Source organism: Caballeronia glebae, assembly GCF_001545035.1.
In the GTDB taxonomy this organism is placed as follows: domain Bacteria; phylum Pseudomonadota; class Gammaproteobacteria; order Burkholderiales; family Burkholderiaceae; genus Caballeronia; species Caballeronia glebae.
This window is the reverse complement of record NZ_FCOJ02000019.1, coordinates 57,424-111,908: the sequence shown is the minus strand read 5'-3', so window position 1 is coordinate 111,908 and position 54,485 is coordinate 57,424. Positions and strand designations below refer to the sequence as shown.

The window sequence follows — 54,485 nt, the reverse complement described above, 5'->3', positions numbered from 1 at the left end:
TTCGAGCACGCGCGTGTCGACGGCGAGTCGTCGCTCGGCGGCCGTGTCGAGAAATCTCCGGCGCGCTTCGCGATAGGTCGATGAAAACATGTCGGTCTCCTCAAGCGCGCGCGAGAAACTTCTCGACGAGCCGCACCCAATAAGTCGAGCCGAGCGTGAGCACGTCGTCGTTGAAATCGTAGCTGCTGTTGTGCAGCATGCAGGGGCCGATTCCGTGGCCGTGATCGCGATGCTCGCCCCGTCCATTGCCGATATACCCATAGCAGCCCGGGCGCTCCAGCAGCATGAACGAAAAGTCCTCCGCGCCCATCGTCGGATCGACGTTCATATTCACCTTTTGCGCGCCGGCGACGTCGCGCATCACGCCGAGTGCGAACGCCGTCTCCGGTTCCGTGTTCACCGTCGGCGGATAGTTGCGTATGAAACTAACTTCGGCCTTGCAACGATACGCGGCCGCCGTCGCCGTGACGATCTCCTTCATGCGCGTCTCGATCAGATCGAGCACGTCGACGGAAAACGTGCGCACGGTGCCGGCGAGCGTCGCGGTCGTGGGAATCGCGTTGACCGCGTGACCCGCCTGCATGCGCGTGATCGAGAGCACGGCGGCGTCGATCGGACGTTTGTTGCGCGTGACGATGCTCTGCAGGCCCGTGCCGATTTGCAGCGCGGTGAAGACGGGATCGACGCCGTCGTGCGGAATCGCCGCATGCGCGCCCACGCCTTCGATGCGGATCTCGAACTCGTTGCTCGATGCCTGCGTCGCGCCGACGCGCGCACCGAATTCGCCCGCCGGCATGCCCGGCCAGTTGTGCAGCGCGAACACGGAGTCGACGGGAAAGCGCTCGAACAAACCATCTTCGATCATCGCTTTCGCGCCGCCGCCGCCTTCTTCCGCAGGCTGAAAGATGAAGACGACCGTGCCGTCGAAATCGCGATGCTTCGCGAGATATTGCGCCGCGCCGAGCAGCATCGCGGTGTGTCCGTCGTGACCGCACGCATGCATCTTGTTCTCGTGGCGCGACGCGTGCTCGAAGGTGTTCAGCTCGGGAATGGGCAGCGCGTCCATGTCGGCGCGCAGGCCGATCGCGCGCTTGCTCGCGCCTTTTCTCAACACGCCGACGACGCCCGTCTTGCCGAGCCCGCGCGTCACTTCGATATCCCAGCTTTCGAGCTTTTGCGCGACGAGTTCGGCGGTGCGCGCTTCTTCGTAGCAAAGTTCGGGATGCGCGTGGATATCGCGGCGAATAGCCTGGATTTCGTCGCGCGACTGGGCGATCTCGGGAATGATCGACATGCTTTCCTCGTGTGTTGTTGAGTGACCGGAGCATTGTCGATGGCCGGAATTCACAGCGAAAGCTGATATTTCTTGTCCGTGACTTAAGGAAAGCTTTAGCTTTCGCCCGGCGCGACAGCGCCGTGCGAACGCGTGCGGATGCGTTCCTGCACGAGGTTCATCACCGCGTGGCGGTCGTGAATTCTGCGCTCCAGCATGCCGACGACACGGCGCGGCGTATTCTTCGCGAGCGGTATCACGCGCAGTGCCGAATCGCTCGCCCACGAGCCGTATTCCAGCAGCGGCACGACGGAAACGCCCGTACCCTGCCGCACCAGCTCCACGATCACTTCGAGCGAATTCAGTTCGAGGAACTCGTTCACCGCGAGGCGGTTGTGCTTCAACGCGCGGTCGATCAGCGCGCCCGTGCGCTGCGCGCGATCGAAACGCAGAAAGGGCCGGCTCGCGAGCATCTCCGCTGCATTCGCGCCCGCGCTGGCCGGCGAACCGATCGCGACGAGCGGCTCCGAATAAAGCGGCGTCCAGTTCAGGCTCGCCGGCGTCTTGCCCGCCATCTCGACGATCACCGCCGCATCGATTTCGCCCGCCTCGACTTGAGGCGCGAGCGCGAGCGCCTTGCCGGTGAAAAGCCGCACATCGAGCCGCGGATACTGACCTTTCAGTTCGGTGACGACGGACGCGAGCGCGCCCATCGCCGAATCGACCGCGCCGATGGAAACCGACCCGGCAATCTCGTCGTCGAGACCGGTGAGACGCATGCTGTCGTACAACGCGACGATGCGCTCGGCCTGCGGCAACACTTGCTTGCCGATGCTCGTCAGCCGATTCGTGCGGCCCACGCGATCGAAGAGCGGCCGCTTCAGATCGTCCTCCAGGGATTGCATCTGCATGCTTACGGCGGCTTGCGTGAGCGCGACTTTCTCGGCGGCGGCGGCGAAAGAACCGTAACGCGCGACGGCGATAAACGTGCGCAAAAAGCGAATGTTGCTCATCGTGCCTAGGGACAACCCGAATCGTTCGATCAGGTTTGCTTGAGTGTCAGTTCAGAAATTCTATATTTTCTTATTTCAACTCGGCGTAATGTTTGCGTGTTGCTGCGGCTCGCGCGTGCCCTGTGCGAGCCAACAAAAAAGCGGATGTCGTCGCCCCCGATCCATCGCCCCATGCCCACGGAGTGCATTCGATGAGCACCGTACTACCTGCAGCCCACGCGGCCCAAGAGAACGCCGCGCTCAACCTGTCCGGCCGACGAGCGATCGTCGTGTCGACCATCGGCAACGCGCTCGAATGGTTCGACTTCATGGTCTACGGCTTCTTCGCCGTCATCATCGCCAAGCTGTATTTTCCCGCAACGAATCCCACCATCTCACTGCTCGCGACCTGGGCCACCTTCGGCGTCGGCTTTCTGACGCGCCCGCTCGGCGGCATCGTGCTGGGCGCGATCGCGGATCGCGTCGGGCGCAAGTCGGCGCTCACGCTCACCATTTCGCTCATGGCGGTCGGCATCGCGATCATCGCGTTCGCGCCGACGTATGCGGCTATCGGCATCGCCGCGCCGTTGTTGATGCTCCTCGGCCGGTTGATCCAGGGCTTTTCCGCGGGCGGCGAGGTCGGCTGCGCGACGGCGTTTCTCGTCGAATATGCGCCCGCCGACAAGCGCGGTTATTTCGGCAGCTTCCAGATGGTCGCGCAGGCCGCGGCGAGTCTCGCGGGCTCGTTCTTCGGCGCGGTGCTCACGCGCACGCTGAGCCCCGAGCATCTGAATAGCTGGGGCTGGCGCGTTCCGTTCATGGTCGGTCTTCTGATCGTGCCGGTCGGTCTGTATCTGCGCTCGAAGCTCGATGAGTCGCCGGTGTTCGTCGAGAAGGCGCAAAAGAACGAACTCAGCGCGCGCCCGATCCGCGACACCGCCACGAAGCACTGGACCTCCGTGCTCGCGGGCTTTGGCCTCACGGTGTTCGGCACCATCGGCACGTACATCTTTCTGCTGTATCTGCCGACGCACGCAACGCGCGTGCTGCACATGGCGCTCACCGACGGCCTCATCAGCTCGTCTATCGGCGCGCTTGTCTATCTCGTCTGCTGCCCGATATTCGGCCGCCTGTCCGACCGTATCGGCCGCAAGAAGCTGATGGCGAGCGCACTCGTGCTGTCGCTCGTCACCGCGTATCCGATCTTCGCCGTGCTCACCGCGCATCCGAGTCTGCCGATGCTGATCGTCTGTCAAGCGCTCCTGATGACTTACCTCGGCATCTTCCAGGGCTGCTATCCCGCGTTCATCTCGGAGCTGCTTCCTTCGAGCGTGCGCTCGACGGGCATCTCGGTGAGCTACAACGTCGCGGTGATGATCTTCGGCGGCTTCGCGCCGGCCATCGTGCAATGGCTCACGATGACCACGGGCGATCCGCTGTCGATCTGCTACTACGTGATCTTCGGCAGCGCGGTCGCGCTCGTGACGATCCTCCCGCTGCGCGACCGCTACAGCGAGGCCCTTCAGTAAGCCTGCTGCAACGCGTTCGCAAAGGAAGGAGAATGGGCGGCCCGCCGGAAGATCCGCGCACTTAAGTCTGATTTAAGGATGCGCGCTTACGCTTTAGTCTGACCGACCCACCCTCCTTCTGGCCGCGCAAGCGGCCGTTTTTTTTGGAGCGACGCGATGCAGATGATTCTCCGCATGATCCTGATCCTCGTCGCGCTCGTCATCTTCACGACGGTCGGCGTGTTCCTCCTTTCCCTTTTCGCGCGGGCCGTGCTTACGCACTGAAGCCTTTCGCCGCTCGCGGGCATGCTTCGTGCGCCCGCAGCATCGCAAGGCCCGCGCAGCTTTCGATCGAGAAAGTTTCGCGGCGGATGCCTATACTGGCTGAGTGTCGTCTTTCGCCGCATTGCCGGCGCGTGAAGGTCCTGCGCCGCTGCGCAGACCCTTCTTCGCCGCCCCTTTCCTCCGCGCTCCGGCGCGCGACACGCCTCGCCGCATCTTCGCCTCTCTTACGCTCTGCCGCTTTATCGCCGCATTCGTGCAGCAGCTTGCTGCGCAATTCCAGGAGATTGCCCGATGCCACAACGTCACATCCCCCAATCCAAAACAACGCACGCCGATACGCCCAACAAAACGCTCGCGCCGACGCTGGCCGCAGCGGAAGATTCGACCGTCACCTTCACGATGACCGTCAACGGCCGCAGCGAGACGCTCTCGCTCGATCCGCGCACGACCTTGTTAGATGCATTGCGCGAGCATCTTCATCTGACCGGCACGAAAAAAGGCTGCGATCACGGCCAATGCGGCGCATGCACCGTTCACGTGAACGGCCGTCGCGTGAACTCGTGTCTGTGCTTCGCCGCCGCTTGCGAGGGCGACACGATCGCGACGATCGAAGGCATCGGCGATGTCGAGGCGCTGCATCCGTTGCAGGCGGCGTTCGTCGAATGCGACGGCTATCAGTGCGGCTACTGCACGGCCGGTCAGTTGATGTCGGCGGTGGCGCTGCTCGATGAACCAATCGGCCCGAGCGACGACGACGTGCGCGAAGCGATGAGCGGCAACCTGTGCCGCTGCGGCGCGTATCAGAACATCGTCGGCGCGATCCAGTCGGTTCGTGCGACAAAGCCTTCGTCGAAATAAGGAGAGCGACATGGACATGTTTCAGCTCTCCCGCGCGCGCGACATGCGCGACGCGATCAATGCGGGCGCGCTCGCGCATACCGCGCAGCAAGGCGCGGAAGTGCGCTTTCTCGCGGGCGGCACGACGCTGCTCGACCTGATGAAGCTCAACGTCGAGCGGCCGATGCGCGTCGTCGATATCAGCCGTCTGCCGCTCGACAAGATCGAGGAAACGGCGGACGGCGGCGTGCGCATCGGCGCGACTTCGCGCAACTCCGATCTCGCGCATCATCCGCTGATCCGTGATCGTTACGCGGTGCTCTCGCAAGCGGTGCTCGCGGGCGCGTCCGTGCAATTGCGCAACATGGCGACGACCGGCGGCAACATCCTGCAACGCACCCGTTGCGTGTATTTCCGCGATACGACGTCGCCTTGCAACAAGCGCGAGCCGGGCAGCGGCTGCTCCGCGATTGACGGCTTCAATCGCATGATGGCGATCATGGGCACGAGCGAATCGTGCATCGCGAGCAATCCATCGGACATGTGCGTCGCGCTGCAGGCGCTCGAAGCGACGATTCACGTCGAAGGCACGGGCGGCAAGCGCGCGATTCCCATCGACGAGTTCTTCCTGCTGCCGGGCACGACCCCGGATCGCGAGAACGTGCTCGACGCGGGCGATCTCATCACGCACGTCACCTTGCCGCCGCCGGTCGAAGGCGCGCGTTCGGCTTATCTGAAGCTGCGCGATCGCGCGTCGTATGAGTTCGCGCTGGCGTCGTCGGGTATCGTGATCGGCGTGAAGGACGGGCGCATCGAGCATGCGCGCGTGGGGCTTGGCGGTGTCGGCACGAAGCCGTGGCGATCGCGCGAGGCGGAGAAGGAACTGCTGAACGCGGCGCCCGACGAAGCCACGTTCAAACGCGCCGCCGACGCCGCGCTCGCCGATGCGAAGCCGCAAAGCGAAAACGGCTTCAAGGTAGAGCTATCGAAGCGCTGCATCGTGCATACGCTCAAGCTGGTCACTACGCAAACTTCTTGAGGATCGCTAAATGTCAACGGCGCCCGATATCAAACCGTCCGCATTCATCGGACGGCCCCAGACGCGCATCGACGGACCGCTGAAGGTCTGCGGCCGCGCGACTTACACTTCCGACGTCGACTTGCCCGGCATGCTGTATGCCGTGCCGGTCGGCAGCACCATCGCAAGCGGCAAGATCGCATCGCTCGAATTCGCCGCCGCGCAAGCCATGCCCGGCGTGAAGCTGATTCTTCATCGCGGCAATATCGGCCGCTTCTATCGCATCTCCGGCAACTCGATCGAGACCGGTTTCGTCGACGAGAATCGCCCGCCTTTCGAAGACGACATCATTCGCTATTACGGGCAATACGTTGCGCTCGTCGTCGCTGAGACGTTCGAAACGGCGAGCGCCGCGGCCGCCGCGATCAAGGTCAGTTACGACAAGACGCCACACGATGTGAGCGCGACGCTCGATGCCGACGGCAAGCTCGACGTCCAAAGCGAACGCGGCGAGCCGGACAAGGCGTTCGACGACGCGCCCGTGAAGATCGACGAAACCTATGTGACGCCCGTCGAAACGCATAACCCGATCGAATTGCACGCGACCGTCGCGCACTGGAACGGCGAAAGCTATACGTTCTATGAGACGAGCCAGGCGGTCGCGAATCATCAGGGCGCGCTGATGCAGATGATGGGTCTGCCGAAAGAGAAAGTGCGCGTGATCTCGCGCTATCTCGGCTCGGGCTTCGGCGGCAAGCTGTGGATGTGGCCGCATTCGCTGCTCGCCGCGGCCGCGACGCGGCAACTGGAGCGTCCGGTAAAACTCGTGCTGTCGCGCAAGATGATGTTCCAGAACGTCGGGCACCGGCCGACCACGCGGCAACGCGTGCGGCTCGCGGCGACGCAGGACGGCAAGCTCGTGTCGTTGCAGCATGATTTCGTGAATCACGAGGCCATTGCCGACGATTACGTGGAAGATTGCGGCGAAGCCACGCCGTCGATGTACACCACGCCCAATCTGCGCGTGACGAGCGGCACGGTCAAACGCAACGTCGGCTCGCCCACGTCGATGCGCGGCCCTGGCGCTGTGCCCGGCCTCTTCGCGCTCGAATCGGCGATGGACGAACTGGCCCTCGCGTTGAAGATCGATCCGGTCGAGTTGCGCCTGCGCAATGAACCGGAAGTCGATGAAAGCAGCGGCTTGCCGTTTTCGTCGCGGCATTTCGTCGAATGCCTGAAGACGGGCGCGGAGAAATTCGGCTGGGCCAAGCGCACGCCGGAAGTCGGCTCGATGAAGCGCGACGGTCTCACGCTCGGCTGGGGCATGGGTGCGTGCAGTTGGCCGGGGCTGCGCTTCTCGGCGGAAGCGACCGTCGATCTGCGCGCGGACGGCACCGCGCGCGTCGCATGCGGCACGCAGGACATCGGCACGGGCACTTACACGATCCTCGCGCAACTCGTCGCGGAGCATACGGGCATCGCGCTCGACAAGATCGAAGTCGGCCTCGGCGATACGTCGCTGCCGCTCGGTCCCGTGTCGGGCGGATCGGCGGCGACGGCATCGGTGATTCCGGCGGTTTCCGATGCGGTGCGCGCGGCCATCAAGACGCTGCTTGCGCGCGCCGCGAAGATCGAAGGATCGCCGTTCAAAGGCGCGAAGGCCGAAGAACTTGCGTTGAGCGACGGCCATGTGCATCGCAAGGGCGACCGTCCGGAAAGCGGCGTGCCGTTCGCGCGCATACTCGAAGCGGCCAAGTTGCATGCGGCATCGGGCAGCGGAAGCGCGAAAGGCGGCTTCGACGATCCGCTCAAGAAGAAGTGGTCGATCCATTCATACGGCGCGCATTTCGCCGAAGTGACGTGGGAGCCGGCGACCGCGCGCCTACGCGTGAACCGCGTCGTGACCGTGATCGATGCGGGCAAGATCCTCAATCCGCGCGCCGGCCGTAATCAGATCGAAGGCGCGGTCGTGATGGGTGTAGGCATGGCGCTCTTCGAGCACACGGTCTACGACGAGCGAAGCGGCGCGCCAGTGAACAGCAGCCTCGCGGATTACGTCGTCGCGACCAATGCCGACACGCCGAAGATGGACGTCACGTTCCTCGATTATCCCGACACGATCTTCAACGAGCTGGGCGCGCGCGGTATCGCGGAGATCGGGTTGGCGGGCATCGCGGCGGCGATCACGGGTGCGGTGTATCACGCGACCGGCGTGCGCGTGCGAAAGCTCCCGGTGATGATCGAGGACTTGTTGAAGGCGTAGCTTCGATCTCATTGCGCTGTTCTCGCGGCCCGGCTTTCGTGCGGCTTATTAACGCGAAAGCCGGGCCGATTCAAATTCGTATAATGAGGCTCGCCGCGAATCGAATGGCGAATCGCTCACTCATCGGGACACGAATTGAAAGACCGCAACGCGAAGCCGCTCACGGAGCACGAACTCGATCGCCTGGAAGTCTTGCTCGATTCCTTCGGCGATGAGGCGATGACCCTCGAAATGGTCGACGGCTTTTTCGCTGCGCTGATTTGCGGCCCTGAACTCGTCTTGCCGCACGAATGGCTTCCCGCGGTGCTGGGCACAAACGCTTCGCCCGCGAACGAAAAGAACGCCGAGAAGACGCTGCAACTGCTGATTCGTCACTGGAACACCATCGCGGACGATCTCGAAGTCACCCTGCACGAAGACGCCGTTTATCTGCCCGTGCTGTCGCTTGACGAAGAAGACCGCGTCGTCGCCAACGAGTGGGCCGAGGGTTTCATGGCGGGCATGGACATGCGCCGCGAAAGCTGGACCGACTTGTTCGACGACGAGGAGCGCGCGGAATGGTTGCTCCCGGTATTGACGCTCTATCACGAGGACGACCCCGACCCCGAACTTCGGACCGACCCGGAAGCATTCGAAGATCGCGACGAGATAATCCAGGAAATGATCGCGGGCCTGACTCATATCTACCGCTACTTCGACGCGCGCCGGAAAGAAAACGCGCTGCGCGACGCGCCCGAGCCGATGCGGCGCACAAGCGAGAAAGTCGGCAGAAACGAGCCGTGCCCGTGCGGCAGCGGACGCAAGTACAAGCATTGCTGCGGGGCGAATGCTTCGACGTAAGATTCGAACGGCGCGCGGCAAAAACGCTATGCTAGACTGGATTTGCAGCCTGATTCCGGCTGCATTTCATTGGAACGCTCACCCGCAAAAGCCATGAAGCCGTCCGCCGCCCTGCAAGCCCACCGTGAAGACATTCGCCGCGTCGTCGAAGCGCATCGTGCGAAGAACGCGCGTATCTTTGGCTCGGTCGCACGCGGCGAAGATACGGAGGAAAGCGACCTCGATCTGCTCATCGATCCCACGCCGAGAACTTCATTGCTGGACATCGGTGCAATTCGCCACGAGTTGCACGAACTGCTCGGCGTAACAGTCGACGTCCTTACTCCGGGTGCGCTTCCCGACAGGACTCGCGATGCAATCATCGCAAGCGCTATTCCCGTATGAGCCGGGACGCATCGACCTTGCCCGAGTACATCGATCACGTACTCACGGCGATACGACGCATCAGCCGTTATATCGATGGATTGGACGAAGCGTCGCCATCCGCGAAGACCTCCCCGCTCTCGGCCGGCAGTTCCAGTTGCTCGCCGACGACTTGAAAGGCGGCGGCCAGGCTTCCCGTTGATACGCCCGCCTGCGGCCTCACGCAGGCACATGCATTGCACATCCTCGCCGCTTCGCCCCTCCCCCAAGACGCGCTACCATAGGCACCAGCCCATTCCCCAAACCCCTGTGTAGCAGCAAATCTCAGCCGGAGTGCCCATGAACGACATGATCAAACAACACGGCCTGCAGGTCGACGCGAGTCTCGCGAAATTCGTCGACGAAGAAGCCATCCCCGGCACGGGCGTCGATAGCGCGTCCTTCTGGAAGGGATTCGATGCCATCGTCCACGATCTCGCGCCGAAAAACCGCGCGCTGCTCGCCGAGCGCGACCGGCTCCAGACCGAACTCGACAACTGGCATCGCAGCAACCCCGGCCCGGTGCGCGATCCGCGCGCCTATCGCAAGTTTCTCGAAGAGATCGGCTATATCGTTGCCGCGCCCGCGCACGTGCAGGCGAGCACCGCCAATGTCGATCGTGAAATCGCCGAGCAGGCCGGACCGCAACTCGTCGTGCCGCTCTCTAATCTGCGCTATGCGCTCAACGCCGCCAACGCGCGCTGGGGCAGCCTCTACGATGCGCTCTACGGCACCGATGCCATCGACGAAAACGACGGCGCCGAGCGCACCGCGCAGTTCAATCCGAAGCGCGGCGCGAAGGTCATCGCGTACGCGCGTGCGTTCCTCGACGACAATGCGCCGCTCGATCACGGCTCACACGCCGAGGCGACCAAGTACGGCGTCGAGCAAGGCAAGCTCGTCGTCACGCTGAAAGACGGGAGCAAGACCGGGCTCGCCAACGCCGAACAGTTCGCGGGCTATCAGGGCGACGCGAAGGAACCGTCCGGCATTCTGCTCAAGCACAACGATCTGCACTTCGAGATTCAGATCGACGCGAGCAACTTGATCGGCAAGACGGATGCGGCGCACGTGAAGGACGTGCTGATGGAAGCGGCCGTGAGCACCATCATCGACTGTGAAGATTCGGTCGCGGCCGTCGACGCCGCCGACAAAACGCAGCTCTATCGCAACTGGCTCGGCCTGATGCAAGGCCATCTCGCCGAGCAGGTGACGAAGAACGGCAAGACCTTCACGCGCGAGATGAACCCCGACCGCGTGTACACCTCGCCCGACGGCGCGAAGACACTCTCGCTGCACGGACGTTCGCTCCTGTTCGTGCGCAACGTCGGCCATCTGATGACCAATCCCGCCGTGCTCGACCGCGACGGCAACGAGATTCCCGAGGGCATCCTCGACGCGGTAATGACCGTGCTCGGCTCGATGCACGATCTCAAGAACAAGATGAACTCGCGCACGGGTTCCATCTATATCGTGAAGCCGAAGATGCACGGCCCCGCCGAAGTGGCGTTCGCCGACGAGCTTTTCACGCGCGTCGAAGACCTGCTCGGCCTGCCGCGTCACACGATCAAGATGGGCATCATGGACGAGGAGCGCCGCACGAGCGTCAACCTCAAGGCATGTATCGCGGCGGCGGGCGCGCGCGTCGCGTTCATCAACACGGGCTTTCTGGACCGCACCGGCGACGAGATGCATTCGTCGATGGAAGCCGGCCCGATGATGCGCAAGGGCGACATGAAGTCGTCGAAGTGGATCGCCGCGTATGAGCGCAGCAACGTGCTCGTCGGCCTGAACACCGGCTTGCGTGGCCGCGCACAGATCGGCAAGGGCATGTGGGCGATGCCCGACCTGATGCACGCGATGCTCGAACAGAAGATCGCGCATCCGAAGGCCGGCGCCAACACTGCATGGGTGCCCTCGCCCACGGCGGCCACGTTGCACGCGCTGCACTATCACATGGTCGACGTGCAACAGGTTCAGCAAGAGCTTGAAAACATCGACTACGACGGCCAGAAAAACGAGCTGCTCGACGGCTTGCTGACGATTCCCGTGGTCGACGCGCCGTCATGGTCGGAAGACGACATCAGGAACGAAATCGAGAACAACGCGCAAGGCATTCTCGGTTATGTCGTGCGCTGGGTCGATCAGGGCGTCGGTTGCTCGAAGGTGCCGGACATTCACGATGTCGGCCTGATGGAAGATCGCGCGACGCTGCGCATTTCGAGCCAGCACATCGCGAACTGGCTGCGTCACGGCATCGTCACGGAAGAGCAGGTTCGCGCGACGCTCGAACGCATGGCCGCCGTCGTCGACAAGCAGAATGAAGCCGATCCGACCTATCGCCCGATGTCGCCCGCGTTCGACAGTTCGTTCGCGTTCAAGGCCGCGTGCGCGCTCGTCTTCGAAGGACGCACGCAACCGAGCGGCTATACGGAACCGCTGCTGCACAAGTTCCGTCTCGCCGCAAAGCAATCGCTGTAACGTTGCAAGGCGCGCGCACGCGTTTCGGCGTGTGCGCGCTGTCGTTCACTGCTCCGACCAGAGCTTGCCCGCGGTCGCCCAGTTCTCGCGCTTCACGTCCGTCAGAACGATGTCCACCGAGCCCGGCTCGCAGCCGAGCGTCTCGCACGTCGTGCGCGTGATCGCCTCGACGAACTTGCGCTTCTCTTCCACCGTGCGGCCTTCGAACAGTTGAATGTTGAATGTGGGCATGCCGTTGATCTCCTTCAGAAAGAATTAATCGCGATACGACGCGTCGATGCGATCGAGCTTGCGCAATAGCGCGGGCCATTCGAGCGCGCCTTCGACGGCGTCGTCATCACGCAGTTGCGCCGCAGTGCGCGTGACGACTTCCGGCGTCGGCACGATCATCTTGCCCACGCCGCCAAGCGCGCGAAGCTGAATATCGCATGCCTTGACGAGCATATCCATCAGCACATAAGCCTCGGCGATGGTGCGCCCGAGCGTGAGCGGGCCATGATTGCGCAGCAACATCGCGCGATGCGCGCCAAGACTTTTGACGAGCCGCTCGCCTTCCGCCGGCGAGAACGCGAGCCCTTCGTAATCGTGGTACGCGAGATGGCCATGAAAGCGCATCGCGTGTTGAGACGCGGGCAGCAGGCCGTGCGCCTGAGTCGAAACCGCGATCGCCTCGTGCACGTGCAGATGCATCACGCACACGGCATCCTCGCGCGCGGCGTGGATCGCGCCGTGCAGCGCGAAGCCCGTCGCGTTCACCGGATGCGCGCTCTCGCCGATCACGTTGCCGTCGATATCGATCTTGACGAGATTCGACGCCGTGACTTCATCGAACGAAAGCCCGAACGGATTGATGAGAAAGCGCCCCGGCTCGCCCGGCACGCTCGCGGAAATATGCGTGTAGACGACATCGTCCCAGCCGTTGAGCGCGACCAGCCGATACGCGGCGGCGAGATCGACGCGCGCGGCTTCTTCGGCGGCGGTGCGCGGTCCGCTTTCCGCGATCCTGCGCTCAGGCGTGTGGGTGAACGACATGTGAGTCTCCTTGTTTCGATGATCCGGACAGGCGCCGTTCGAGCGCGATCACCGCCCACGACGCCAGCACGAACGGCGCAGTCAGCGCGGCGATGCCGATGCAATCAATCACGCGCTCGATCAGCACCGCCGCGACGAGCGCGACGAGCGCATAACGCTTGCCGAGCGGCGCGGCCGCGAGCGCCGCAAGCGCCGCATTGAAGCCGCACGCACCCGAGAGCACGACTGAGTCGCTCGCGCCGCCGAGCCCGTGCAGCGCCGCGCCGAGCGCGCTGCCCGCGAGCGCCCAGCCCGCCTGCGATGGCCGCGACGCGAACAATGCCGCCGCGATCAACGCGCCGGGAAGCGCGCCGGTCGCGAAGGTGATCGGCGCGAGACCCGCGAATGCGGCCTGGAGCATCGGAATGAAACCGGCGGCGACTTGCGGAATCGCGCCCGTATCGCCGCGCTCGATCAGGAGCGGCAGCCAGCACCAGGTCACGATGATGGCGGGGCTGGAAAAGATCGGCAAGCGGTAGCGCGAGAGGACGCGCGTGAGCGTGTTGGCGAGGAAAGTGGCGAACATCGCCGCGACGATCGCGACGGCGGTAGCGCGCGACGGATCGTCGAGAAACGCGAACGCGGCCAGCGCCGCGAGCGCGCCGTTGAAGCCGTAGAGATCGTCGCGAAACGCGGGGGCGTCGTCATTCTCGACGATCACGCTGATGACATTGCCCGTCACCGCGCCGATCAAAAGCCCGCACGCGAGGCGCGGACTCGCGCACAGCACGGCGAAAAAGAGCAGCGCGCCCGTCGCGGCGTTGCGCTGAAGCACGATCTGCCCGATCGCGCGGGAGAAGCTGCGGAGCTGATCGCCGAAGGCGGCGTTCGAATGGAAAGCGGTGGACATGCTGGACGGCGACGGCACGGAAAGCCGCCAGCATAGAACAGTCGGCGCGCGCCGTGCGGCGGCGGGCCGAATAACCTGTATGTGGCTTGAAGCAGACGGCGCGGCGAGCGCCGCGCCAGAGAACTGAAGCTTAGTTGTACGCCAGCGGCGTCAGCGGCGTCGGCTCGCCGACACCCGGATTCGCCAGAGAGAGGGCCGCGCTCATTTTCACGATTTCCGTGACGTTTTCGCGGAAATTTGGGTGCTTTTCCCAGGTGATATAGCTCGCGTCCATGACGGCGGACAGAGTAAGCAAAGCGAAAGCAATTTTTTCGAGCACTTCGTAGCGGCGGCGCATGATCTGTTCCTCAAACTTTGCGGGCATTTTAACAGGCTTAAGGGTTTTCCCCTAGCCGCATGTTGCAATGCCGCAAATCGCTCGCCGCTACTGCGATTGCGTTCCGGCCCTTTTCGCCGGAACGTCTTCCGTCTGGTCACATCGACGCTTCGAGCATCGCCTCGTAATCCGCGCTCGACGCCTCGCGCGGATTCGTCTTATGACTGTGATCCTTCAGCGCGCCCGCGACGATGCGCGGGAACAGTTCGCGCGTCACACCGAGCGCCGCCAGGCCGCGCGGCAGGCCAAGCGTCGCGGTCATCGCGCGCACCGCTTCGCCGACTTCATCGCCGGAATTCAGGCCCATCGCCTGCGCGATGCGATCGAGCTTGCCCTCTTCGCGCATCGTCGGCGCTGCGCTGTTGAATGCGATGACCGCCGGCAGGAAGATCGCGTTGAGCGTCCCGTGATGCAGTTTCGGATTGATGCCGCCGAGCGAGTGACTCAGGCTGTGCACGCAACCGAGGCCTTTCTGGAACGCGAGCGCGCCCTGCATCGACGCGCTCATCATGTTCCAGCGCGCGGCGCGGTCGGAGCCATCGCGCGTCGCGCGCTCGATGTGCCGCCACGCGCGCCACAGGCCGTCGAGCGCGATGCCGTCGGCCGGCGCGTTGAACGTGGGCGCCATGAAGGTTTCGAGGCAATGCGCGACGGCGTCCATGCCGGTCGCGGCGGTGAGCATGGGCGGCAGGCCGAGCGTCAGTTCCGGATCGCAGATCGCGACTTTCGGCACGACATGCGGCGAGATCACGCCGACCTTGCGGCCATCGTCGAGAATCAGGATCGCGCCTCGGCCCACTTCGCTGCCGGTGCCCGCGGTCGTCGGAATGGCGATGACGGGCGCGGTCTTCGCGGTGATGCGCGCGAGACCGCCCTCGATGACCGCGAAGCTTTGCAGCGGACCGTCATGCGTCGCGCACACGGCCACGCCCTTCGCGAGATCGATCGACGAGCCGCCGCCCGCCGCGATCACGCCGTCGCACCGATTCTCCTTGTACATCGCGACCGCTTCACGCACGGCGGCTTCGTTCGGATTGGGCGGGGTCGCGTCGAACACCGGCACGTCCGACGATGAACCGAGCGCATCGAGCACTCGGTCGAGCACGCCCGCCGCGCGGATGCCGGCATCGGTCACGATCAGCGGACGGCGAATGCCGATGCGTTCGCACTCGCTCGCGAGCAGGCGCACGGCGCCGAAGTCGAATTGAATCTGCGTGATGTAATTGATGAGGGGCATGAGGGTCCGAGGGAAGGTTATAGCCGTCGCCGGCACGGTGACGTGAGTATAAAAGCGCACGCGTGCGCGCGGTATTGTTACCGGTACAAGTTTTTCCTGACGCCAGTCAAACGCGGAAGTCGTCGAAGAATTTCGCGGGTTTTCCGCAAGCGGCGATTCACTAAAGTTTTCATACGAACGACCGTTATTCGCCGTATGGTCCGGCGCTATCGCGAGGGTTCAGCCATCGCCGGACCGCCGCCAAAAGCCCGCTATGGAACAACAAACTGAGGTGTTCACCCTGCCGCGCGGACGTGCGGCCACGTGGTTGCTGCACGCGGGAGCCGACATTCCCCGCGCGATCCGCGTTGCCCTCGTCGGAAGCCTGTTCGGGACGCTGCCGATTTTCGCGGGCGGCGTGCTGAACACGGTCGCCGTCGCGTGGGTGCTGGATCGCCGGCATCCGACGCCCGCCTTCCACCTCTGGCTCGCGCTCGAAATCGCCGTGTGTCTCGTGCGGCTCGTCGTGCTCGTCGTCGCACGGCGGCGCGCGCGCGAACGCAAATCCACTCTTACCGACACCTACGTGTTGCTCGCGCCGTTCTGGGGCGCGACGGTCGGCTACGGCGCGCTGGTCTCGGTGCTATCGGGCGACTGGATCGCCGCCACGCTCTCGTTTCTATCCGCCGCCGCGATGGTCGGCGGCATCTGCTTCCGCAATTTCGGCGCGCCGCGTCTCGTCGCGGTGATGATCTTTCTGTCGCTCGGGCCGTGCTGCATCGGCGCGGTGCTCGCGGGCGAGCCGACGCTCTGGCTCACGCTGCTGCAAATCCCGTTTTATCTCTTCGCGATGAGCGCCGCCGCGTGGCGTCTGAACGGCATGCTCGTTTCGACGATGAAAGCCGAACAGGAAAACGACCGCCGCGCGCGCCACGACGAACTGACCGGTCTGCTCAACCGCGCGGGCCTCTTCCAGGCGGTGCGGTCGCGCGAGCCCGGACACGCGCGCGACAGCGCACGTACCGCGCTGCTCTATCTCGACCTCGACGGCTTCAAGGCCGTCAACGACGCGCACGGTCACGAAATCGGCGACACGCTGCTCGCGCTGGTCGCGCGGCGCTTGCGGCATCTGTCGGGCGAAGGCTCGCTGGTTGCGCGGCTCGGCGGCGACGAATTCGTGATCGTCACGCCGCCGCGCGCCGATCCGCTCGCGCTCGCGGATGTCATCGTGCGCGAGCTGGCGAAGCCCTTTCTCACCGATGGCGGCGTGATGCTTGCGATCGGCGTGAGCATCGGCGTCGCGATGTTCGATCATCACCACGACGAACTCGACCGCGTGCTGCGCGACGCCGACAACGCGCTCTACGAAGCCAAGCGCGCAGGCAAGAGCCGCCGCGTTTCGGCGCGCGAATCGGCGGAATCGGCGGGCGTCGTTGCCTGAAGCGTGGGCTGGCTGACGGCTAACGCAAACTCAGCGCTTCTCTATCGCGATCGCCTTCGCATAGCCCGTTAGTTCAAGATAGCCGCGCCCTTTTCCGCCGTCGCCGTCCAACGTCACCGCGCCTTCCCAATAAAGCGCCCCGGTCGAATCGCGCGAGTCGAGTTCCTGATCGTCGATGAGCGGACTCAAGCGCCAGTGCATCCCGCCGACGCGCACGTTCATCGCCACCGGATAAACCGTGTTCGTGCGCGGCGAGCGCCATTCGCGTTCGGGCGCGAATTCCACTTCGCCCGGGCCGAATTGCCGCGTGCGGCCGTCGCGCTCGCGCAGCGCGGCGTGCGCCCAGACCGCGTGACCGTCGCGGGCGCGGACCTTGAACGCCATCAGCGCGGCGCCGTCGTCGAGATTCGCGCCGAGCCAGTCCCAACCCGCCGCATCGGATGACAACAACGTGCTGGACCATTCGTGATCGAGCCACGCGCGGCCCGTCACTTCGACGCTCGCGTTCGCCTTCCCGGACGCCGACGGCCGCACCACGCTGCCCGTCACCTTCAGTTGCGGCTCGCTGTAGTAATAGCTCGCCTGCTCCGGCGACGGACCCTTCTGCGAATAGCCCCGATCGCCCTGGATCATCGGCGGCTGGGTCGGCGTGAAGGTGAGATGAAGCGCGAAGCCAGCCGCGTCCGCGACGACCGCATAGCTGCCGTCCGCCGCGCGCGTCATGCGCCATGCGTCGAGCTTGACGTCGGTGTTGCCTGGCTTTGCGTATGCCAGGCCGAAGCCCTGCCGCGCGACGTTCTGATCGTGCACGAGCCGCCCGTACTCGGGATCGGACAGCGCCGCATGCGCGATGATCAACTGCGAGGGATCGAACGCGCTCGCGCCCGCCTGCTTCCCGGTATTCGAGCGAAAGAACGTGATCTGAAAGCCGAGCGGCCGATGATCCGGCGTGTCGAGCCAGCCGGTCGCGTACCACCATTCCGTGCGATACGGCGGATGCGCGCCGCTATCCGCCGGCCACTCGATCGCGCGGCCGGGCACGACGGGCGCGAACGCGGGCTCGTCGGCGAACGCGCTCATCGACCAAAGCAGCAACGCAAGAAGCAGCGCGCGCATCACCAGTCTTCCCGCACGGCGCGCACCGCATCGACGGAAACGGCGCGCCTTCCCGAGAGCACCGCCGTCGCGCACGACGACACCATCATCACGCACGCGATGACCGCGATCATCGCCCACGGAACGTGCAGCGACATGCTCCAGTGAAACGACTGCGGATTCACGACGAACACGAGAATCAGGCTGATCGCGAAGCCGAGCACGCAGCCCATCGCGATGCCGAGCAGCGTGAGCCATCCCGCTTCAGACGCGAGCAACGCGAGAATCTGCGCGCGCGTGACGCCGACGTGGCGCAACATGCCGAATTCACGCGAACGCGCGAGCGTCTGCATCGAGAACGTCGCGCCGACGCCGAACAGCCCGATCACGATCGCCACCGCTTCCAGCAAATACGTCACGGCGAAGCTGCGATCGAAGATGGTCAGCGTGCGCGCGCGAATCTCGCCGGGTAGCGAGAATTCGAGCGTGTCGCCGAAGGGCAGCGTTTTGATCCCGTCGATGACCTGCGCCGCGCCCGAACCCGCGCGCAACGTAATGGCGATATCGGTCGCGGTCGTGTCGCCGGTGAGCCGCCGATAGTCCGCGATACGCATTTGCAGCGCGCCCGTCTGCCGCACGTAGTCGCGCCATATCCCCGCGACGACGAAGCGCTCGCCCGCCCCGCCGAGCGGCAAGCTCACGCGCTCGCCCACGCGATAGCCGTACAGATCGGCCATCGCCTCCGAAGCCCAGACGGGCGTCTCGCCTTCGCGCCACGCGGAAGGCGGCGAGACTTCGCCGGTCATCTGCAAGGTCGCGCCGGGATCGGCGGCGTCGAGTTCGCGCGCGATCAATGCGACGGGCGGCTTCGCGGGATCGAGCGTCAGTTTCGACGCGCGCGTGAACGCCGCGTGCGCGACGCCGTCGAGCGCGGCGATGCGCATCTGCTGATCGGGCCGCAAGCCGCCGGTGTCGCCGCTCGACGCCATGCGCACATAAAGGTCCGCCGACAGCAGATGCGCGAGCCAGTCCTCCACGGACACGCGAAAGCTCGTCACCATGATCGCCATCGCGACGATCAGCGTGAAGCTGGACAGCACGCCGCCCATTGCGATCGACGCCTGCCCGGGCGCATTCGCGAGACGCGCGAGCGCGAGCGTCGCGACGGCGTTGCGCGGTTTCATCGCGCGGCGGAACACGATTGCCGTGACGCGCGGCATCAACGCGATCCCGCCGACGAGCAGCAGCGCGACGGCCATATATCCGCCGATGGGCGCATCGAAGACGGGCGGCACCTGCGTCAGCGCCGCCCCGACGCAAAGGCACGCGAGCGCGGGCCACGGCGTGCCGAGCGGCGTGAGCGCGGCCTCTTCGCTGCCCGCCTTCAACGCGGGCGCGGGCCGCGCGCGCGCCGCTTCGAGCGCGGGAACGAGCGTGCCCGCGAGCGCTACGCCGATGCCCAGCGCCAGAAAGATCGCGCTCGCGACCGGCTCGAACACGACGCGCGGCTCGACGCCCGGAAAATATCCGCCGCCGAGATCGCTGCCGAAAAAGCGCAACGCGAGCGCCGCGACCGTGAAGCCGAGCGCGATGCCGAGCACGCCGCCCACGACGCCGAGCAACGCGCCTTCGAGCATGATCTGCCGCACGAGCGACGCGCGCGTCATGCCGAGCACGCGCAGCGTCGCGAATTGCGCGCGGCGGCGCACGACACCCGCGGCCTGCGTCGAGAACACGAGAAACGCGCCCGTGAAAAGCGCGACGAGCGCAAGCACGTTCATGTTGATGCGATACGCGCGCGACAGGCGATCCGTGCGGCTTTCGATGTCCTGTGTCGCGGTCACGACGAGCCGCGCGCCGAGTTCGCGTTGCAGCGTCTGCCGGAACGCATCGCGATCGACGCCGCGCGCGAGTTGCAGATCGACGCGCGAGAGCTTGCCCGTCATGCCGAAGCGGTTCTGCACGGCGGCGACATCCATCACGGCGATGCGCTGACCGGGACGCGTGCGCGCGACGCCGCCCGCCACGCGCAGCGCTACCGGCGACGTGCCGCTTTGCAGTTCGACGTGTCCGCCGTCGCGCGCGCCGAGCCACTCACTCGCGGCGGCTGAAAGAAAGATCGCATCGCCGGCCAACACATCGAGCGATGCATCCGACGACGGCACGCCAGTCAGATCCGGCGCGATACGCTTCGCGCGAAACACATCGATGCCGAGCACCTTGAGCGGCGCGTTCTTGCCTGGAACGGCGACGTCGAGTTCGAGCACCGGACTCGCGACGGCAACGCCCGCATGCATCGCGAGCCGCGGATAAACGTTCTCGTCGATGAAAGGCTGTGCGCCGCGCACTTGCAGATCCGCTTGCCCCGAAAGACTGCGCGCGGCGGCGGAAAACTCGTTGAACGCCGCGCCGTTGATCAACTGCACCGCGTAACCGAGTCCGACGCCGAGCGCGATCGTCAGCATCGCGACGATCGCGCGGCCGCGATGACTACGCCATTGCGCGCCGAGCAGCCAGCGCGTGAGCGTGTCGAAACCCGCGCGTGTAACGGCCGTATCGCTCATTTTGCGAGCGTCGCCGCGTGCAATGCGCCGTCGCTCAGAATCACGACGCGATCCGCGAACGCGGCCGCCGCTTCCGAATGCGTGACCATGACGGTGGCGGCGCGCGTCGCCTTGGTTTCGGCGCGCAGCAATGCGAGCACTTCGTGCGCGGTCTGCGGATCGAGATTGCCGGTGGGCTCATCGGCGAGAAGCAGGCGCGGCCGATGCACCAGCGCCCGCGCAATCGCCACGCGCTGCAACTCGCCGCCGGAAAGCTGGCGCGGCATGTCGTCGCCGCGTCCGTCAAGGCCGACCGCCGCGAGCATGTCGAGCGCTGGCGCGGGCGGCATGCCGTTCAGAAGCAGCGGCACCGCGACGTTCTGATAAAGCGTCAGATGCGGCAGAACGTGAAACGCCTGGAACACGAAGCCGAGCTTTTGCCGGCGCAGGCGCGTGGCTGCATCGTCGGACAGCGTGGAGATCGATGCGCCGTCGATCAGCACTTCGCCGCTGTCGGCGTTATCGAGGCCCGCGATCAGATTGAGCAAGGTTGATTTGCCGACGCCCGAGTCGCCCATGATCGCGACGAACTCGCCCGCGCCGAGCGCGAAGTCGAGCGCGTCGAGCACGATGCGGCCGCTGCCGTAAGTCTTCGTGAGGCGGCGGCATTCGAGGGCGGGGGAAACGTTCGGGTCGGTGGGTCGCATGGCGCAATTGTCGTGGTTCTGGCTTTCGCAAGCATTGTGCCGAAGTCGCGCGCATTCGGCCTGAATCGACTGGGCGCGGGTTATCCCTTAGGCCCTTCGCATTGACTTAAATCGATGCGGAAATCAAACTGTGATCACAGATCAAAGATCAGCAAGGACATACCCGTGGCACCCCGATCCGCAGCGCAACCTATTCCGCAACTCGAAGTCATCGCCACCGAAACGATGGCGACCAAGGTTTATCAGCAACTCCGCGAGGCGATCATGAGCGGCAGTTTCGCCGCCGGTCAGCCGTTGAGTTTGCGCGGCGTCGCTGAAGCGGTCGGCCTGTCGACCATGCCCGTGCGCGCGGCGCTCACGCGTCTGCGCGCGGAAGGCGCGCTCGTCGATGGCCCGTCGCGCGGCCTCATGGTCCCGCCGATGACGCTCGATCTGCTCGAAGAGTTGCGCGACGTGCGCATTGCGCTGGAAGGCTGCGTCGCCGAACGCGCGGCCGCGCGCATGACGAACGACGACGTCGCCGCCGTGCAGCGCATCTTCGATGAAATGGATGCCCACGTCGAAGCCGACGATGCGCGCGCCTATCTGCGCTGCAACTTCGCGTTCCACACGAGCATCTACCGGCACGGTGCAAGCGAGATGACGCTCGCGACGATCCAGAACATGTGGATGCGCATCGGTCCGTTCCTGAACATGGTCGCGCCCGACGTGGCGCACATGCGCGTGTCGATGCAGGCGCACCGGCAAATTATCGATGCGCTGTGGAAGCACGACGGCGCAGCCGCGCGCGAAGGCATCGCGACGGACATTCGCGACGCGGCGCGCGATCTCGAAGCGCATCTGCGCGCGCAGGAAACGCACGCGCGGCGTCACGCGCAAAGTTAAAACAGGAGAAGGCACGCAGCGTGTGCCTTCTGACACAACGATCAGTATGACTAATCGCTTGAGCGAGGACCGCGCACGTCCTCGCAACACATAACCAGAAAGGAGTCGAACGATGGATTTCATGAAACTGCTCACGCCGCGCGCCGGTTTGCGCGTGCTCATCACGGGCGGTGCATCGGGCATCGGGCTCGTGATCGCGAAAGCGTTCGTATCGACGGGCGCGCGCGTGCATGTCTGCGATGTCGATCCGAAAGCCATCGATGCGGTATCGACCGTTTCGCCGTCGATCACCGGCACGCGTGCCGACGTCGCGAATCAGGACGACGTGAAGCGCGTATTCGTCGACGTGAAGCGCGAACTCGGCGGACTCGACGTGCTGATCAACAACGCGGGCATCGCGGGACCGACGGGCGGCATCGACACGATCGATTCCGACGCCTGGGAAAAGACCATCGACGTGAATCTGAACAGCCAGTACTACTTCTCGCGCGAAGCCGTGCCGATGTTGCGCGAGGCGCAGGACGGCGGCGTGATCGTGTTCATGTCGTCGGTGGCGGGACGTCTCGGATACGGCTTTCGCACGCCCTATTCCGCGACGAAGTGGGCCGTCGTCGGTCTCGCGAAGAGTCTCGCGATCGAGCTCGGCCCCGACAACATCCGCGTGAACGCGGTGCAGCCGGGCATCGTCAAGGGACCGCGCATGGAAGGCGTGATCGCCGCGCGCGCGAAGCAACTCGGCATCGGCTACGAAGAAATGGAAAAGCAGTATCTCGCGAAGATTTCGCTGCGCCGCATGGTCACGCAAGAGGAAGTCGCCGCGAGCGTGCTGTATCTCAGTTCGCCCGCCGGCAGCGCGATTTCGGGTCAGGCGCTCTCCGTCTGCGGCAACGTCGAAACACTTTGAGGAAAGAAGAAAACATGGCAACGAAACGCAAGGTCATCATCACGTGCGCGCCGACGGGCGCCATCCATACGCCGTCGATGTCGTCGTATCTGCCGGTCACGCCCGATCAGATCGCCGAAGCCGCGCTCGCGGCCGCAAAGGAAGGCGCCGCGATTCTGCATCTGCATGCGCGCGATGCCGAAGACGGACGCCCGACGCAAGACCCCGCTGTCTTTCAGCGCTTTTTGCCGCGCCTCAAGTCGGAAACGGACGCGGTCATCAATCTGACGACGGGCGGCAGCCCGCATATGACGGTAGCGGAACGCCTGAAGCCCGCGCATCACTTTCAGCCGGAAGTGGCGTCGCTGAACATGGGCTCGATGAACTTCGGCCTTTATCCGATGCTCGACCGCTTCAAGGATCTGAAGCACGACTGGGAACGCCAGCATCTGGAAAAGAGCCGCGATCTCGTGTTCAAGAATACGTTCGCGGATATCGAATACATCCTGAGCTCGTGCTCGGCCAACGGCACGCGCTTCGAGTTCGAGTGCTACGACATTTCGCATCTGTATAACCTCGCGCATTTCGTCGATCGCGGGCTCGTCAAGGGACCGTTTTTCGTGCAGAGCGTGTTCGGTTTGCTGGGCGGCATCGGCGCGCATCCCGAAGATCTCGCGCACATGAAGCGCACCGCGGATCGTCTCTTCGGCAACGACTATGTGTGGTCGATTCTCGGCGCGGGCCGCAATCAGATTCCGCTCGGCTCGATCGGCGTTGCGCAAGGTTCGAACGTGCGCGTGGGTCTCGAAGATTCGCTGTGGATCGCACCGGGCCAGCTCGCCGAATCGAGCGCGGCGCAGGTGAAGAAGATCCGTCAAGTGATCGAAGGTCTGTCGCTCGAAGTCGCGACGCCCGCCGAAGCGCGCCAGATGCTGGCGCTTAAAGGCGGCGACAACGTGAACTTCTGATCGCCATCGCGTTATCGCGCCATCGCGCCACCAGAAATACAACGACTACGGAGACATATCTTGAACAAGCCCGACACGACGAGCGTCGCGCAGCGCACGTCGCTCAACAGCCTGCTGCTGCGCAAGCTGATGCCCTTGCTGGTGATCGTCTATGTGATCAGCTTTCTCGATCGCACGAATATCGCGCTCGCGAAGCATTCCATGAGCATCGATCTCGGCATTTCCGCCGCCGCGTATGGACTCGGCGCGGGTCTGTTCTTCCTGACCTACGCGGCCTTCGAGATTCCTAGCAACCTGATCATGCACCGGGTCGGCGCGCGCTTCTGGATCACGCGGATCATGGTGACGTGGGGCGCGCTGTCGGTCGCGATGGCTTTCGTCTCCGGCGAGACGTCGTTCTACGTGATGCGTCTTTTGCTCGGCGCGGCGGAAGCGGGACTCTTTCCCGGCGTGCTGCTCTATCTCACGTACTGGTTCGGCCGTGAGGAACGCGCCCGCGCCACCGGATACTTCCTGCTCGGCGTGTGCGTGGCGAACATCGTCGGCGGGCCGCTCGGCGGCGCGCTGCTCGAACTCGACGGCGCGCTTGGATTTCACGGCTGGCAATGGCTCTTCGTGATCGAAGGCGTGCCCGCGATCCTGCTCGCGTTCGTCGTCTGGAAGATGCTGCCCGATCGTCCGACGAGCGCGCCGTGGCTTTCACGCGATGAAGCGCTCGCGCTGGAGCGCCGCCTCGCCGCCGAACAGGACGCGCAAGGCAGCGGGCATGGCACGGGCGCGGGCGTGTTGCGCAGCGTCATCGGCGATCGTCAGGTGTGGCTCGCGATCCTCGTGTACTTCTGCCATCAACTGACGATCTACACGGTGATCTTTTTCCTGCCGGGCATCATCGGCAAGTCGGGACATTTCTCGCCGCTCATGATCGGTCTGCTCAGCGCGACGCCCTGGGTCGCCGCCGCGATCGGCGCGGCCACGCTGCCGCGTTTCGCGAGCGATTCCTCGAAGAGCCGCCGCATTCTGATCGCCGGCCTCGTCATCATGGCGACGGGCATGCTGATCGCGGCATGGTCGTCGCCCGTGATCGGCCTGCTCGGTGTGTGCCTCTCGGCGCTGATGTTCTTCGTCGTGCAGTCGATCATCTTCACGTTCCCGCAGTCGCGGCTTTCGGGCAGCGCGCTCGCGGGCGGCCTCGGCCTCGTCAATTCGTGCGGTCTTCTGGGCGGCTTCGTCGGACCGACGGTGATGGGCATCATCGAGCAGACGACCGGCCGCGCGATGAACGGGCTCGTGTGTCTCGCGGTCGCGCTGCTGATCGCGGCGGTGTGCAGCACGCGCCTGCGTCACGGCAACGAAGAACGTGCCGACGACAAGCGCGGCGTGATGTCGAACGCGTAACGTTGCCCTGACGCTTCAGCCCTGCGGCAGCGTGCCGGGCCGGATATACGCGAACATATGCGACACGTAATCCGGCTTGCCGAGCGGCACGCCGTGATTGCGCAGAATCGCGTAGGCGGTCACGGCGTGGAAATAGAACTGCGGCAAACACCAGTCGCGCGCGTATTGCTCGCCGGTCATGTCGAACACGATGCCGTTGGGCAGATCGAGCGCGATCGGCGCACCGCTTCCGGCGTCGAGCGCATCGGGCGCGAGGCCTGAAAGCAGCGCGATCGCCGCGCCGATGCACGCCTGCGCATCGGCGAAAGAGCCCGGCGCTTCATTCGAATGCGCCCCTTCCTCGCGCACGCGCCGCAACGTCTGTGGCAACTCTTCCGCGCGCAGCCGATACACCGGCTCTTGCGCCTGAAAGCACACGAAGCGCACTTGCGCGGCAAGCGCAAACATATCGGGCGCGAGGCGCAAGGTCATGAGCGCGTCGGCGTTCGCGCCCTTCCCGTTTTGATACGCGGCGGCTTTGTCGAGCCACGCCGACAGACTCTTCAACGTCTGCACGAAAGTCGGAACGAGAAGAGGGGTGAGTTGCATGAGAACGCTCCACGGGTCGAGGTAACGCGATCATATATCGCGCAAGCTCGACCCCTCGCGCATCAGCCGCCGAGCAGACCGAACACCATCACGCCCGTCTTCGTGCCCACGTAGACCTTGCCGTTCGCGATCGTCGGCGAGATGAACTTGTTATTGCCGAACTGATCGCGCGTGCCAGCCTGATTGCTGTTGTAAAGCTCGTTCGCGAGATTGCCCGCGTTGTAGGCATGCAGCACGGCCACGGGCGTGGTGTTCTCCACGCCCCACACGATGCCGTTCGTGTTGCCGTTCGCCGAGATGACCGGCGCGAGGCCCGGAAAATTCCAGTTGCCCGCCGGACTCGTCGTCTGGCTCGACGCGCTCGTCGCCACCATCGCGTTCACGACCGGCAGCGCCTTCAGATGATCGCCCGCCGGCCCGATATAGATCGTGTTGTTGTAGAACGCGGGCGCGGTGAACACGGGGCCTGTGATCGTCGAATAGAGCGGCTGATAGATGTGGTCGGCGTTCGAATCGAACTTGCCCATCGAGTCGCGGTTCACGACGTAGAGCACGCGCGTCTTGCCGCCGCCTATCGCGAGATGCTGCACGTTACCGTTGATGTCGGTGACATCGGGCAGGACCAGCACGCCGCCCGAGCCGAGGTCCAGATCCTGGCTCGACTCCACCACGGTGTTCGACGGCTCGAAGTAATCGTTCACCTGGAGCGCCAGCGTCGGGCCCGGCGTGACCTTGAGGAAGCCGTTGCCGAAGTCGTTCCTGATGGGCATTTCCTGCGCGTTGATGGTCGCGTCGAAGGTGCCGTTGCCGTCGAGGAAATAGATCGACGTGCCGTCCGATGCGAGACCCGCGCCGCCCATCCAGATGCCGCCCATCTCGCCGTTCGGCGTGACGTTGACGATGCCCGTCTGCTTGAGCGTGTCCGCGCTGTAGCCGATGAGCCAGCCGGTGTACGGCAAGGCGTCGCAATGCGAACTCCACGCCGTATAAACGACGCCGTTCAGCAGCAGCAGCGACGCGCGCTCGATGTACTGGCCCGGCGTGAACGGCACGACGCCGTTCACGCTGCCCGATCCGGTGCCGGGATAGGAACCTGTGATTTCCGCCGGGCCGCCGAATAGCTCGCCGCCCGTCGCGATGTCGATCGCGTGAAGGCGCTGGTGATACGCGCCGCCGCTGTCCTTCGACATGCCGACGACATACATCGCGCCATTCGGCCCGCGCGCGCGATCAATGACCGGCGTCGCCGTGATGCCGATGGTCGGCGTGGTCTGGTCGCAACCGTGATCGTCGCTCGGAACCTCGCCCGCGCCGAGCGTCGAGACGTGCCAGAGCACGGCGCCGGTGTCGGCATCGAAGGCATAGACGCTGGCTTTCTCGGTCGCGACGTACAGCACGTTATGCGTGCCGCCCGCGACCGGCACGTTCGCGAGAAAGAGCGGCTGGGCATCCACGGCGCCATCGACGGAATAGAAGCCGAGCTTGCCGAATGTCGATGCGTTCACGTTGGCGAGCGTGAGCCGGGTCTCGGCCAATTGCTGCGCGGTGCGGCGGATGTCGTTGTGATACGTGGTGACGTCCATCGGACTCGATGCGGACGGCGTGCTCGTCGTCGGAGAGCTTGCGCCGGACGCGGGGTTTGCAGTCGCGGGCGCGCTCGCGCCGCCTGGGGACGATGCCGGCGAAGCGCCCGATGCCGCCGAAGCGCCCGACGCCGCCGATGGGCTCGACGCCGCCGCGGGACCGGATGCCGACGATGCGCCGCCGGATGTCGCGGACGGATCGGAGCTGGAGCTTCCTCCGCTGCATCCACCGATGATTGCTGCAATAGCAATTGCGATCACGCCAACCGATAAATGCCCTTTCATCTGTGGTTCTCCGATTCAGGAGGGGCCGGCCCCGGTGCAGTGGCGATTATTGTCTGCGGCGGCTTAACAAGGGGAGCAATGGTCGGTTGAACGCTAGGATTTGGCGGAACGGTCGGTCGACTTTATGTACGCGTCTGATGAATACAGGAACCGCCGAAAAAAACACGGACGATCGGGCAGGAAGCGCCGACGCCTGAGCAGGACTGCCAGCCCGGGTGACGGGCACAGTACGACTCAGGACGGGACCCGATTCGTATCGGCATTGCTCTTGAGGTCTTGCCCGGAATCCGTGGTTTTCTAGGTGAGACGCAGATGAAACGCTTGACCACTCAGATGATGTGCCACCCGCTCGTCGCGCTCGCGACGCTCTTCGTAACGGAACTGTTGATGCGATCCGACACGGGACTCTCCGGCGCGATGTTCGTCGTCGCGTCCAAGTCGGTTTCAAAGTTCCTCGATGCGATGCGCAAAAGCGCGACTTGATACGCGCCCGCTTCGTCTGACTTAAGCGCTCGCTCAAGAAACGTAAAAAAAATTAAATCGAATTAGACGACAAAAAATGAACGGTTAGGCTTACAGCTTACGGAATGAAGGCAAACGTCAGAATTGCCTCGCCATAAAACATGGAACCTGAGAGAGCAATGAACCTACCCGACGACGTGATCTACAAAGGGCACGTACTGAGCGCGAAGGCCGTCCCCGAACAGGACAAATATGCGGCCATGCTCATCGTGCGAGATCCGGACGGCACGCGCCGTTCGAGCGGCATGCTCGGCGAATTTGCAAGCGCGACGGGCGCCGTGCGCTACGCGTTTGCTTACGGCATGGCCGAGATCGATTATCGACAGTCAGCGCAGAACCCGCGCCGGTCCGCCAGCGCGCGCATTCGCTAGCACGCCGCGCGATCCATGCGGCGCGCGCCTTTCGATCATCCCGACCAGTCAAACCTATGATCATCTATCATCGGGGAGCGGCTTTTAAGCCCTCCGTCACCCGTGTGGGCAACGCGTTCGTCGCAACCGCGTCGATTCTCGAAGAGGACGGTCACGCCACCTCGCTCGGCAATCTCGGCGCGTTCGCAAGCAAGGACGGCGCGCTCGGTTTCGCGGTTCGCTGCGCGACCGCCTTCATCGACGGTGACGAATTGCCCTTGCCGCCTTTCCAGTTGACCAGACAATAGCGCTGCAACGCGTCGAACGTTGCATGCGCGCCTGCCCATTGCAACGATGACGAATTCGTCCGCGACCGAACCCGACAACACGCGCGCCGCGCCGCCGCCCTCGCTGCTGACGGACGCCGCTTTCCGTCTGCTGGTGGAAGCGGTCGAGGACTACGCGATCTTTCTGCTCGACGCAAACGGCCACGTCGCGACATGGAACAACGGCGCGCGACGAATCAAGGGCTATGACGCGGGCGAGATCGTCGGGCGTCATTTTTCCGTCTTCTATCCGCCTGACGATATCGCGGCGGGCAAGCCTCAGCACACCCTCGCGACGGCGGCGCGCGCGGGGCGCGTCGAGGACGAAGGCTGGCGCATCCGGAAAGATGGCAGCCGCTTCTGGGCGAACGTCGTCATCACCGCGCTGCACGATGAGCAGGGCAATCCGATCGGCTTCGCCAAGGTCACGCGCGACATGACCGACCGCTTGCGGCTCGCGGAACTGCAACATGCCCGCGAACTCTCGGCGCACGTGCAGACGGCGCTGGAAAACGAACGCGCTTCGATTGCGCGCGAGTTGCACGACGATCTCGGCCAGCAGCTCGCGGCGCTGAAAATGCAAGTGTCCTTGCTCGACACCACTCCACAGAACGCGCGTTTCGCGCAGCAGGCGCTCACGCAGATCGACACGATCATCGGCTCGCTGCGGCGCATCGCGGCAGGCCTGCGCCCGCCCGTGCTCGACGACCTCGGGCTGTTCGCCGCGATCGACTGGCTCGTCTGCGACTATCGCCGACGCTACGATCTGACGATCCATCTGGATATCGAAGGCGACGAAGCCGGAATCGACACGACCGCGTCCACCTCGCTCTTCCGGCTGGTGCAGGAAGCGCTCACGAACGTCGTGCGCCATGCGCGGGCGAGCGAAGTGCGCATCGCGATCGTGCGCGCATCGTCGCGCTGCACATTGACGATCGAGGACGACGGCTGCGGCGCGGACATCAGGCGTGGGCGCGCGGCGGGCACGTTCGGCCTGCTCGGAATGGGCGAGCGCGTGCGGCAGTTGGGCGGCGCGATCGAGTTTCGCAGCGCGCCGGGCGCGGGCTTTCGCATTGCCGTGGACATTCCGCTGAAGGGCGTCGCCGACGACGATCCCACGGCGTCGCCGGTTCCTTGATTTGAGTCAACCGCTTCGCGTCGGCCATCCGTAGACTCGATTCGCACGCCCGCGACGCGTCATCACACCGGATCATGAGGTCGTCATGTACAAACGCATTCTCGTGCCGATCGACGGCAGCCTGACTTCCCTGCACGCGCTCGACGAGGCGATCGAGATCGCAGGCGCGAACGCGGCGCAGATCCAGCCGCTTTTCGTCGTCGACATGCAGCCGGTTTCCTACGACGCCACGAGCGCGTTCTATCCGGGCCTGCGCGACGCGTTGCTCGAAGAAGGCCGGCGGCTCGCGACAGTGGCCGCGGAGCGCATGACGCAAGCGGGTATCGAAGGCACGCCGCGCGTCTGCGAAGTCGATTATCTCGGCGACGACATTCCCCAGCGCATTCGTCACTGCGCGGACGATTTCGGCGCCGATCTCGTCGTCATGGGCACGCACGGACGGCGCGGATGGCGGCGTCTCGTGCTGGGCAGCGTCGCCGAAGGTTTCGTGCGTCTGTCGCGTTGTCCCGTTTTGCTGGTGCCGGGCCGCGACGCGAAAGAACCGAACGTCTGAACCCTCACATGAATCGCGGCCGCCACGTCGATCCGGCAAGCGGCACGTTCGGCCCGGCGGCGCTCGCCGTGCTCGGCGCGGCGGCCGTGCTCGCGTTGTGGTGGGGCTTCGTGCGAAGTCTGTCGGCGGACTGCGCATTCGATGCGCGCGAGCGCGCCCTTCTGCTCGCGGGTTGCGCGATGAACGCGCTGTTGCTCGCCTGCCTCGTTTTCGTGACGAGCGCGCGCGCCGCGCATGAACGGCGTCTCGCCGCGCGTGTCGAGCGTTCGCGCGAGGAACTGCGCGGGCTCTCGGTCAATCTGCAGCGCGTGCACGAACGCGAGAAAAGCCGCGTCGCGCGCGAGTTGCACGAGAATCTGGGACAGGCGCTGAGCGCGCTCAAGATGGATCTGGCCGTTCTGGAGACGGAGTTCACCGCGCGCGCGGTGCTCAGTCACGACGTCGCCACGCAGACCGAGCGCATGCGCCGGCTGATCGACGACACGATCGCGTCGCTCAGGCGCATCGCGGCGCATCAGCGTCCCGCGATGCTCGACGATCTCGGCCTGCTCGCGGCCATCGAATGGCTCGTCGACGATTTCATGCAGCGTTATGGCATCGACGTGGAACGCAATCTCGAAACCGGCGATCTGACCTTCAGCGCGGACGCGGCGACCGCGGCGTTTCGTATCATCGAGGAAGCGCTCTCGAATGTCGCGCTGCACGCCGACGCCACGCGCGTGCGCCTGTCGCTCGTCGCCGACCGGCAGAACTGCGTGCTGCGCGTCGCCGATAATGGCATCGGCGCGCGCGCCCTGAGCGCGCCGACCGGCCAGGCTTTCGGTCTCATCGGTGTGCGCGAGCGCGCGGGCAGTCTCGGCGGGCGCGTTCAAATCGATGCAGTCCCGGAGAACGGCTTCGTCCTGACCGTCGTGTTGCCGCGCGAATCGGTCAGGCAAAAGGAATCGCATTCATGACGACGAAAGTCCTGATCGCCGATGACCACGCACTCGTGCGCGACGGCCTGCGCCATATCCTCGCGAACGCGCACGGCTTCGAGGTCGCGGGCGTTGCGGGCGACGGGCCGGGCACGCTCGCGCTCGTGCGCGCAACGCCGGCCGACGTGCTCGTGCTCGATCTCTCGATGCCCGGGCGCAGCGGCGTCGACCTGCTCAAGCAAATCAAGGACGAAAAGCCCGCGCTGCGCATTCTCGTGCTCACCATGCACGCCGAGCAGCAATATGCCGCGCGCGCGTTCAAGGCGGGCGCGTCGGGGTATCTCACGAAGGAAAGCGCGAGCGCGGAACTGGTCGCGGCGGTCGCCAAGGTCGCGTCGGGCGGCGCCTACGTGAGCCTCGCGATGGCCGAGCGTTTCGCGCAAAGCCTCATCGAGCCGGCGGACGCGCTGCCGCATCAGCGTTTGTCGAACCGCGAATTCGAGGTGTTCCGGCGGCTGTGCGCGGGCGAGTCCGTGAGCGAGATCGGCGAGGCGCTGTGCGTGAGCGCGAAGACCATCAGCACCTACAAGGCGCGCATCCTCGAAAAGATGCAGATGCCGCACGAAGCCGCGCTCGTGCGCTATGCCGTGCGCCATCAACTCTTCGAAGACGACAGCGCCTGAGCGTCGAAGCGGCGCGTGTCGGCATTCCCCTACACGACTTCCCGAAGGCCTACAGCACGATCCGCCTGCGCCGATAGTTTTTCGAAGCGGCCCGGCCAATAATGCGATGCGTGACATGCAGGATTGCGCGTCGATGCGCGATCCGTTCCGACAGGAGGCGAGCATGGATTCCGCGAGCGCAGAGCGTTCCACGATGCAGGCCGGCGTGAAGCGCAAGAGCACACGCTGCTCGACATGTTCGATGCAGCGCATCTGCATGCCGTCCGGCTTGTCGCCGATCGAATACGAGCGCCTCGACGCGATCATCTGCACGACGCGGGTCGTGCGGCGCGGCGAAACGCTATTCCGTTGCGGCGATCCGTTCCAGAGTCTCTACGCGGTGCGCAGCGGCTGCTTCAAGACCGTCGTCATGCACCGCGAAGGACACGAACAGGTCACGGGCTTTCATCTGGCGGGCGATGCCCTCGGGCTCGACGGCGTGAGCGCCGACCGGCACGCGTGCGATGCGATCGCGCTCGAAGACAGCGTCGTGTGCATCATTCCGTTCGATCTGCTCGAATTACTGTGCCGCGAAGTGAAGGCGGTCCAGCATCACATACATCGCGTGATGTGCGGTGAAATCGTGCGCGAGTCCGGCCTCATGATGCTGCTCGGCACGATGACGGCGGAGCAGCGCGTCGCGGCCTTCCTGCTCAATCTCTCGACGCGCATGAAGGCGCGCGGCTATTCGCCGGCGCAATTCGTGCTGCGCATGACGCGCGAAGAAATAGGCAGCTATCTCGGGCTGAAGATCGAAACGGTCAGCCGCATGTTTTCGCGGCTGCAAAAGGCCGGCGTGATCGACGCGCGCGGCAAGGAAGTGCGGATTCTCGATCAGGCGCGGCTCGAAGAAGTCTGAGCGCGCGCCTCGCGGAAGCGGAAAAAGCCGCTGCGCAGCATGACCGACGTACCGCCGACACGGCTCAGCACATGTTCGGCCGCGCCTTCGATCGACGAGCGATGGCTCTCGAAAGCCTGCTGCAGATCTTCCTCCCGCCATGACGCCGCGCCGAAGTGGTCTTCCAGCGCCTCGGCGGAAATGGTGCATGCGATCGGCTCGCCATCGGCGACGGCGGCGAACGTGAGCGAAGGGACATCGCCCTGATAGACGGGCGGGTGACTCGGAAACGTGACGATCATGCCGATACCTCGTGGAGCGTAGATACGGGGTGAGCCGACGCGCAGCACATATCCCCTAAGTCTTAGCCATCTATGCGCCGTGCGTATTGATCTGGATCAATACGCTTCTGGCGCGCCCCGCCCGCGCAGGAGTTCAAAGGCATCGTCGAATGTGTGATGGAGCGCCACGCTTACGTCGGCGTCCGTGCCGCGTTGCACCATGACTTGCTGGAAGTCGCGCGTGAGGAGCACCAGTTGCGCGTCGAAAACGGTGTGTCCCGCGCGGTCGAGCGACGCCTTGATCGTGAGCCTGCAATCGACGATATCCGTCGCGACGCCCGCGAGCCGCACGAGTTCGACGCCCGCTTCCCGCTCGATCGCGCTCGATCCCGTGAAGCCGAGGTAGGCGATCTGCATTCCGAGGCCCATGTGATTGATCTCCTGTCAGGCCACCGCGCGTGCGGGGAGCATCACGCGCTTTTTTCGACGCTTCTTTTCGACGCGCGCGTGAGCAGCACCGGACACGTCGAGCGTCTGACGAACGCTTCCGCGACGCTGCCGAGCGCAAGCCTGCGCAATCCGCTGCGCCCGTGCGTGCCCATCACGACGAGATCGGCGGGCATATGCACCGCGCGGCGCTGCAGGCATTTCGCAATCGTGTCGGTTACGTTGAGCGTCTCGGCGAGTTCCGTTTCGCATTCGATGCCCGCGTCGAGCACGCGCGCATAGGCGATATCCAGCGCGTGCCCGCCTTCCTCGCGCACCTTCACGCGATACTGCGCCGGGTACGACGAAAGCGCGGCGACGTCAATCACCAAAACGACCATCACCCGCGCGCGCGCGCCGATGCGAATCGCTTCGTCGAGCGCGCGTTGCGAGCACTCGCTGCCATCGAGCGCAACCAGAATTTTGCGGTACATCGTTTCCCGGCCCGCACGGTTTCCCGCTCAGGCCGCCCACTTCAGGTTGTCGATACGCACGAGCTTGCGTTCGATGCGTTCCACGAAGACATCGACGACTCGCCGCTCGTCCTCCGCGCGCACGTGAGCGGCGAGCGTGCAGCATGCGACCGGCTGCTTGCCCGTGAGCCGCGCCATGTCCGCGAAGACCTGGCTCTCGCGACGCAAGTTGCGCGTGCAGAAGAACGCGACGTGCCGCAGCTTGCGCCGGTTCGTCGCGAGCCACGCGCGCACTGGCGCACTGAGCGTGCCCGCCCAGACCGGCGTGCCGATCACGACCACATCGTAAGCCGCGACGTCCTTCTGCGAGGGCGAGATGCGCACCTCACAGCGCAGCACCGTGTCAGCGAGTGCGCGGAGCACGCCGACCGGACCAGGCCGTCCGTGCGGCTCCGTGATCTCCTCGAAGTCGGCATGCAGGCGCGCGGCGAGCGCCTCGCCGAGCGCGCGCGTCCTGCCCGAGCGCGAATAACACACCACGAGCACTTTCGGCATGATCGAGGCTTCCGTCGTCATGTCATTTCGATGATGACCTTCAGCGCATGCGTTTCTGCCGCCCGGCCGAAGGTGTCGTAGGCATCGAGCGCGCGCGCGAGCGTGAAGCGGTGCGTGATGAGTTGCTCCGGCTGCAGCCGGCCCGCGCGCACGGTCTTGAGCAGCATCGGCGTACTGACCGTATCGACCAGACGCGTCGTGATGCTGATGTTGCGATCCCACAGCGATTCGAGATGCAGATCGGCCTTCACGCCATGCACGCCGACGTTCGCGATGGTTCCGCCCGCCGCGACGATCTGCTGACACAGCTCGAAGGTCGCCGGAACGCCGACCGCCTCCACCGCGCAATCGACGCCTGCGCCATCGGTCAGACGCATGATCTCGGCGACCGCCTCCGTGCGCGCGATGTCGATGCACGCGCTCGCGCCGAACGTGCGCGCGATTTCGAGCCGATGCGTGTCGCGATCGATCATGACGATCTGCGCCGGCGCGTAGAACTGCGCGGTGAGCAAGGCGGCGAGACCGATCGGACCAGCGCCGACGATCGCCACCGTGCTGCCCGGCTGCACGCGGCCGTTGAGCACGCCGCACTCGAAGCCGGTCGGAAGAATGTCGGAGAGCATGACGAGCGCCTCTTCCTCGACGCCCGCCGGAATCGGATAGAGACTCGTATCGGCGTGCGGGATGCGCACATATTCCGCCTGCGTGCCGTCGATCTTGTGGCCGAGAATCCATCCGCCCGTCGCGCAATGCGAATACATGCCGCGCCGGCACGCCTCGCACTTGCCGCATGAGGAGATGCACGAAATCAGCACGCGGTCGCCCGGCTTGAATGCCGACACCGCCGCGCCGACCTCCTCGACGATGCCCACGCCTTCGTGACCCAGCACGCGGCCGGGCTCGCAGGTCGGGACGTCGCCCTTGAGGATGTGCAGATCGGTGCCGCAGATGGTCGTGCGCGTCACGCGAACGATCGCATCGGTTGCGGCGGCGAGCGCCGGGCGCGGCCGCTCGTCGAGCGACTTGTTCCCGGGGCCGTGGTAGACGAGTGCTTTCATCGGCGAACTCCTTGCGTGGCGCATGACGTGGATGAACGCGTTCACTCTATCGCGGCGTGTGTCGTCGCCATTGACTTGAATCAACCGCGCGCACCGTCGCGCGACGCCTCGTTCCGTTGATCTGAGTCAAGCCGATGGGAGCACGCTTCCTTAGACTCGGAGCCGATCCATTCTCAGCGGACCCGAGGAGTCAATCGATGAGCTACAAGACGATTCTCGTGCACCTCGATACGAGCGTGCGCGCCCATCCCCGTCTGGAAACCGCGCTGCAACTCGCCAAGCGATTCGACGCGTATCTGATCGGCCTCTACGCCGTGTTCGAGCCGGCCACGCGCGCATTCAGCGTGATGGCGGGCAGCGCGGGCTACTACGAAACACAGGCCGCCATGCGCCGCGAACGCGCCGGCGCGCTCGAACGGCTCTTTCATGCGGAGCTGAAACGCGCGGGCGTGCCGGGCGAATGGCGCGCGCCGCACGAGGCGGCGGATCGCGCGGTGCCGCATCATGCGCGTTACGCCGATCTCGTGGTCGCGGGTCAGGACGATCCGGGCGATCCCGAGTCGTATATCGGCGACGGCTTTCGCGAAAATCTGATCATGTCGGCGGGACGTCCGGTGCTGCTCATGCCCTATACCGGCTTCTTCGCCAGCGTCGGCCAGTCTCCGATGATCGCGTGGGACGGCGGACGCGAAGCGGCGCGCGCGGTCCACGACGCGTTGCCGTTGCTGAAGGCGGCCGGGCGCGCGACCATCGTCACGCTCGACACGCACGCAGGCAAAGCGCCGAGCGAGCGCTATGCAGGTACCGAAATCGCCGCGTGCATCGCGCGGCATGGCGTGCAAGTCGAGCTGGTCTCGGGCGCGATCGACACTCAGGCATCGGCGGGAGAAGTTCTGCTGTCGCGCGCGGCCGATGTCGGCGCGGATCTCGTGGTGATGGGCGGCTACGGTCATGCGCGCTTGCGCGAACTCGTGCTCGGCGGCGCGACGCGCACGTTCCTCGAATCGATGACCGTGCCCGTGCTGATGTCGCATTGATACGGCCCCGACACACCGCGCGTACCATGGAAAACCTGACCGGTGAATTTCAGGAGACGCCATGAAAGCGGTGTGTCCGTTGCACGGACCGACGACGATCATTCGCACGAACGCATACGGCTTTCCGGTCTATGCGTGCTGCTGCGACGACCTGCCTTATGTCACGCCACCCGATGCATGCACGAGGGCGCCGACGCAGCGCGGCGCGCCGTCGGAGCCGCAGAAGCCGCGGCAACCGGCATCCCCGAAAGAATGAGTGCGCGCATGCCGATATCGCCCGATACGGTTAAGGCAATACGGCAACGGCCTTGATCTCGATGATGTAGCCCGCCGCGCCGCCGAGCATATGCGCGCCGATCGCGGTCCATGCCGGCAGCGGATGCGTGTCGAGATAACGCTCGCGCACCTGCATGAAGAGCGGCAGATCGCGCATGTCGGTGTGGAAAGTCGTCACGTCGACGACATCGCTCAACGAAGCGCCCGCCGCTTCCAGCACCAGCTTCAAATTCTCGAAGGCCTGCACGATCTGCGCTTCGCGCTCTTCGACCAGTTGCATGGCGGCGTCGCGGCCGATCTGCCCGGACACGTAGATCGTATTGCCGGCCTTGATCGCGGGCGCATAGCGAATCTTTTCGTACACCGCTTCCATTCCCGCCGGCACGATGGCTTGACGTTCACTCATCGCATGTCTCCCGCGAAATCAACCGTTGTCGCCGCCGGCGACGGGCAAAACCGCGCCGGTGATATAGCTCGCCTCGTCCGATGCGAGGAACAGGATCGGCGCGACCTGCTCGTCGAGCGTGCCGTAGCGCTTGAAGAAGGTCGATTGCGTGACCTGCTTCACCGCTTCGCCCGTCCAGATTTTTTCCTGCTCGCTATCGCCGCCCGCATTGCGCGGCACGCGTCGGGCAGGCGCTTCGGTTCCCCCAGGCGCTGCCGCGACCACGCGAATATTGCGCTCGCCGTATTCCATCGCCAACGCCTGTGTCATCGCGTTGACGCCGCCTTTCGCCGCCGAATACGGCACGCGGCGAATCCCGCGCGTGGCGTTCGACGACACGTTCACGATGGTTCCGCCGCCGCGTTCCAGCATATGCGGCAAAACCGCATGACACGCGTACAGCGTCGGCATGAGCGAGCGTCGAATTTCGGCGTCGATCTGCGCGGGCTCGAACTCGGCATACGGACGCATGCGGATCGCGCCGCCGACACCGTTGACGAGAATATCGATGCCGCCGAACGTGCGCGCCGCGAACGCCATCGCCGATGCCGCGCCTTCATACGTTTCCATATCGGCGACGAAGCCGGCGGTATCCGCGCCATGCGCTTCGGCCGCCACTTCAGCGACGAAGTCCGCGCGATCGACGAATAACACCTTCGCGCCCTCTGCCGCCGCGCGCAACGCCACGCCGCGCCCGATGCCCTGCGCCGCACCGGTGACGACCATCACCTTGCCTGCGAATCGTTGCGCGTTCATGCTGTCACCGGCGCGGCGTTGGGGGTGAACTTCTCGTAGTGGAAGCTGTTGGGCTTCACGCCGTTGTCGTCGAAGTGCTTGCGCACGGCATCGACCATCGGCGGCGGGCCGCACAAGTACACATCGACGTCGCCGTCATTCAACGATTCTGCAGGCATATGCTGCGTCACCCAGCCCTTGCGCGGATGATCCGACTGCGCATCGGCGACGACGGTGCTGAACGTGAAGTTCGGCAGCTTCGCCGTGAACGCTTCGACGGCTTCGACCTGCACGAGATCGAGATCGCGCGTCACGCCATAGATCAGGTGAATCTTCTGCTGCGAATTCGTGCGCGCGAGCACTTCGAGCATCGAGAGGAACGGCGCGAGACCCGTGCCGCCCGCGAGGAACAGCAACGGACGCTCCACCGCGCGCAGATAGAAGCTGCCGAGCGGCCCGGTCAACTCGACCGCGTGGCCGGCCTGCGCGGATTCGAGCCACGTGCTCATGACGCCGCCGGGAATCTTCTTGATCAGAAAGCTGATCTTCGTTGCGCCCGGCGCGGACGAGAACGAATACGAGCGATGCTGGCCGCTGCCCGGCACGTCGATATTCACGTACTGGCCCGGCAGAAAAACCGGCGCGGACACGGCGGCATCCACGTCCAGTTCGAGCACGACGGCGGCGTCGTTATGCGGCTCGATCTTCGTGACCGTCGCGGCGAACTTGCTTTGCGCGGTCTTGCACGCGGTGGACGATGCCGGGACCGCGATCACGCAATCGCTCGACGGCACCATCTGGCAAGTGAGCACAAGACCGCTTTCCTTTTCGTCGTCGGAAAGCGCGTCTTCGATGTAGTCGTCGCCGAGATCGTAGGCGCCGCTTTCGGCGCGGCACTTGCAGGTTCCGCACACGCCGTCGGAGCAATCCATCGGCAGATTGATCTTGGCGCGGAATGCGGCGTCGAGAACCTTCTCGCCCGCCTTGCATTCGACGAAACGCGTCACGCCGTCTTCGAAATTCAGTGCAATGTTATAGCTGGACATGTTGTCTCCTACTTCCTGTCTCGTCACCGTGGGTATCAGACGTGATAGACGTCGAGCACCTGACGGATATAGTCGTTCTTCAGCACAATCTTCTTGTGCGAAATCACCAGAATGTCTTCCACTTTTCGCAACGTCACGAAGATCGTGCCGAAGAAGTGGTCGGTCATCTTGTAGCGATGATTGAGCGTGTCGAAGTTGTAGCGCACATCGACTTCGTTCTCGCGTTCGGCCAGCACTTCCACGTTGGTAACGTTGTGGCTCGTGCGCGGCTCGGGCATCGAAGCGCCGCTACGCTCGGTCTTGATGCGGAACACGCGATCTTCGAGGCCGCCGCGATCCGGGTAATACATCAACGAGATCTGGCTTTCGTGATCGTCGGTCAGCCGATCGTCGTCGTCCCATGCGGGCATCCAGTACGTGACGTCTTCCGCGTAACAACCGAGCCACTCGTCCCACTGACGGTCGTCGAGCAGGCGCGCTTCGCGATACAGCGTCGCGCAGATTTTCAGGTAGTCGAAGCTCATGCCAGTGTCTCCCCTTGTTCCTTCTTCAGGGCGTCGCGCATCACGTTCACCCAGTATTCGTGCTGAACGACGAAGAGACCTTCGTCTTCGCTGCGCTCGCCCGAGATGAGCGGCGCGATGCCCATGTTCCTCGCGTTCTCGTCCGGACCGTGAACCCACAGCGGCGCACCGCGCGAGAGATCGTTCCACTTCGCCGTGATGCCCGCGTAACCCGACTGGCACGCGCGGAATTCTTCGAGGTCGTCGCTCGTGCCCATGCCCGACACATTGAAGAAGTCCTCGTACTGGCGAATGCGCGTGGCGCGATCCTCCGCGCTCTCGCCCTTCGGCGCGAAGCAGAAGATGCTGACTTCGGTCTTGTCGACGCCGAGCGGGCGCACCACACGAATCTGCGTGCTGAACTGATCCATCAGGAAGACGTTCGGATAGAGGCACAGATTGCGCGTCTGATTCACGATGTAATCCGCCTGCACCTCGCCGACGCGCGCCTTGATCTCTTCGCGATGCTGATACACCGGCCGCACTTCCGGATTCATCGTCTTGGTCCACAAGAGGATGTGGCCATGATCGAAGCCATATACGCCCGCGACCGACTTGCTCCAGCTATTCGCATCGACGGCCTTGGTGCCTTCGACCTTGCGGCGGCCCATCGTCGCGGCGTAATTCCAGTGCACGGTGCTGACGTGATAGCCATCGCAGCCGTTCTCCATCTGCATCTTCCAGTTGCCTTCGTAGATGTACGAGGAATTGCCGCGCAAAACTTCGAGCCCGTCCGGCGCCTGATCGACGATCTGATCGATGATCACCTTCGTCTCGCCGAGATAGTCTTCGAGCGGCATCGAATCCGCATCGAGGCTGCCGAACAGGAAGCCGCGATAGTTCTGGAAACGCGGCACGCGGCGCAGATCGTGCGAGCCGTGCGTGTTGAACTGAATCGGGTATTCGGTCGTCTTCTCGTCCTTCACCTTCAGGAGCTTGCCGGTGTTGGAGAACGTCCAGCCATGAAACGGACACGTGAAGCTGCCTTTGTTGCCGTGCTTGCGGCGGCACAGCATCGCGCCCTTGTGCGCACAGGCGTTGATGACCGCGTGCAGTTCGCCGGTCTTGTCGCGCGAGATGACGATAGGCTGACGTCCGATCCACGTCGTGTAGTAATCGTTGTTGTTGGGAATCTGGCTTTCGTGCGCGAGATACACCCAGTTGCTCTCGAAGATGTGCTTCATTTCGAGTTCGAACAGATCGGCGTTCGTGAAGATGTCGCGGCGGCAACGGAAGACGCCGTTCTCGCTGTCGTCCTGGACGGCGGTTTGCAGCAATTCATCGAGCTGCGTGGCTCGGTCGGTGATGGCGGACATATGAGTTCTCCCTACGCGCGTTCCGGCCACGGAGCGCATGCATCGGTATCGAATGGGGTCGTGCGAAGAGTCGGGCGGCGGCAGGCTTGCCGCCGCTTAAGGCGTTTGGGCGCTTATGCCGTGACGGACACGCGCGGGCGCTGGACGATCTGGTTGTCCTTGCCCTGCAACAGCGGAGTCAACTGAATGTCGAACTCGATTTCCTTGTACGCGTCGGCCTTCAGGCCCAGCGCCGTGCCGCCGGTCTTTTCGACGACATGCGGAATCAGATCCTCGCGAGTCGCATAGGCGAAGTCGTCCCAGATGAGCGGATCGCCTTCGATGTTGATCTGCGTCGTCAGCTTGCGATGCTTCTCGCTGGTCGCGAAGAAGTGCACGTGCGCCGGACGATTGCCATGACGCGCGAGCGTGTCGAGCAATTGCTGCGTCGCGCCGTGCGGCGGGCAGCCGTAGCCCACCGGCATGAGCGTGCGGAATTCGTAGACGCCGTCCGCGCCGGTCTTCACCGCGCCGCGCAGGTTGAAATCGCTTTGCGCGCCGGTCGGGTCGAAGTGCGAATAGAAGCCGTTCGAGTTGGCGTGCCAGCATTCGACCACCGCGTTCGCAACGGGCTTGCCGTCCAGACCCGTGACCTTGCCGCGAATCACGAGCGGGCCGGCATTCGCATCGGGATCGAGATCGATCTTCGACACGCCGTCGCGCAGCGGCGCACCGGCCACGTACAACGGGCCTTCGATGGTGCGCGGCGTGCCGCCGTGAATATCCGCCTCGCGGTCCTCGGCATCCATGCGGATGTCGAGATACTTCTCCAGACCCAGGCCGGCGGCCAGCAACGCCGCTTCGCCATCCTGACCGAGCTTATTGACGTAATTGACGCCGGCCCAGATTTCATCGGGCGTCATGTCGAGGTCGTCGATCGCCTTGAACAAGTCGCTCAACAGGCGATGCGTGATCTCTTTGGCGCGAGCACTGCCGTCCTGATTTCCGAGGTTGGTCGCGGCCTTGAGCAGGTCCTGCACTTCCTTCGTATCGAACACTTTGATGCTCATGTCTTCTCCTGAATCTCGCAATTTTCTGTGGGGTTAACCCCTGCTTCAGCACCGTGTATCGATATGCTCGGAAGGTATGGTCGGGTGTTGAAACAGAGCGTGAAGGCAGGATAATGGACGCAAACAAGCCCAGTCCAACACTGATTTAGTATCGGGCCATATCCAGGAGGTATTGAATGGAGCTGCGACATTTGCGCTACTTCGTGGCGGTGGCGGAGGAGCGAAATTTCACGCGCGCGGCGGAGCGGTTGCATATCGCGCAACCGCCTCTGAGCCGTCAGATACAGCAGCTCGAAGAAACGCTCGGCGTGCAGCTATTCGAACGCAACTCGCGACCGCTCAAGCTCACGGAGACCGGCAAGTTCTTTTATTCGCATGCGGTGCAGTTGCTCGCGCAGACCGCCGAACTCGAATCGATGACGCGGCGCGTAGGCAATATCGAGCGCAGTCTGTCAGTGGGATTCGTCGGTTCGACCTTGTACGGCATGCTGCCGAAGATCATCCGGCGGTTTCGCGACGAGAACGCCACGGTCGAGCTGAGTCTGCACGAAATGTCGACGATGGACCAGATCCGCGCGCTCAAGGACGGTCGCATCGATGTCGGTTTCGGGCGCATTCGTCATGAGGATGCGAACATCCGCCGCGTGATCCTGCGCGAGGAGCAACTGATCGTCGCGCTTCCGCTCGGCCATCCGCTCGCGCTCGCGAAACCCGTTCTCTCGTTGCGCGATCTCGTCAACGAAACGCTGATCGTCTTCCCCAAGTCGCCGCGCCCGAGCTATGCCGATCAGGTGCTGTCGGCGTTCCAGGATCGCGCGCTCGCGCCGCGCAAGATCTATGAAGTGCGCGAATTGCAGATCGCGCTGGGTCTCGTCGCGGCGGGCGAAGGCATATCGGTCGTGCCGAGCAGCGTGCACGGCCTGAAGCGCGACGACGTGAGCTACAAGGAACTCGACGATCCCACGCTCGTTTCGCCGGTCATCATGAGCATGCGCGCGCTCGACGAATCGCGCGACATCAAGGAAATGCTCGAACTTATCTACCGGCTGTACGACGAGGAGCACGTCGCCTATACGCCGCGCACGGATCTCGGGCAGTGATGGTGCGCGTCATACCTCCGGGGTATGACACTAGACGTGAACGGTGTTGGACATGCGGCAAACGGGCGCGCAATACTTCAGCAACCCTTCCATTCCGACATTTCAGGTATGAACGCCCAAATAACCTCCGTCGAAGCGATTCTGGTTGATCTCCCGACCATTCGCGCGCATCAACTCGCGATGGCGACGATGCAGCAGCAAACCCTCGTCATCGTCCGTCTGCGCACGAGCGACGGCATCGAGGGCATTGGCGAAGCCACGACTATCGGCGGCTTGTCTTACGGCGATGAAAGTCCCGAAGGCATCAAGCTGACGATCGATACGTACCTCGCGCCGGCTCTCGTCGGACAGGATGCGACCAACATCAACGCCGCGATGCTCAGGCTGAACAAGGTCGCGCGCGGCAACCGCTTCGCGAAGTGCGCGCTCGAAACCGCGCTGCTCGACGCGCAGGGCAAGCGCCTGAACGTGCCGGTGTCGGCGCTGCTCGGCGGCTCGATCCGCAAAACGCTTCCGGTGCTCTGGACGCTCGCGAGCGGCGATACCCAGCGCGATATCGAAGAAGCCGAAATGCTGCTGGCCGAACGCCGTCACAATACGTTCAAGCTGAAGATCGGCCGTCGCGGCGTGCGCGATGACGTCGCGCATGTCTCGAAGATCAAGGCCGCGCTCGGCGACCGCGCCAAAGTCACCGTCGACGTGAATCAGGCATGGAGCGAAACCGATGCGGCGCTCGGCATCGCAGCGCTGGAAGCGGCCGGCATCGATCTGATCGAACAGCCGACTCCGCGCGAGCAGCGCGGCGCGCTCGCACGGCTCGCGGCGCGTTTCATCGTGCCCATCATGGCCGACGAAGCGGTGACGGGCCCGGAAGACGCGCTCGAACTCGTGCGCCACGCATGCGCCGACGTGTTCGCGCTGAAGATCGCGAAGTCCGGCGGCATCTACGGGATGATGCGCACGGCCGCTATCGCCGATGCGGCGGGCGTGTCGCTTTATGGCGGCACGATGCTCGAAGGCAGCATCGGCTCGATTGCATCGGCGCATGGCTTCAGCGCGTTGCCGCAACTCGCGTGGGGCACGGAACTGTTCGGGCCGCTTCTGTTGAAGGACGACATCGTCACGGCTCGTCCGCAGTATCGCGACTTCGATCTGCACATGCCGGAAGGACCAGGCCTCGGTCTTCAGATCGATGAAGAAAAGCTCGCGTTCTATCGTCGCGACAAGCGCGCCTGATTGCACATAGTCATCAATACACGATCGAGGAAACCATGCTTTATCTCGTAAGAATGGACGTCCATCTGCCGCACGACATGCCCGCGCCCCAAGCCGATGAAATCAAGGCGCGCGAGAAGGAATACTCGCAAGCGCTGCAGCGGCAAGGCAAATGGCAGCAGTTGCATCGCGTGGTCGGCGAGTATGCGAACTACAGCGTTTTCGATGTCGATTCGCACGATGAACTGCACACGATTCTGTCGGGCCTGCCGCTCTTTCCGTACATGACGATGAAGGTGACGGCGCTCGCGCATCATCCGTCGTCGATTCGCTGAAACGGCGCACGGTTCGCATGAAGCGCGACATCCAGCCCGGGCCGATGGCGGCCGCGCGCCATGGAAGCTGGTCGGTATCGGCGGTGAGCGCCGGGCTGCTTGCCGTCATCATCTCGTATGCCGGGCCGCTCGCGATCTTCTTTCAGGCCGCGCACACGGCGCATGTCGGCAACGACGTGATCGCGTCGTGGGTCTGGTCCATCTCGATGGGCGCGGCCGTCTCGGGCATCGTCCTGAGCGTGTGGCTGAAGCAGCCGATCATCACCGCGTGGTCCGCGCCCGGCTCGGCCTTGCTCGTCACGTTGTTCCCCGGCATGCCGGTGAGCGAGGCGATCGGTGCGTACATCGTCGCGGGTGCGTGCATCTTTGCGCTCGGCGTGTCCGGATGGTTCGACCAGATCGTCAAGCGCATACCGAAAGGCATCGCCTGCGCGATGATGGCCGGCATTCTCTTTCAGTTCGGCACCAACGTATTCAAGTCGGTTGCCGTGACGCCGTGGCTCGCCCTCGGAATGCTCGCGAGCTTCCTCGTTTTCCGCCGATGGGCGCCGCGCTACTGTCTCATTCTGGTTCTCGCGTCCGGCTGCGCGCTTGCCATGGGACTCGGCCTGACGCATTTCGAGTCGGTGAGTTTTCATCTCACGCGCCCCGTATTCACCATGCCGACGTGGTCCTGGCAAGCGAGCGTGAGTCTCGCGGCGCCGCTCGTCGTCGTCAGCCTGACGGGACAATTCCTGCCGGGCTTCGCGATCTTGCGCGCCTCCGGTTACGACACGCCGACGCGTCCCGTTCTCGTGACGACGGGCCTCGCGTCGATTCTCGTCGCGTTCTCGGGCGGCATCACGATCGTCATCGCGGCGATCACGGCGGCGCTGTGCACCGGGCCCGATGCGCATCGCGACCCGGCGCACCGCTATGTCGCGGGCATCGCCAACGGACTCTTCTATCTGATCGGCGGATGCTTCGCCGGGACCGTCGTCATGTTGTTCGCCGCGCTGCCCAATGCGTTCGTCGCGGTGCTCGCCGGCCTCGCGTTGCTCGGCGCGATCGCGGCGAACGTCGTCGGGCTGGTGCAGGATGAAGCGCATCGTGAAGCGTCGTTCATCACCTTCATCGCCACCGCGTCCAACATGAGCTTTCTCGGTCTCGGCTCGGCGTTCTGGGGCATCGTGCTCGGCACGCTCGCGCATCTGGTGCTCGGGCGCGCGAAGCACAAAGGCTGAGCGGAATCACGAAGCGCTTTGCGAATCGCCATCGATCGGAATCGTCTGGCCGGAGATCGAACGTCCCGCGCTCGACGCGAGGAACACAGCGAGCCCGATGCAAAGCTGGTGGGACGATCTCGGCACGCCGCAACTGACGCCCGAACTCAAGCGCCGCGTCGTCGATGAGATGCAAGCGGCACTCGCGGGCCGCTCGACGGAATCGATGGAGACGGAGCGCGACCGCGTCATGCTGGAACTTCTGAAGTCGCGTTCAGACGCGGGCTCCTGAGCACGCCTTCGACGTTGCGCCGCGCCGCATCGCGGCACCAGAACGCGATCGCGGCGCGGTTCACCTTGCCCTGCTCGGTGAGCGGCACGCGTTGCATGGCAGCCATGCGCACGGCCTTCGCAACGGCCACGCCGCACGCCGATTCGAGCGCGCGCATGCACCGCGCGACATCGACGCGCCGGCCCGTCCACGGCACGACTACGACGTCCCACACGTAACCGCGCGCGGCATCGCCCGATGCGACGGCGCGCGCATAGCGCAGATCGGGCAATGCGCACAGCGGCGTTTCGATCTGCGCCGGGCCGACAACGACGCCATCGATCTCGGCGACATCGCCTTCGCGTCCGATTACATGCAGATTGCCTTTCGCGTCGATGAAGCCGATATCGCCCGTGAGACACCAGCCGTCGCGAAACTTGCGCGCCGCCTCGATCGGCTGACGGTGATAGCCCTGCGCCACCGCCTTCGATTTCACTTCGATCGCGCCGTGCTGACCATGAAGCGCGAACGTGCCGTCGGCGCGGCGAAGGCGCACGTCGACGCCGGGCCGAATGCGCCCCGCGCTGTCCAGCAGGCTCGTGTCGAGGAGATAATCCGATGGCGTCAGCACGCTCACGAGCCCCGCTTCGCTCGCGCCGTACATGTGCGTGAGCACGGGGCCGAGCCGCGCGATCGCACGCCGCCGCAAGATCGCGGGCGCCGATCCGCCGATGTGCGCGATCGAGCGCAAGGAAGACAGATTGCGCCGATGAACGTCCGGGTGATCCATCGTTTCGAAAAGTTGCGGTTCGACGAGCAATACGTCGGTGATGCGCTCGGCTTCGATCGTCGCGAGCGTTTCGGCGGGATCGTAGCAAGGCTTCAGGATTACGGTGCCGCCGCCCATCAACGTGTTGTCGACGAGCACTTGCGACAGATAGGCCAGCGCGCCGTTGACGAGCTGCCGGCGATCCTCGGGGCTCGGCGCGCTCACCAGCGCCGAATATGCCGCGAAGCTGCGGCGGCTCGCTTTCGGCGCGCCGGTCGAGCCGCCCGACGAGACGACCACGGCGAGATCGTCGGGTCGCGCGCGGCTCTGCACGGGCAGATCGTGCTGCACGCGCGCGCGGATATCCAGACGCAAACGCGCCGGTCCCGTGCCGACATACGCGAGGCGCGCGCCGTGATGCTCAGGCACGAGATGCTTGGTCTGCGCGAAGGCGATGAGCAGCGTCGGCTGCATGCGCGTGACGAACGCCGCGCGCTGTTCCGCCGACGCGATCGCGGGCAGGAACATCGTCGTCGCGCCGAGCAGGTTGGTCGCGTAACGAATGGCGAGCGCGTCGGGGCAATTCGGCGCGAACATCGCGACGAACGCGCCGCGCGTGACGCCGAACGACGCAAGCGCCCGCGCATAGCGATAGATCGACGCGCGAAACGCACTGCCCGTCACGTCTTCATCGAGATAGCGCAGCACCGTGCGACCGGCGTGCGCTTCGAGGCGATCGAGCAGGACATCGGTATAAGACCGAAAGGCCGCTTTTTCAAAAGTTTCCATGACTGCATCTCTCCTTCGTGAGCGATGGATGCAGTGTGCCCGCGCACAATGAGGCGAAAATGAGCGGCTACGCGATCTCTGTCGAAAGCACTTCGCCGATAGCGCTCGCGGTCGCTTCGACGTTGCGCCCGTTCAACGCCGCGACGCACATGCGGCCCGAGCGGATCAGATAGACGCCGTGCCGTTCACGCAGCACATCGACCTGCGCGGCGGAAAGTCCCGTGTACGTGAACATGCCGCGCTGCGCGACGTAGCGCGCGAGCATCGCGTCGGGCACCTTGCCGGAAAGACGCGCGTGCATCTCGCCGCGCATGCGCGCGATACGCGTGCGCATCGATGCCAGTTCGTCTTGCCATGCTTGCCGCAACGCGGGCGTCGTGAGCACGCGCGCGACGAGCATCGCGCCGTGCGTCGGCGGATTGCTGTAGTTCGCGCGCACGGCGCCCGTCAGTTGACCGAGCACGCGCTCCGCTGTATGCGCCGATTCGCAGATCACCGAGAGCGCGCCGCAACGCTCGCCGTATAGCGAGAAGTTCTTCGAGAACGAATTGGCGACGAAGGTCGGCACGTTCCGACGGACCAGCTCGCGAATCGCGAACGCGTCCGCATCGAGTCCCGCGCCGAAGCCCTGATACGCCATGTCGATGAACGGCAGCAAATCACGCGCCTTGATCGCGTCGATCAGCTTCACCCATTGCGCATCGTCGAGATCGACGCCCGTCGGGTTGTGACAGCACGCGTGCAGCAGCACGACGCTCTTCGCGGGTAAATCGCGGATAGCCGAGAGCATCGCGTCGAACTTCAGGCCGCCGCTTGCTTCGTCGTAGTACGGATACGTGCCGACCGTGAAGCCCGCGCGCTCGAAGATGAAGCGATGGTTGTCCCACGTCGGATCGCTTACCCAGACTTGCGAGCCGGGGAAATAACGCTTGATGAAGTCCGCGCCGACCTTGAGCGCGCCCGAGCCGCCGAGCGTCTGCACGGTCGCGATGCGGCCATCGTTGCGCGCGGGAGAATCGTCGCCGAAGACGAGCGACTGCACGGCATCGCGATACGCCGCGAGGCCCGCCATCGGCAGATACGGTTTCGCGGCTGCTTGCGCGAGCAATTGCGCTTCGGCCTCGCGCACGGCGCGCATCACGGGCAGACGGCCATCGTCGTCGTAATAGATGCCGATGCTCAGATTGACCTTGTTCGCGCGCGGGTCCTTCGCGAAGTCTTCGTTGAGCGAGAGGATCGGGTCGCCGGGATAGGCATCGATGTGTTCGAACATGATCGTCTCCTTCAGACGCGCGACAACGCCGCACTCGCGCGGCGACGATTGCGAACGGCATAACCCACGCCGAGCACCGCGAGCCACACGGGAATCAGATAGACCGACATGCGCAGATCGGGAATCAGGCACATCACCACGAGAATGCCGGCGAGAAACGCGAGGCACAGATAGTTCGTGAGCGGATAGCCGAGGCTTTTGAACACGGTCGTTTCGCCGGCACGCGCTTTCACGCGGCGAAATTGCAGATGGATGAGACTGATCATCGCCCAGTTGATGATGAGCGCCGACACGACGAGCCCCATCAGCAACTCGAACGCCTTGCCCGGCATCAGATAGTTGATGAGCACGCAGACGGCCGTCGCGAGCGCGGATACACCGAGCGCGACGAGCGGAATGCCGCGCTTGTTCACCTTGAGCAGCGCGCGCGGCGCGTTGCCTTGCTGCGCGAGACCGTAGAGCATGCGGCTGTTGCAATACACGCCGCTGTTATAGACCGAGAGCGCCGCGGTCAGCACCACCGCGTTGAGCACATGCGCGACGAAGTTGCTGTTCATCGCGTGGAAGATCAGCACGAACGGGCTGCCGCCGGTCACGACCTTCTGCCACGGATACAGCGAAAGCAGCACGCCGAGCGCGCCCACGTAGAAAATCAGAATGCGGTAGATCACCTGATTGGTCGCGCGCGGAATCGTGTGCGCGGGATCGTCCGCTTCGGCCGCCGTGATGCCGACGAGTTCCAGCCCGCCGAACGAGAACATGATGACGGCCATCGCCATCACGAGACCGGAGACGCCGTTCGGAAAGAAGCCGCCATGACGCCAGAGGTTCGTCACGCTGGCTTCCGGCCCGGCGCCGCCCGAGAACAGCAGCCAGCCGCCGAAGCCGATCATGCCGACGATCGCGACGACCTTCACGATCGCGAACCAGAACTCCAGCTCGCCAAACGACTTCACGCTCGTGAGGTTGATCGCGTTGATGATGCAGAAGCAGACGAGCGCAGAGATCCATGTCGGGATGTTCGGCCACCAGTACTGCACGTAGATGCCGACGGCCGAAAGCTCGGCCATCGACACGAGAATGTAGAGTACCCAGTAGTTCCAGCCCGACAGGAAGCCCGCGTACCGCCCGCAGTACTTGTCCGCGAAGTGGCTGAACGAACCCGCGACGGGCTCGTCGACGACCATCTCGCCCAGTTGCCGCATGATGAAAAAGGCGACGACGCCCGCGATCGCATAGCCGAGCAGCACCGACGGCCCCGCCGATTTGATCGTCTGGGCGATGCCGAGAAAAAGCCCAGTCCCGATCGCGCCGCCCAGCGCGATCAACTGGATGTGACGATTCTTCAGGCCGCGTTTGAGCGTGCCATCTCCCTCATGTGCCACGTGTCTCTCTCCTTGTGTATTGCGGTGAATTCCGGACGCTTTGGACCTCGGGCGTCCCCGCTGGATTTAGGGGAATCAGTGTAAATTTGTTACGGCACAATATGATTTCCTAACGCGAGCAGACAAACCCTAGTTTGCGCGTCCGGATTTTATCGAATGGGGTATCGGAGAAAGAAAATTGCAGACTATCGAGATCGATCGTATCGACCTGCGTTTGCTCGGGATGCTGCAGTCGCGCGGACGCATCTCCAATCTTGAACTGGCGGAGGCGATCAATCTGTCGCCCGCGCAGACGTTGCGGCGGCATCGGCGGCTGGAGGAACTGGGCGTGATCAAGGGCTACGAGACGCGGCTCGATGCGCAGGTGCTCGGCTTCGGCGTGGTGGCCTTCATTCAGGTGACGATGGAGCGCGGCCACGTGCGCGACCTCGCCAAGTTCAAGGGCGTCGTCGGCAAGCTCGCGGAGATTCAGGAATGCTTCGCCGTGACCGGCGATATCGATTACATGCTGAAGGTGATCGCGCGCGATCTCAAAGGGCTGTCGGAATTTTTGCTCGATACGTTGATGCGCATTCCCGGCGTGAGCGGCGTGAAGTCGAGCGTGTGCCTCGACGAGTTGAAGTGCGTGAGCGCGGTGCCGCTTGAAGCGTAGTTCCGGCCATGAAACGCTATGAAGCCAACGCTACGATGGAGTCGATGAGTTCAGCGCCGCCTTCAATGTCCTCGTTGCCCACGAATCGCGATACTTCCATGTGGCCATCGTTGAACACGTCGATCTCGATACGTTGACCCACGACGGTTACTGAGACGAGGACACTTTCCGGTCTGTGGCGGCCGAGCGCATAAGCGATCCTCGCGGAATCGAGCTTCTGCAACAATTCGAATAGCGGGTGGGACGACATTTCATTTTTCTATTTTTTGAACCGGACTACTTATCATATCGAGGTGTCATCTCCAATTCATTGAGGTAGCTCAATACGTGGATGATTCGCGAACAAACGCGGCGTACCCTCCTTCGCCCGGAAGACCCGCGCCGCAACTTCAGCAAAACGCGTTCAAATCGCCATGCCGCCCGACACTTCGATGCGTTGCGCATTCACCCAGCGATTGTCTTCGGACAACAACGACGCGATCATCGGTCCGATATCTTCGGGAAGTCCAGCGCGGCCGAGCGCGGTCATGTCCGCGATGCGCTTGAGGATAACGAGCGCGGCGCTGACGGGTCGTGCGAAAAGCCGAACAGTCAGCCGCGCCGAAGCACTTGCGAAAGCACCTGTTCTTCGAGTTCCGCGAAGCCTGGCGTCGTGCGCGTGCGCGGCCTTTGCAGCGACACCGCCGTATCGAGCGTGATGCGTCCCGCATCGATCAGCACGATGCGATCGCCGAGCGACACGGCTTCCTGCACGTCGTGCGTGACGAGCAACGCGGTGAGCTTGTGTTCGCGCCACAAGCGTTCGATCAAGCTCTGCATTTCGATGCGCGTCAACGCATCGAGCGCGCCGAGCGGTTCGTCGAGCAGGAGCAGATCCGGCCGATGTACGAGCGCGCGCGCAAGCGCCACGCGCTGACGCTGCCCGCCCGACAAACGCGAGGGCCAGTCCTTCTCGCGCTCGGCGAGGCCCACTTCCGCGAGCGTCGCGCGGGCTTCGTCGCGCTTGTCGCGCGGCAGGCCGATCATCACGTTGTCGAGCACGCTCTTCCACGGCAACAGGCGCGCGTCCTGAAACATGATGCGTATCTGCAGTTGCTCCGATCGGGCGGCGGCGTTGCGCTCCAGGATGCCGCCCGACGGCTCGTCGAGACCGGCGATGAGCCGCAGCAAGGTCGACTTGCCGCAGCCGCTGCGGCCGACGATCGACACGAAGCTGCCGCGTTCGATCGAGAAGTCCAGCCGATCCAGCACGAGGCGCTCGCCGAAGCGCTTCTCCACGCCACGCAGCGACACGGCAACATCGCGCCCGACAAGCGGCGCACGCGCGATGGGCTGCGTGCGCGGCAGGGTCTGCGAGAAACCGTCGGCGTTGCCGGCCAGCGTCGAATTCATCACGGTCATGATTGCGTCTTCGTTTGATAGGCCGGATGCCAGCGCAAGGTCGCGCGTTCGATGGCGCGCGCGGCCATGTCGGCGAGCTTGCCGAGCAGCGCATAGAGCAGAATGCCGACCACCACGACATCGGTTTGCAGGAACTCGCGCGCGTTCATCGTCATGTAGCCGATACCCGATTGCGCGGAGATGGTCTCGGCGACGATCAGCATCACCCACATCAGTCCGAATGCGAAGCGCACGCCGACGAGAATCGACGGCAATGCGCCCGGCAGGATCACATCGCGATACAGCGCGAAACCGGACAAGCCATAACTTCGCGCCATCTCTATCAGATCGCGGTCGACCGAGCGAATGCCGTGATACGTGTTGACGTAGACCGGGAAGAACACGCCCAGCGCGACGAGCACGAGCTTCGCTTCCTCGCCGATGCCGAACCACAGGATCAGCAGCGGAATCATCGCGAGCGCGGGGATGTTGCGGATCATCTGCACGGTCGAGTCGAGCGCGATTTCGGCGGGCCTGAAGAGACCCGTCGCGAGACCGAGCAGGAAGCCGATGCCGCCGCCCATCGCAAAGCCCGCGAGCGCGCGGCCCGCGCTGACCTTCACGTTGGCCCAGAGATCGCCGGACTCGATCAGCGACCACGCCGCCTTCACCACCGCGAGCGGTTCGGGCAGCACGCGCGACGAAAGCCCGCCGGTGCGCGCGGCGCTTTCCCACGCGATGAGGATCATCAACGGCACGAGCCACGGCAACGCGCGGCGAGCGATCGATCGCAGCTTCATGATGCCGATGCGCGCGGCAATTCCGACGTGCCGATGACTTCCCCGAACGGCCCCGACAGCGGCCCGCTCGCCTGCTCGCGCTGCTGACGCGGCAAGAGCGGAAACACGAGTTCGGCGAAGCGATACGACTCTTCCAGATGCGGATAGCCCGACAGGATGAACGTGTCGATGCCGAGCTCCGCGTACTGCTTCATCAATCCGGCGACCTGCTCCGGATTGCCGACGAGCGCGGTGCCCGCGCCGCCGCGCACGAGCCCGACGCCCGCCCACAGATGCGGATACACCTCCAGCTTGTCCCGCCTGCCGCCGTGCAATGCGGCCATGCGTCGCTGGCCTTCGGAATCCATCTTCGCGAACGAGGCCTGCGCGCGGCGAATGGTTTCGTCGTCGAGTTTGCCGATGAGCTTGTCGGCGTCGGCCCATGCTTCCTCTTCGGTCTCGCGCACGATCACATGCAGGCGAATGCCGAATTTGATCTCGCGTCCTTCGGCTTGCACGCGACGGCGGATGTCGGCCAGCTTCTTCTCGACGTCCTCGGGCGGCTCGCCCCACGTGAGATACGTGTCGATGTGCTTCGCCGCGATATCGTGCGCCGCCGCGGACGAGCCGCCGAACCACAGCGGCGGATGCTCCCTCTGCACCGGCGGATACAGCACCTTGCCGCCCTGCGATTGCAGATGCTTGCCTTCGAAATCGAAGCTGCCGTTCTCGTGCGACTGTTCGAGCAGGCCGCGCCAGATCGTGAGGAATTCGTCGGTGATTTCGTAGCGCGTGTCGTGATCGTGGAAGACGCCGTCGCCGGCGAGTTCGTTCGGATCGCCGCCCGTCACGACGTTGATGAGCAGACGCCCGTTCGAGAGCCGGTCGAAGGTCGACGCCATGCGCGCCGACAATCCCGGTGAG

60 protein-coding genes and 1 pseudogene (2 of these 61 only partly in view) are annotated in these 54,485 nt (G+C 64.3%); 29 read left to right on the top strand and 32 right to left on the bottom strand.

Features of this window, described 5'->3' with window-relative positions; translation table 11 throughout:
* The 3 genes from AWB82_RS15530 to AWB82_RS15520 form a co-directional block, all read right to left on the bottom strand.
* Positions 1-90 carry the 5' portion of a M14 family metallopeptidase gene (locus AWB82_RS15530; RefSeq protein ID WP_086968597.1) on the bottom strand. The gene continues 978 nt to the left of window position 1, outside the view, so the window shows 90 of its 1,068 coding nt (coding positions 1-90); its start codon is at positions 88-90; the stop codon falls past the left edge of the window.
* 10 nt (positions 91-100) lie between these two features.
* The gene (locus AWB82_RS15525) at positions 101-1,294 is read right to left on the bottom strand and encodes a M20 aminoacylase family protein (protein ID WP_086968594.1); all 1,194 of its coding nucleotides are present in this window, start codon (positions 1,292-1,294) and stop codon (positions 101-103) included.
* Positions 1,295-1,389: 95 nt separating this feature from the next.
* Complete coding sequence (locus AWB82_RS15520) at positions 1,390-2,286, bottom strand: LysR substrate-binding domain-containing protein (RefSeq protein ID WP_086968591.1); 897 nt, start codon at positions 2,284-2,286, stop codon at positions 1,390-1,392.
* A gap of 191 nt (positions 2,287-2,477) precedes the next feature.
* Between AWB82_RS15520 and AWB82_RS15515 the strand changes: the two genes are divergently transcribed.
* From AWB82_RS15515 to AWB82_RS15485, 7 genes are all read left to right on the top strand, one after another.
* Complete coding sequence (locus tag AWB82_RS15515; protein WP_086968589.1) at positions 2,478-3,794, top strand: MFS transporter; 1,317 nt, start codon at positions 2,478-2,480, stop codon at positions 3,792-3,794.
* A 555-nt stretch (positions 3,795-4,349) separates the two neighbouring features.
* The gene (locus AWB82_RS15510) at positions 4,350-4,916 is read left to right on the top strand and encodes a (2Fe-2S)-binding protein (protein WP_086968586.1); all 567 of its coding nucleotides are present in this window, start codon (positions 4,350-4,352) and stop codon (positions 4,914-4,916) included.
* A gap of 10 nt (positions 4,917-4,926) precedes the next feature.
* Positions 4,927-5,934, top strand: coding sequence for an FAD binding domain-containing protein (locus AWB82_RS15505; protein ID WP_086968583.1), 1,008 nt, complete (start codon positions 4,927-4,929; stop codon positions 5,932-5,934).
* Positions 5,935-5,944: 10 nt separating this feature from the next.
* Positions 5,945-8,176 (top strand): xanthine dehydrogenase family protein molybdopterin-binding subunit, encoded by a 2,232-nt coding sequence (locus tag AWB82_RS15500; RefSeq protein ID WP_086968582.1) that lies wholly within the window; start codon positions 5,945-5,947, stop codon positions 8,174-8,176.
* Between the two features lie 135 nt (positions 8,177-8,311).
* Complete coding sequence (locus tag AWB82_RS15495; protein WP_086968580.1) at positions 8,312-9,016, top strand: UPF0149 family protein; 705 nt, start codon at positions 8,312-8,314, stop codon at positions 9,014-9,016.
* A 93-nt stretch (positions 9,017-9,109) separates the two neighbouring features.
* Positions 9,110-9,400 (top strand): nucleotidyltransferase family protein, encoded by a 291-nt coding sequence (locus tag AWB82_RS15490; protein WP_086968578.1) that lies wholly within the window; start codon positions 9,110-9,112, stop codon positions 9,398-9,400.
* Positions 9,401-9,718: 318 nt separating this feature from the next.
* Entirely contained in the window at positions 9,719-11,899 is a 2,181-nt protein-coding gene (locus tag AWB82_RS15485) for a malate synthase G (protein WP_086968576.1), read from the top strand.
* A gap of 45 nt (positions 11,900-11,944) precedes the next feature.
* Here the strand turns inward: AWB82_RS15485 and AWB82_RS15480 are convergent, their stop codons facing one another.
* The 5 genes from AWB82_RS15480 to AWB82_RS15460 all read right to left on the bottom strand — a co-directional run bounded on the left by AWB82_RS15480 (position 11,945) and on the right by AWB82_RS15460 (position 15,433).
* Positions 11,945-12,130, bottom strand: a complete 186-nt coding sequence (locus tag AWB82_RS15480) for a 4-oxalocrotonate tautomerase (protein WP_086968574.1) — start codon at positions 12,128-12,130, stop codon at positions 11,945-11,947.
* A 24-nt stretch (positions 12,131-12,154) separates the two neighbouring features.
* Entirely contained in the window at positions 12,155-12,931 is a 777-nt protein-coding gene (locus AWB82_RS15475) for a class II aldolase/adducin family protein (RefSeq protein ID WP_086968571.1), read from the bottom strand.
* The gene (locus AWB82_RS15470) at positions 12,909-13,820 is read right to left on the bottom strand and encodes an urea transporter (protein ID WP_086968569.1); all 912 of its coding nucleotides are present in this window, start codon (positions 13,818-13,820) and stop codon (positions 12,909-12,911) included. The genes AWB82_RS15475 and AWB82_RS15470 overlap by 23 nt, the downstream gene beginning before the upstream one ends.
* Positions 13,821-13,950: 130 nt before the next feature.
* A complete protein-coding gene (locus tag AWB82_RS15465; protein ID WP_086968643.1) occupies positions 13,951-14,157 on the bottom strand; it encodes a hypothetical protein in 207 nt (68 codons plus the stop codon).
* A gap of 136 nt (positions 14,158-14,293) precedes the next feature.
* Positions 14,294-15,433 carry an iron-containing alcohol dehydrogenase gene (locus AWB82_RS15460; RefSeq protein ID WP_086968566.1) on the bottom strand — a complete coding sequence of 380 codons (1,140 nt, stop codon included), beginning with the start codon at positions 15,431-15,433 and terminating at the stop codon, positions 14,294-14,296.
* Between the two features lie 253 nt (positions 15,434-15,686).
* Between AWB82_RS15460 and AWB82_RS15455 the strand changes: the two genes are divergently transcribed.
* Positions 15,687-16,853: a GGDEF domain-containing protein gene (locus AWB82_RS15455; protein ID WP_086968563.1), complete on the top strand. Its 1,167-nt coding sequence runs from the start codon at positions 15,687-15,689 to the stop codon at positions 16,851-16,853.
* A 30-nt stretch (positions 16,854-16,883) separates the two neighbouring features.
* Here the strand turns inward: AWB82_RS15455 and AWB82_RS15450 are convergent, their stop codons facing one another.
* The 3 genes from AWB82_RS15450 to AWB82_RS15440 are packed head-to-tail and all read right to left on the bottom strand — an operon-like array spanning position 16,884 to position 21,198.
* A complete protein-coding gene (locus AWB82_RS15450) occupies positions 16,884-17,969 on the bottom strand; it encodes a lipocalin-like domain-containing protein (protein WP_086968561.1) in 1,086 nt (361 codons plus the stop codon).
* A complete protein-coding gene (locus tag AWB82_RS15445) occupies positions 17,969-20,512 on the bottom strand; it encodes an FtsX-like permease family protein (protein WP_086968558.1) in 2,544 nt (847 codons plus the stop codon). Before AWB82_RS15445 ends, AWB82_RS15450 begins: the two co-directional genes overlap by 1 nt.
* Entirely contained in the window at positions 20,509-21,198 is a 690-nt protein-coding gene (locus AWB82_RS15440; protein ID WP_086968556.1) for an ABC transporter ATP-binding protein, read from the bottom strand. Before AWB82_RS15440 ends, AWB82_RS15445 begins: the two co-directional genes overlap by 4 nt.
* Positions 21,199-21,363: 165 nt before the next feature.
* Between AWB82_RS15440 and AWB82_RS15435 the strand changes: the two genes are divergently transcribed.
* The 4 genes from AWB82_RS15435 (at position 21,364) to AWB82_RS15420 (ending at position 25,329) form a co-directional block, all read left to right on the top strand.
* Positions 21,364-22,083: a GntR family transcriptional regulator gene (locus tag AWB82_RS15435; protein ID WP_086968553.1), complete on the top strand. Its 720-nt coding sequence runs from the start codon at positions 21,364-21,366 to the stop codon at positions 22,081-22,083.
* A gap of 112 nt (positions 22,084-22,195) precedes the next feature.
* The gene (locus AWB82_RS15430) at positions 22,196-22,987 is read left to right on the top strand and encodes an SDR family oxidoreductase (protein ID WP_086968551.1); all 792 of its coding nucleotides are present in this window, start codon (positions 22,196-22,198) and stop codon (positions 22,985-22,987) included.
* Between the two features lie 14 nt (positions 22,988-23,001).
* Positions 23,002-23,934, top strand: coding sequence for a BKACE family enzyme (locus tag AWB82_RS15425; RefSeq protein WP_086968548.1), 933 nt, complete (start codon positions 23,002-23,004; stop codon positions 23,932-23,934).
* Between the two features lie 60 nt (positions 23,935-23,994).
* Positions 23,995-25,329 (top strand): MFS transporter, encoded by a 1,335-nt coding sequence (locus tag AWB82_RS15420; protein WP_086968545.1) that lies wholly within the window; start codon positions 23,995-23,997, stop codon positions 25,327-25,329.
* Between the two features lie 15 nt (positions 25,330-25,344).
* Here AWB82_RS15420 and AWB82_RS15415 read toward each other — a convergent pair whose 3' ends face one another.
* Positions 25,345-25,917 carry a DUF1993 domain-containing protein gene (locus tag AWB82_RS15415; RefSeq protein ID WP_086968542.1) on the bottom strand — a complete coding sequence of 191 codons (573 nt, stop codon included), beginning with the start codon at positions 25,915-25,917 and terminating at the stop codon, positions 25,345-25,347.
* A 62-nt stretch (positions 25,918-25,979) separates the two neighbouring features.
* Positions 25,980-27,500 carry a pyrrolo-quinoline quinone gene (locus AWB82_RS15410; RefSeq protein ID WP_235023312.1) on the bottom strand — a complete coding sequence of 507 codons (1,521 nt, stop codon included), beginning with the start codon at positions 27,498-27,500 and terminating at the stop codon, positions 25,980-25,982.
* Here AWB82_RS15410 and AWB82_RS38330 point away from each other — a divergent pair.
* The 9 genes from AWB82_RS38330 to fnr all read left to right on the top strand — a co-directional run bounded on the left by AWB82_RS38330 (position 27,490) and on the right by fnr (position 33,172).
* Entirely contained in the window at positions 27,490-27,852 is a 363-nt protein-coding gene (locus AWB82_RS38330) for a hypothetical protein (protein ID WP_235023311.1), read from the top strand. The genes AWB82_RS15410 and AWB82_RS38330 overlap by 11 nt on opposite strands.
* Before the next feature lie 245 nt (positions 27,853-28,097).
* A complete protein-coding gene (locus AWB82_RS37650) occupies positions 28,098-28,268 on the top strand; it encodes a hypothetical protein (RefSeq protein WP_159462589.1) in 171 nt (56 codons plus the stop codon).
* Between the two features lie 158 nt (positions 28,269-28,426).
* Complete coding sequence (locus AWB82_RS15405; protein ID WP_086968537.1) at positions 28,427-28,678, top strand: hypothetical protein; 252 nt, start codon at positions 28,427-28,429, stop codon at positions 28,676-28,678.
* A gap of 56 nt (positions 28,679-28,734) precedes the next feature.
* Positions 28,735-28,965 carry a hypothetical protein gene (locus tag AWB82_RS15400; RefSeq protein ID WP_086968534.1) on the top strand — a complete coding sequence of 77 codons (231 nt, stop codon included), beginning with the start codon at positions 28,735-28,737 and terminating at the stop codon, positions 28,963-28,965.
* A gap of 46 nt (positions 28,966-29,011) precedes the next feature.
* A complete protein-coding gene (locus tag AWB82_RS15395) occupies positions 29,012-30,121 on the top strand; it encodes a PAS domain-containing sensor histidine kinase (RefSeq protein WP_235023310.1) in 1,110 nt (369 codons plus the stop codon).
* Between the two features lie 85 nt (positions 30,122-30,206).
* Positions 30,207-30,674, top strand: a complete 468-nt coding sequence (locus AWB82_RS15390) for a universal stress protein (RefSeq protein WP_086968529.1) — start codon at positions 30,207-30,209, stop codon at positions 30,672-30,674.
* 8 nt (positions 30,675-30,682) lie between these two features.
* The gene (locus AWB82_RS15385; RefSeq protein ID WP_235023309.1) at positions 30,683-31,630 is read left to right on the top strand and encodes a sensor histidine kinase; all 948 of its coding nucleotides are present in this window, start codon (positions 30,683-30,685) and stop codon (positions 31,628-31,630) included.
* Complete coding sequence (locus AWB82_RS15380) at positions 31,627-32,274, top strand: response regulator (RefSeq protein ID WP_086968524.1); 648 nt, start codon at positions 31,627-31,629, stop codon at positions 32,272-32,274. The genes AWB82_RS15385 and AWB82_RS15380 overlap by 4 nt, the downstream gene beginning before the upstream one ends.
* 163 nt (positions 32,275-32,437) lie before the next feature.
* Positions 32,438-33,172 carry a fumarate/nitrate reduction transcriptional regulator Fnr gene (gene fnr / locus AWB82_RS15375; RefSeq protein ID WP_235023308.1) on the top strand — a complete coding sequence of 245 codons (735 nt, stop codon included), beginning with the start codon at positions 32,438-32,440 and terminating at the stop codon, positions 33,170-33,172.
* Here fnr and AWB82_RS15370 read toward each other — a convergent pair.
* From AWB82_RS15370 to AWB82_RS15350, 5 genes are all read right to left on the bottom strand, one after another.
* Entirely contained in the window at positions 33,148-33,453 is a 306-nt protein-coding gene (locus AWB82_RS15370; RefSeq protein ID WP_086968520.1) for a DUF1488 family protein, read from the bottom strand. The genes fnr and AWB82_RS15370 overlap by 25 nt on opposite strands.
* 96 nt (positions 33,454-33,549) lie before the next feature.
* Positions 33,550-33,861: a hypothetical protein gene (locus tag AWB82_RS38325; protein ID WP_235023307.1), complete on the bottom strand. Its 312-nt coding sequence runs from the start codon at positions 33,859-33,861 to the stop codon at positions 33,550-33,552.
* 41 nt (positions 33,862-33,902) lie between these two features.
* On the bottom strand, positions 33,903-34,352 hold the full coding sequence (locus AWB82_RS15360) for a universal stress protein (protein ID WP_086968517.1): 450 nt from the start codon (positions 34,350-34,352) through the stop codon (positions 33,903-33,905).
* 27 nt (positions 34,353-34,379) lie between these two features.
* Positions 34,380-34,907, bottom strand: a complete 528-nt coding sequence (locus AWB82_RS15355) for a flavodoxin family protein (RefSeq protein ID WP_235023306.1) — start codon at positions 34,905-34,907, stop codon at positions 34,380-34,382.
* Entirely contained in the window at positions 34,904-35,944 is a 1,041-nt protein-coding gene (locus AWB82_RS15350) for a zinc-dependent alcohol dehydrogenase family protein (RefSeq protein WP_086968516.1), read from the bottom strand. Before AWB82_RS15350 ends, AWB82_RS15355 begins: the two co-directional genes overlap by 4 nt.
* A gap of 197 nt (positions 35,945-36,141) precedes the next feature.
* Here AWB82_RS15350 and AWB82_RS15345 point away from each other — a divergent pair, with 197 nt between their 5' ends.
* Entirely contained in the window at positions 36,142-36,981 is an 840-nt protein-coding gene (locus AWB82_RS15345; protein ID WP_086968513.1) for a universal stress protein, read from the top strand.
* Between the two features lie 61 nt (positions 36,982-37,042).
* On the top strand, positions 37,043-37,237 hold the full coding sequence (locus AWB82_RS15340) for a hypothetical protein (protein WP_086968510.1): 195 nt from the start codon (positions 37,043-37,045) through the stop codon (positions 37,235-37,237).
* Between the two features lie 30 nt (positions 37,238-37,267).
* On the opposite strand, the gene AWB82_RS15335 is transcribed toward AWB82_RS15340, so the two are convergent.
* The 6 genes from AWB82_RS15335 to catA all read right to left on the bottom strand — a co-directional run bounded on the left by AWB82_RS15335 (position 37,268) and on the right by catA (position 42,411).
* On the bottom strand, positions 37,268-37,663 hold the full coding sequence (locus AWB82_RS15335; RefSeq protein ID WP_086968507.1) for a RidA family protein: 396 nt from the start codon (positions 37,661-37,663) through the stop codon (positions 37,268-37,270).
* An 18-nt stretch (positions 37,664-37,681) separates the two neighbouring features.
* Positions 37,682-38,458 carry a benzoate diol dehydrogenase BenD gene (gene benD / locus AWB82_RS15330; protein WP_086968504.1) on the bottom strand — a complete coding sequence of 259 codons (777 nt, stop codon included), beginning with the start codon at positions 38,456-38,458 and terminating at the stop codon, positions 37,682-37,684.
* A complete protein-coding gene (gene benC / locus AWB82_RS15325; RefSeq protein ID WP_086968502.1) occupies positions 38,455-39,483 on the bottom strand; it encodes a benzoate 1,2-dioxygenase electron transfer component BenC in 1,029 nt (342 codons plus the stop codon). The genes benD and benC overlap by 4 nt, the downstream gene beginning before the upstream one ends.
* 35 nt (positions 39,484-39,518) lie before the next feature.
* Positions 39,519-40,007: a benzoate 1,2-dioxygenase small subunit gene (gene benB, locus AWB82_RS15320; RefSeq protein ID WP_086968500.1), complete on the bottom strand. Its 489-nt coding sequence runs from the start codon at positions 40,005-40,007 to the stop codon at positions 39,519-39,521.
* The gene (locus AWB82_RS15315; RefSeq protein ID WP_086968498.1) at positions 40,004-41,362 is read right to left on the bottom strand and encodes a Rieske 2Fe-2S domain-containing protein; all 1,359 of its coding nucleotides are present in this window, start codon (positions 41,360-41,362) and stop codon (positions 40,004-40,006) included. The genes benB and AWB82_RS15315 overlap by 4 nt, the downstream gene beginning before the upstream one ends.
* A gap of 113 nt (positions 41,363-41,475) precedes the next feature.
* On the bottom strand, positions 41,476-42,411 hold the full coding sequence (catA, locus tag AWB82_RS15310) for a catechol 1,2-dioxygenase (RefSeq protein ID WP_086968496.1): 936 nt from the start codon (positions 42,409-42,411) through the stop codon (positions 41,476-41,478).
* Between the two features lie 176 nt (positions 42,412-42,587).
* Here catA and AWB82_RS15305 point away from each other — a divergent pair, with 176 nt between their 5' ends.
* The 5 genes from AWB82_RS15305 (at position 42,588) to AWB82_RS15285 (ending at position 46,555) form a co-directional block, all read left to right on the top strand.
* Positions 42,588-43,511 (top strand): LysR family transcriptional regulator, encoded by a 924-nt coding sequence (locus tag AWB82_RS15305; RefSeq protein ID WP_086968494.1) that lies wholly within the window; start codon positions 42,588-42,590, stop codon positions 43,509-43,511.
* Between the two features lie 108 nt (positions 43,512-43,619).
* Positions 43,620-44,747, top strand: coding sequence for a muconate/chloromuconate family cycloisomerase (locus AWB82_RS15300; RefSeq protein WP_086968491.1), 1,128 nt, complete (start codon positions 43,620-43,622; stop codon positions 44,745-44,747).
* A gap of 35 nt (positions 44,748-44,782) precedes the next feature.
* Entirely contained in the window at positions 44,783-45,061 is a 279-nt protein-coding gene (gene catC / locus AWB82_RS15295; RefSeq protein ID WP_086968489.1) for a muconolactone Delta-isomerase, read from the top strand.
* Positions 45,062-45,078: 17 nt separating this feature from the next.
* Positions 45,079-46,284, top strand: a complete 1,206-nt coding sequence (locus tag AWB82_RS15290; RefSeq protein ID WP_086968486.1) for a benzoate/H(+) symporter BenE family transporter — start codon at positions 45,079-45,081, stop codon at positions 46,282-46,284.
* 97 nt (positions 46,285-46,381) lie between these two features.
* Positions 46,382-46,555 carry a hypothetical protein gene (locus AWB82_RS15285; RefSeq protein ID WP_200818117.1) on the top strand — a complete coding sequence of 58 codons (174 nt, stop codon included), beginning with the start codon at positions 46,382-46,384 and terminating at the stop codon, positions 46,553-46,555.
* Here the strand turns inward: AWB82_RS15285 and AWB82_RS15280 are convergent.
* The 3 genes from AWB82_RS15280 to AWB82_RS15270 all read right to left on the bottom strand — a co-directional run bounded on the left by AWB82_RS15280 (position 46,512) and on the right by AWB82_RS15270 (position 50,750).
* Entirely contained in the window at positions 46,512-48,092 is a 1,581-nt protein-coding gene (locus AWB82_RS15280; RefSeq protein ID WP_086968483.1) for a class I adenylate-forming enzyme family protein, read from the bottom strand. The two genes, AWB82_RS15285 and AWB82_RS15280, sit on opposite strands and share 44 nt — an antisense overlap.
* Before the next feature lie 67 nt (positions 48,093-48,159).
* Complete coding sequence (locus AWB82_RS15275) at positions 48,160-49,365, bottom strand: amino acid aminotransferase (protein WP_086968481.1); 1,206 nt, start codon at positions 49,363-49,365, stop codon at positions 48,160-48,162.
* An 11-nt stretch (positions 49,366-49,376) separates the two neighbouring features.
* The gene (locus AWB82_RS15270) at positions 49,377-50,750 is read right to left on the bottom strand and encodes an amino acid permease (RefSeq protein WP_086968478.1); all 1,374 of its coding nucleotides are present in this window, start codon (positions 50,748-50,750) and stop codon (positions 49,377-49,379) included.
* A gap of 178 nt (positions 50,751-50,928) precedes the next feature.
* On the opposite strand from AWB82_RS15270, the gene AWB82_RS15265 reads away from it, so the two are divergent.
* Entirely contained in the window at positions 50,929-51,402 is a 474-nt protein-coding gene (locus tag AWB82_RS15265) for an Lrp/AsnC family transcriptional regulator (protein WP_086968475.1), read from the top strand.
* A gap of 16 nt (positions 51,403-51,418) precedes the next feature.
* Here AWB82_RS15265 and AWB82_RS15260 read toward each other — a convergent pair whose 3' ends face one another.
* The 5 genes and pseudogenes from AWB82_RS15260 to ssuD all read right to left on the bottom strand — a co-directional run.
* Positions 51,419-51,652: a hypothetical protein gene (locus AWB82_RS15260; RefSeq protein WP_235023305.1), complete on the bottom strand. Its 234-nt coding sequence runs from the start codon at positions 51,650-51,652 to the stop codon at positions 51,419-51,421.
* Positions 51,653-51,805: 153 nt separating this feature from the next.
* A pseudogene (locus AWB82_RS15255) lies at positions 51,806-51,946 on the bottom strand (SDR family oxidoreductase); the annotation flags it as partial.
* 47 nt (positions 51,947-51,993) lie between these two features.
* The gene (locus AWB82_RS15250) at positions 51,994-52,794 is read right to left on the bottom strand and encodes an ATP-binding cassette domain-containing protein (protein ID WP_086968635.1); all 801 of its coding nucleotides are present in this window, start codon (positions 52,792-52,794) and stop codon (positions 51,994-51,996) included.
* 5 nt (positions 52,795-52,799) lie between these two features.
* Positions 52,800-53,582 carry an aliphatic sulfonate ABC transporter permease SsuC gene (ssuC, locus tag AWB82_RS15245; RefSeq protein ID WP_086968472.1) on the bottom strand — a complete coding sequence of 261 codons (783 nt, stop codon included), beginning with the start codon at positions 53,580-53,582 and terminating at the stop codon, positions 52,800-52,802.
* Positions 53,579-54,485, bottom strand: the 3' portion of a protein-coding gene (gene ssuD / locus AWB82_RS15240; protein WP_086968470.1) for an FMNH2-dependent alkanesulfonate monooxygenase. The gene runs 242 nt beyond the window's last position; the window shows 907 of its 1,149 coding nt (coding positions 243-1,149); its start codon lies off the right edge, out of view; it ends in the stop codon at positions 53,579-53,581. The genes ssuC and ssuD overlap by 4 nt, the downstream gene beginning before the upstream one ends.

Bases quoted from the DNA above. Each gene is read 5' to 3' on its own strand.
- AWB82_RS37650 (WP_159462589.1), top strand. From the start codon at position 28,098: ATGAAACGCTTGACCACTCAGATGATGTGCCACCCGCTCGTCGCGCTC.
- AWB82_RS15395 (WP_235023310.1), top strand. From the start codon at position 29,012: ATGACGAATTCGTCCGCGACCGAACCCGACAACACGCGCGCCGCGCCG.
- AWB82_RS15450 (WP_086968561.1), bottom strand. From the start codon at position 17,969: ATGCGCGCGCTGCTTCTTGCGTTGCTGCTTTGGTCGATGAGCGCGTTC.
- AWB82_RS15485 (WP_086968576.1), top strand. From the start codon at position 9,719: ATGAACGACATGATCAAACAACACGGCCTGCAGGTCGACGCGAGTCTC.
- AWB82_RS15440 (WP_086968556.1), bottom strand. From the start codon at position 21,198: ATGCGACCCACCGACCCGAACGTTTCCCCCGCCCTCGAATGCCGCCGC.
- AWB82_RS15390 (WP_086968529.1), top strand. From the start codon at position 30,207: ATGTACAAACGCATTCTCGTGCCGATCGACGGCAGCCTGACTTCCCTG.
- AWB82_RS15415 (WP_086968542.1), bottom strand. From the start codon at position 25,917: ATGCAACTCACCCCTCTTCTCGTTCCGACTTTCGTGCAGACGTTGAAG.
- AWB82_RS15510 (WP_086968586.1), top strand. From the start codon at position 4,350: ATGCCACAACGTCACATCCCCCAATCCAAAACAACGCACGCCGATACG.
- AWB82_RS15410 (WP_235023312.1), bottom strand. From the start codon at position 27,500: ATGGACGTCACCACGTATCACAACGACATCCGCCGCACCGCGCAGCAA.
- AWB82_RS15360 (WP_086968517.1), bottom strand. From the start codon at position 34,352: ATGTACCGCAAAATTCTGGTTGCGCTCGATGGCAGCGAGTGCTCGCAA.
- ssuC (WP_086968472.1), bottom strand. From the start codon at position 53,582: ATGAAGCTGCGATCGATCGCTCGCCGCGCGTTGCCGTGGCTCGTGCCG.
- AWB82_RS15385 (WP_235023309.1), top strand. From the start codon at position 30,683: ATGAATCGCGGCCGCCACGTCGATCCGGCAAGCGGCACGTTCGGCCCG.
- AWB82_RS15275 (WP_086968481.1), bottom strand. From the start codon at position 49,365: ATGTTCGAACACATCGATGCCTATCCCGGCGACCCGATCCTCTCGCTC.
- benC (WP_086968502.1), bottom strand. From the start codon at position 39,483: ATGTCCAGCTATAACATTGCACTGAATTTCGAAGACGGCGTGACGCGT.
- AWB82_RS15405 (WP_086968537.1), top strand. From the start codon at position 28,427: ATGAACCTACCCGACGACGTGATCTACAAAGGGCACGTACTGAGCGCG.
- AWB82_RS15525 (WP_086968594.1), bottom strand. From the start codon at position 1,294: ATGTCGATCATTCCCGAGATCGCCCAGTCGCGCGACGAAATCCAGGCT.
- AWB82_RS15380 (WP_086968524.1), top strand. From the start codon at position 31,627: ATGACGACGAAAGTCCTGATCGCCGATGACCACGCACTCGTGCGCGAC.
- benB (WP_086968500.1), bottom strand. From the start codon at position 40,007: ATGAGCTTCGACTACCTGAAAATCTGCGCGACGCTGTATCGCGAAGCG.
- AWB82_RS15290 (WP_086968486.1), top strand. From the start codon at position 45,079: ATGAAGCGCGACATCCAGCCCGGGCCGATGGCGGCCGCGCGCCATGGA.
- catC (WP_086968489.1), top strand. From the start codon at position 44,783: ATGCTTTATCTCGTAAGAATGGACGTCCATCTGCCGCACGACATGCCC.
- AWB82_RS15305 (WP_086968494.1), top strand. From the start codon at position 42,588: ATGGAGCTGCGACATTTGCGCTACTTCGTGGCGGTGGCGGAGGAGCGA.
- fnr (WP_235023308.1), top strand. From the start codon at position 32,438: ATGGATTCCGCGAGCGCAGAGCGTTCCACGATGCAGGCCGGCGTGAAG.
- AWB82_RS15350 (WP_086968516.1), bottom strand. From the start codon at position 35,944: ATGAAAGCACTCGTCTACCACGGCCCCGGGAACAAGTCGCTCGACGAG.
- AWB82_RS15250 (WP_086968635.1), bottom strand. From the start codon at position 52,794: ATGAATTCGACGCTGGCCGGCAACGCCGACGGTTTCTCGCAGACCCTG.
- AWB82_RS15340 (WP_086968510.1), top strand. From the start codon at position 37,043: ATGAAAGCGGTGTGTCCGTTGCACGGACCGACGACGATCATTCGCACG.
- AWB82_RS15460 (WP_086968566.1), bottom strand. From the start codon at position 15,433: ATGCCCCTCATCAATTACATCACGCAGATTCAATTCGACTTCGGCGCC.
- AWB82_RS15260 (WP_235023305.1), bottom strand. From the start codon at position 51,652: ATGTCGTCCCACCCGCTATTCGAATTGTTGCAGAAGCTCGATTCCGCG.
- AWB82_RS15370 (WP_086968520.1), bottom strand. From the start codon at position 33,453: ATGATCGTCACGTTTCCGAGTCACCCGCCCGTCTATCAGGGCGATGTC.
- catA (WP_086968496.1), bottom strand. From the start codon at position 42,411: ATGAGCATCAAAGTGTTCGATACGAAGGAAGTGCAGGACCTGCTCAAG.
- AWB82_RS15300 (WP_086968491.1), top strand. From the start codon at position 43,620: ATGAACGCCCAAATAACCTCCGTCGAAGCGATTCTGGTTGATCTCCCG.
- AWB82_RS38325 (WP_235023307.1), bottom strand. From the start codon at position 33,861: ATGGGCCTCGGAATGCAGATCGCCTACCTCGGCTTCACGGGATCGAGC.
- AWB82_RS15285 (WP_200818117.1), top strand. From the start codon at position 46,382: ATGCAAAGCTGGTGGGACGATCTCGGCACGCCGCAACTGACGCCCGAA.
- AWB82_RS15280 (WP_086968483.1), bottom strand. From the start codon at position 48,092: ATGGAAACTTTTGAAAAAGCGGCCTTTCGGTCTTATACCGATGTCCTG.
- AWB82_RS15515 (WP_086968589.1), top strand. From the start codon at position 2,478: ATGAGCACCGTACTACCTGCAGCCCACGCGGCCCAAGAGAACGCCGCG.
- AWB82_RS15455 (WP_086968563.1), top strand. From the start codon at position 15,687: ATGGAACAACAAACTGAGGTGTTCACCCTGCCGCGCGGACGTGCGGCC.
- AWB82_RS15520 (WP_086968591.1), bottom strand. From the start codon at position 2,286: ATGAGCAACATTCGCTTTTTGCGCACGTTTATCGCCGTCGCGCGTTAC.
- AWB82_RS15475 (WP_086968571.1), bottom strand. From the start codon at position 12,931: ATGTCGTTCACCCACACGCCTGAGCGCAGGATCGCGGAAAGCGGACCG.
- AWB82_RS15355 (WP_235023306.1), bottom strand. From the start codon at position 34,907: ATGACGACGGAAGCCTCGATCATGCCGAAAGTGCTCGTGGTGTGTTAT.
- AWB82_RS15430 (WP_086968551.1), top strand. From the start codon at position 22,196: ATGGATTTCATGAAACTGCTCACGCCGCGCGCCGGTTTGCGCGTGCTC.
- AWB82_RS15345 (WP_086968513.1), top strand. From the start codon at position 36,142: ATGAGCTACAAGACGATTCTCGTGCACCTCGATACGAGCGTGCGCGCC.
- AWB82_RS15445 (WP_086968558.1), bottom strand. From the start codon at position 20,512: ATGAGCGATACGGCCGTTACACGCGCGGGTTTCGACACGCTCACGCGC.
- AWB82_RS15480 (WP_086968574.1), bottom strand. From the start codon at position 12,130: ATGCCCACATTCAACATTCAACTGTTCGAAGGCCGCACGGTGGAAGAG.
- AWB82_RS15490 (WP_086968578.1), top strand. From the start codon at position 9,110: ATGAAGCCGTCCGCCGCCCTGCAAGCCCACCGTGAAGACATTCGCCGC.
- AWB82_RS15335 (WP_086968507.1), bottom strand. From the start codon at position 37,663: ATGAGTGAACGTCAAGCCATCGTGCCGGCGGGAATGGAAGCGGTGTAC.
- AWB82_RS15315 (WP_086968498.1), bottom strand. From the start codon at position 41,362: ATGTCCGCCATCACCGACCGAGCCACGCAGCTCGATGAATTGCTGCAA.
- AWB82_RS15505 (WP_086968583.1), top strand. From the start codon at position 4,927: ATGGACATGTTTCAGCTCTCCCGCGCGCGCGACATGCGCGACGCGATC.
- AWB82_RS15500 (WP_086968582.1), top strand. From the start codon at position 5,945: ATGTCAACGGCGCCCGATATCAAACCGTCCGCATTCATCGGACGGCCC.
- AWB82_RS15425 (WP_086968548.1), top strand. From the start codon at position 23,002: ATGGCAACGAAACGCAAGGTCATCATCACGTGCGCGCCGACGGGCGCC.
- AWB82_RS15400 (WP_086968534.1), top strand. From the start codon at position 28,735: ATGATCATCTATCATCGGGGAGCGGCTTTTAAGCCCTCCGTCACCCGT.
- AWB82_RS15465 (WP_086968643.1), bottom strand. From the start codon at position 14,157: ATGCGCCGCCGCTACGAAGTGCTCGAAAAAATTGCTTTCGCTTTGCTT.
- benD (WP_086968504.1), bottom strand. From the start codon at position 38,458: ATGAACGCGCAACGATTCGCAGGCAAGGTGATGGTCGTCACCGGTGCG.
- AWB82_RS15470 (WP_086968569.1), bottom strand. From the start codon at position 13,820: ATGTCCACCGCTTTCCATTCGAACGCCGCCTTCGGCGATCAGCTCCGC.